Source organism: Streptomyces sp. STR69 (assembly GCF_024519455.1).
In the GTDB taxonomy this organism is placed as follows: Bacteria; Actinomycetota; Actinomycetes; order Streptomycetales; family Streptomycetaceae; genus Streptomyces.
Genome location: NZ_JALJRY010000048.1, coordinates 1 through 52994 on the forward strand (window position 1 = coordinate 1; position 52994 = coordinate 52994).

Genomic DNA, 52994 nt, shown 5'->3' on the forward strand with positions numbered 1-52994 from the left:
CCCGGCCGCTCGCTCGCTTCTCAAACGGGCTGGAGCGGACCTAGTCAAGGGTGACCCGAAGGGTCATCGCCGCAGGCGACGCGCAGCGCAGCGGAGCGCCCTTTACTCGGTCCGCGGAAGCCCGACACTGACAAGAAGCGAGTGGCCAACCCGCACTTGTCTACCGCAGCCGCCTCCGCCCCGGCAGAAACGTAAACACCCCCACACCCAACAGAATCGCCGTACCGGACACCAGACCGAGCGCCTTGAGACCGCCATGGCTGTTGGACCCCGTCTCCGCCAGGCCGCCGGAGGTCGAGGTGGATGACGACGACGTGCTGCCTGACGCGCCGCTCGCCTGTTCCGTGGTGTCCAGGGTCAGGGAGACCTCGGACTTGGTCGGCGTGCAGGTCGTCGTCGTGCCGAGGGCCTTGACCGTCAGAACCCCGGGAGCGAGTGTCGACGTACCGCTCGCGCCCGGCTTGTACGTGCCCGTCAGATCAGGGATCTGGATCGGGTCGCCGGACTTGATGGCAGCGGAGTTCGTCGGTCCCTCCACGTGCACGGTCCCCGTGTCCGCGCCGCCGAGGACCACCTCCATCGAGGGGCTGACGGAGTTCGCCGGGATGTCGGCGGGGCTGTCCATCACCGAGCCGTTGAACTGCACGGTGAGATCGTAACTCCCGCCGTCCTTCTTCGCGTTGATCTGCACGGGCGAGGTCGCACTCTTGTCACCGAGCGGCGTCTTGCACGCGTACGGGACGGAGACCTCTTTGCCGGTGAAGTCGCTCTGGCCGGTGCCGTCGCTCGCGCTCGCGGACACCGAGTCGCTGGGGCTGCTCGACGCGGACTCGGAGGCGGACTCCGACGCCGACTCCGACGCCGACGCCGACGCGGATGTCGAGTCCGACGGGGTCGGTGACGTGCTCGACGAGCTGCCGCCCCCCGCCGTCACATCGATCGTCGCCGACGTCGGGACCGTCACCGTCGGCGCACACTTGGTGTCCGTCCCGAACGCGTTGACCGTGTACGCGTCCGGTGTCAGCGTCACCTCGCCGGCGGTCGTGAGTTTCAGGGTGCCCTTCATGTCGGACAGCGTCATCGCGCCGCCCTTGGGGATCGCCGGGTTCACGCGCGGGCCCAGCATCGCGATGGCGGCGGTCTGCGCGCCTCCCGCCTTCAAAGTCCCCGACGGCTGAACGGAGTTGGCGGGCAGGTCGATGATGTTGGGGTTCTTGGACGCGGCCTGCGTGAACTTCCACACGACGTCGACCGTGTCGCCGACATGCGCCGTGGCGGGCGCGGTGATCTCGACCTTCGTGGTGCCGTCGACCGGGTCGATGCCCGCGGGCGGCACGCAGTGGGTGGCGTAGGACACCTCGGCGGCCTGCGCGGACCCGGCGCTCATGCCGAGCAGGACGCCCGCGCCGCCGAGGATCAACGCCGTGGCCGCCGCACCCGCCCTCCGTCCGCCGGCCGGTATGACTCTCCTTCGCTTTCTCACTGAAGTCCCTTCCTGGTGGGAGTCGTTGGACTCGTCGGACTGTCGTCGTGCGGTGCGGAGAGCCGGCCGGCCGTGCCCGGGTCGGAGTCCGGGGTGAACCACGGCAGGGTCGAGGTCACAGAGGCTGTGTACGGTGCGGCCGTGCCGGACTTCGGCAGGCGCAGGGCGAGTTGTTCGGGCAGCCGCAGTCGCAGCCGTAGTCGCAGGTCCCGGTGCCGGGCCGGGCCCGTGCTGCGGCGCGCCTTGCGCGGCCGTAGCCGGTCCACCACGGCCATGCCGACGCGGAACACCGCCGCCGGTACGACCACGCAGAGGAGGATCCAGAACAGGGTCACGCCCCAGGGGCGGCCCACGCCCCACGGCTCCTCGGCGAGTACCCGGCCGCCGTATTTCAGCGAGACGCTGTAGTCGCCGTGTGCCCCGGCCGACAGTTCGACCGGGAGTTTGACCTCCGCCTTGCCGCCGGGCGCGATCGTGCCGCTGAACTGCTGGTCGTCCCACTGCGGTGCGAACACCCCGTGGGAGGTGCCGACTTGGAACACCGGGTTCTTGACGGGGGACGAGCCGGCGTTGCCGACGGTGAAGACCAGCGTGCGGGACGCCGGTGCCCCGAACCAGGTCAGCAGCCCGCTCGAACCGTCGAGGCGGGTGTCGGAGAGGACCGACAGCCGTCCGGTCGACGGCTCCGCGGGCAGTGGTTCGACCGCGTGGCCCGCCACCTGGAAGACGGCGTCCGCGGACGCGCTCGCCCCGGTCACCGTCGCCACATGCACCACGCACGGGCACGGCACCGGCGGTTCGGACACCGGGAGTTTCTTGCTGAAGACACCCTTGGCGTCGGTCGTGACGGCACGGCCGTCCGCGTTGGCACAGGAGTTGGTGCCGCCGATCACCCCGCGCGCGGGCGTGGCCTGCCCGCAGATCAGCACCATCAGCAGGGCGTGCGTCCGCCAGCCGCTGCCGGAGACGGTGATCGAACCGCCGGTCCCCGCCTGCGACTTGGAGAGCGTCACCTTCGGTCCGTCGGCCGCCGCGACCGGCGTCGCCCCCGCCAACGGCAGCAGAAGCAGCGCGAGCACCGCCACCAGCGCCGAGATCCGCACCTTGCCGCTCACATCACCGCTCCCGTCAACTCGCCTTCCTCACCCGGGGGTTCGGCCACCCGACCGTCGTCATCCGTACGACGCCGCCGACGTCGTAGCCGTAGTCGTACGAGAAGCAGCACGCTCCCGGTCGGGGCGGCTCCACGGCGGACGTGCGGGGGCTGTCAACGGCGGGCGCGGGCCGTCTGGTTGCGCCGGGTCAGCCACAGGGTGCCCGCCGCGCCCGCGAGCAGCACCGTGCCGCCGAGCGTGCCGAGGGCGATGACCGAGTCGTCGGGGCCGGTCTTGGGGAGCGTGCCGCCGGAGTCCGTACCGGTGTCGCTCCCGGTCGAGCCGCTGGATCCCGATGATCCGCCCGCCGCCGTGACGTCCAGCGTGAGGGACGGGCCGGGGCTGTTGGTGGGGGTGCACGTGGTCGTCGTACCGAGGGCCTTGATGGTGAGAATGGCCGCCGTGAACGTGACCTTGCCGCTGGCCTTCGGGGTGTACGTGCCGGTCAAGTCGTTGATTTTGATGGGGGTGTTGGCGGGGATCGCGGCGGCGTTGGCGGGGCCCGACACAGAGACCGTGCCGCTGTCGGCGCCGCCCACCTTGATGGTGGCACTGGGGCTCATCGCGCCCTTGCCGAGTTCGACGGGGCTGGAGGAGACGCCCTTCTGCCAGGACATGGTGAGCTTGTAGCCGCTGCCGCTCTTGACGCCCTTGATGTCGATGGGCGAGACGGCTGTCTTAACGCCGATCGGCGTCTGGCACTTGTAGTTGACGTCGACCACGTCGGCCCGGGCTGCGGGGGCGGCCATGAATACCGCCGAGCCGGCCAGGGCCGCGACGGACGCGAGCGCTGCGGTTCGTTTCTGGTACGACACGGTCCCCTCATTCCTGACGGCACATCAGATCGGCCGTCAAGGTACGCCCGGGGTCGTGAGGAAGGAAGACAAGGCGCACGTCGGAGTTGTGACGATCCGGCGTGCGTCGGTTTTCGGGGGAACGATGTTCTCGCGGGCGCGGCGACCGCGTTACGCCGGTGCTCCCAGCTCCGCCCACACGGTCTTTCCGGTGACCCCCGGAGTCCGTACGACTCCCCAGTCCAGGCACAGCCGCTGCACGATGAACATGCCGTGGCCGCCGGGGCGGCCAGCGCGGTGCGGGGTTCTGGGGGCGGGCTGGCCGCTGCCGCGATCGGAGACCTCGACGCGGATCACCTTGTTCTCGCAGGTGATCCACATCTCGTCCGGTCCTTCGGCGTGCAGACAGGCGTTGGTGACCAGTTCGGAGACGACGAGGAGTACGTCCTCGGCGGCGGCGCGCCGGTCGGCGCCCTCGGCGGGCAGCCAGCCCCAGGCGTACAGGGCCTGCCGGGCGAAGTCGCGGGCGAGGGGGACGACCCCGCTCTCACCCGCGAAAGCGAGTCTGCGGATCTGCCGGCCCTCGACCGGTTCGGCGTCGTCCCCGGCGGACGGCACGGAAGCGCCCCCCGCGGGCGCCCCCGTAGCGCCACCAGGCTCCGGGCGGTCGCCCGGCGGGTAGGGCCGGGTGGTGCTCATCAGCGCTTCACCTCACCGATTCACCGGTTCACGAGTCAAGAGTCGGTACGTGTTCAAGGGTCGGTACGTGTTCAACAGTCAGTACGTGGGTCAGGGGCTTTTTCGTCGCTCCGGTCGCCGACAGGTTCCGATGTTGTTCTCCTGCCCGGGCGAACCGGCAAAACACCCCTATTCGTCGGCGAGAGCGGCCTCAAGGGTGTCGTGGACCGTGAAGACCGCATCCGCCCCCGTGATCTCGAAGACGCGCGCCACCGCGGGCTTCATCCCCACGAGGTGCACTCCGCCGTCTGCGGCCTCCGCCTTCAGTCGCGCGCCGAGCAGTACGTTCAGGCCCGTGGAGTCGCAGAACTCCAGCCGTGAGCAGTCCACGACGAGCCGTGCGTACCCGTGGGCGAGCAGGTCCTCCAGTGGTTCGCGCAACAGATCGGCGGTGTGGTGATCCAACTCACCGGCCGGTGTCACGACGGCGCTGAGGCCCTGCTTCCGCACCTCGACCAGAAGCCGGCCAGACTGTGCGCTGCCGACCGTGCCGCGGTCCATGCCGTCTCTCTCTCCCGAGGTCGTGGCTGTTGACGTTCGCCCTGGAACACTACGCCTTCCTCACACTCTCCGACACCCGAACAACCGCCCATAAGTGGACATATGGATACACAGCGCACTTGCGGCGGGCTCCGGAAACCGGGTAGGGCTAGTAGAGACAACTGTTTGGACATTGGACACCCGATACGACCGACCGACACGACCGGCTTTGGAGGCGCCGCACTCCGCAGTGCACGCACCGGCTTCGGCAGCCATATGCCGAGAACGATGGAGGACACCATGTCACCCCGGCTCGACGCATCGCCTACCCCGACAGCGACGTCGACACCCCCACCGGCACAACTGGATCCCAATCCCATCATCGAGGGGCTCCCGGAGATCCCCCCGTACGACGAGGTCGGAGCCGTCGACGCACGCGCTCTGTCCAAGACTCTCTTCGAGCGGCTGGAGTCCCTCGAAGAAGGCACGCACGCCTACTCGTACGTCCGCAACACGCTCGTCGAACTCAACCTCGCGCTGGTCAAGTTCGCCGCCTCCCGCTTCCGCTCGCGCAGCGAGCCGATGGAGGACATCATCCAGGTCGGCACGATCGGCCTGATCAAGGCGATCGACCGCTTCGAACTCAGCCGCGGCGTGGAGTTCCCCACCTTCGCGATGCCCACCATCGTCGGTGAGATCAAGCGCTTCTTCCGCGACACCTCGTGGTCCGTGCGCGTCCCGCGCCGACTGCAGGAACTCCGGCTCGACCTGGCGAAGGCCGGCGACGAACTGGCCCAGCAACTCGACCGCGCCCCCACCGTGGCCGAACTGGCCGAGCGCCTGAAGCTCTCCCGCGACGAGGTCGTCGAGGGCATGGCGGCATCAAATGCCTACACCGCCAGCTCACTTGACGCCCAGCCCGAGGAGGACGACTCCGAGGGCGCGCTCGCGGACCGCATCGGCTACGAGGACCACGGGCTCGAAGGCATCGAGTACATCGAGTCGTTGAAGCCGCTGATCGCCCAACTCCCGCAACGGGACCGGCAGATCCTCTCCCTGCGCTTCGTCGCCAACATGACGCAGTCGGAGATCGGCGACGAACTGGGCATCTCGCAGATGCATGTGTCGCGACTGCTGTCGCGAACGCTGGTACGCCTGCGGAAGGCACTGACGGTCGAGGAGTAACCCTCCCCCGCCCTCCTTCGCCTGTGCTGAGCGCGGCGCGCGTGTGCGTGCGCCGCGCTCAGGCGTTCCCCGACCTCGGCACTACCGGGTTACCCACAGAAACCTCTTTCCCCGCCGGTCACCTTCCACCACTATGGTCACCCGACAAACTGGCTGGTACGTCAGGACCGGCGCGAGGAGACGGGTGAATGGTTCACTCCGAGGAGTACGGCGGTGCACACGCCGACGCTTCCGACGCGCGGCTCACGGAACTGCTGCGCGCCGGCACGTCCACGGTCTATCCGGCGCTCCAGGAACTCCGCACCCGGCACCAGCCGTCCGTGCTGTCCTACGCCCGCCTGTGCACCACGAGCGAGTCGGCGGCACGGCAGCTGGCGGCGCAGGCGTTCACCCTCGCGGCCCGCGAGACGGCGCGCGGGGTGGACCCGGCGGTCCCCTGGCGGCACCAACTCCTGCTGCTGACAGGGCGGGTGGCCATCTCGTGGTCCCTCGACGACCGCTCGACCGGCCTGGATTCCGGCCTCCTGCTGCTCCTGAACACGGCGGCCCCGAAGCCCACCATGCTCCCGGCCTTCCAGTCCCTCCCCGCCCGCACCCAGGGCCTGGTCTGGTACGGCGTCGTCGAGCGGGAACCGGAAGCCGTGACCGCCGCCTTCCTCGGCCTCACCCACCAGGACGTCGTCCACGGCACCGAACGGGCCCTGCAGGCCATGGCCCAGGCCTGTCTGAAGTCCCGCCTGGCCGCCTCCGACGACCCGCGCTGCGGTGACTTCCGGCGTCTGATCGAGGAGTCGGTACGCCCCGACAACCCCCGCGACAGCGCCGACCTGCACGCCCACATGGCGCACTGCGCCCACTGCACGGGCGCGTACGAGGAACTGACGGCGCTGCGGGACGCTCCGCGGGCGACGCTGGCGGAGGGGTTGCTGCCGTGGGCGGGGGCGTCGTACGCGCTGCGGAACCGCGCCGAGGTGAGGGGCAACGCCCTGGGGACTCCCGCGACTTGGGCGCCCTCCACCTGGTCGACCTCGCGCCGCCTGGTGCTGGCCTCGGCGGCTCTGGGTGTGGCGTTGGTGCCGCTGCTGTTCTTCCTGCTGCGGCCGGGCGACTCGCCGCATCCGGGCGCGGCGGCGGCCACGGTGGCGATCCCGTCGACCCCGTCCGAGGTGACGGTGACGGCGACGGTCCCGGTGACACCCTCGACGTCACCCTCCAAGTCACCGTCCCCCACGCGGAGTTCGAAGCCGACGCACTCGGCAGGCCCCAGCCCCACCCCTTCTCCGATCACTCACGCGCCCGACGGCACCTACGCCCGGATCGTGAACGTCTCCACGGGCCGGTGCCTGGACATCCGGGACGGCGAGCTGACGGAGGGCACGGATGTGATCACAGCCCCCTGCGCCTCGTCCGACACCCAGCTGTGGCGCGTGGATTCGACCCGCGGGGTGGTGCAGTCGTCCGCCGACTCCGACCTATGCCTGGACAGCCGGGGGTCCGTGGACAAGGGGGTCGGCATCTGGGAGTGCGATTCGGTGGACGGGAGTCACGGCGAGAACCTGCGGTTCACGGTGGACGACGACGGGGTGATCCGCCCGGCGATCGCGATCTTGACCGGGATGACACCGGACGGCGGTGACGGGGTTTCGCTGGTGCCGTTGACCGGGGGCGCGGAGCAGCGGTGGCGGGCGGGGTGAAGCACGCATGTGCGTGTGAGCCGTACCGCAGCCGTCGGTATCGGTGAGACTGGGCAGTCCGAACCATGGCTCCGACAAAGGGAGTTGGGCATGACGGCACAGAACATCGACGAGGTCGTGGACGGGCTTGCCGAGATCGTGCGGGAGGCGACCCGCACCGGTGACCGGATCGGATACTTCGCGGCGCTCTACCGACAGGTGACCGTCGAGATCCGCAAGGCCATCCACGAGGGACGGTTCGAGGACGGCGCCCGCATGGACCGTTTCGACACGCTCTTCGGCAACCGTTACTTCGACGCCCACGACGCCTGGCTCCGCGACCGCAGCGGACCGCGCTGCTGGCGCGAGACGTTCGGCCTTCTCGACGACTCCGACACCGTCATCGTCCAGCACCTGATCCTCGGCGTGAACGCGCACATCAACCTGGACCTGGCCGTCGCCGCCGCGCGGACCGACCCCGGCACGGACATCCATGCCCTGCAGCACGACTACCTGCTGATCAACGACATCCTGGCGCGAGTGGTGCTGGCGGTCCAGGACTCGGTAGACGCCCTGTCACCGCTCCTGTCCCTGCTGGACCGGGTCGGCGGTCGCACCGACGAACAGATCCTCGACTTCAGCATCGTCCAGTCCCGCCAGGAGGCATGGCACAACACCGTCCTGCTCGCCGGCCAGACCGAAGCGGAACAGGAGTCCACCATCGACCGCCTCGACATCCGAGCCGCCGTGCTCGCCCGCCTGATCGCCCGCCCGGGCGCCCTGGTCCGCCCGGCCCTGGAACTGATCCGCCACACGGAGAGCGACGACGTGGCGGCGGTCATCACGCACCTGGACGGTGCGATGGAGCGTGCTTGACCCGGGCGCCCGGCAGATGCGGGGAGTTGATGTGCGCCTAGTCTGTGGGACATGCATCAGGGCCGATGGCGCGACCGGCGTCCAACGCATCGACCGGAACCGGCCCGGCACCCGGCTCCGGTCCCGGTCGTCGCGGGGGCCGATGTCGTGATCGTCGGCTGTTTCTCCGGCAGGCAGAAGGACTGCGGCGCGCTGATGGATTCGGCGGCGCGGGAGTTGGAGACTCGCGGTGCGCGGGTCGTGGGTCGGATCGTGCAGCGGCGTGGTGTCTCGGACGGCGGGGCGAGGAAGATGGCGCTGCCGTTCTCCGCACGGACTCTGCTGACCTACGGGAAGGTCCGGGAAGCCGCGCTGCTCTGTGAGCAGACCGCCGCCGGAGCGGCGGTCTTCGTGACTCCTCTTACGCCGCGTCAGCGTCGCGCGTTGACCGGCATGCTCGGCTGCCCCGCCGTAAGTCTCGCCGGAATCCTGGCAGTTGGCTGAAGGCCGCTCACTCCACCGTCACCGACTTCGCCAGGTTCCGCGGCTGGTCCACCTCGTTGCCGCGGGCGGTGGCCAGTTCGCAGGCGAAGACCTGCAACGGGACGGTGGCGACGAGGGGTTGCAGCAGGGTCGGGGTGGCGGGGATCCGGATCAGATGGTCGGCGTACGGAACGACCGTCTCGTCGCCCTCCTCCGCGATCACGATGGTCATCGCACCCCGCGCCCGGATCTCCTGGATGTTGGACACGATCTTGTCGTGGAGGACGGAACGGCCGCGCGGGGAGGGAACGACCACCACGACCGGCATGCCCTCCTCGATGAGCGCGATCGGCCCGTGCTTCAACTCCCCCGCCGCGAAGCCCTCGGCGTGCATGTACGCCAACTCCTTGAGTTTCAGGGCGCCTTCGAGAGCGACGGGATAGCCGACGTGCCGTCCCAGGAACAGCACCGTGTTCTTCGACGCCACCGAGCGCGCCAACTCCCGTACCGGCTCCATGGTTTCCAGCACCCGTTCGACCTCGCCGGAGATCTGCGCGAGGTCGCGGATGACGGCCTGGATCTCGTCGCCCCACTTGGTGCCCCGCACCTGGCCGAGATACAGGGCGACCAGGTAGCACGCCACCAGCTGCGTCAGGAACGCCTTCGTGGACGCCACGGCGACCTCCGGGCCGGCGTGCGTGTACAGCACCGCGTCCGACTCACGGGGAATCGTCGAGCCGTTGGTGTTGCAGATGGCCAGCACCTTCGAACCCTGCTCACGGGCGTGCCGCAGCGCCATCAGCGTGTCCATCGTCTCGCCGGACTGCGAGATGGCGATGACCAGGGACCGCGCGCCCAGGATCGGGTCCCGGTAGCGGAACTCGCTCGCCAGCTCCACCTCGCACGGGATGCGTGTCCAGTGCTCGATGGCGTACTTGGCGATCAGCCCGGCGTGGAAGGCCGTACCGCAGGCGACGATGACGACCTTGTCGATCTCCCTCAACTCATGGACGGGGATGCGGACTTCATCCAGCGTGAGCAGGCCCGCCGCATCGATCCGCCCCAACAACGTGTCGGCGACCGCCTTCGGCTGCTCGGCGATCTCCTTGAGCATGAAGTAGTCGTAGCCGCCCTTCTCGGCAGCGGAGGCGTCCCAGTCGACGTGGTAGGAGCGGACCTCGGCCGGGGCGCCGTCGAAACCGGTGACCGTCACCCCGTCGCGGCGCAGTTCGACCACCTGGTCCTGGCCCAGTTCGATCGCGGACCGCGTGTGGGCGATGAACGCGGCGACGTCGGAGGCGAGGAAGGCCTCGCCCTCGCCGACACCGACCACGAGGGGCGAGTTGCGGCGCGCGCCGACGACCACGTCCGGCTCGTCCGCGTGGACGGCGACCAGGGTGAACGCGCCCTCCAGGCGCCGGCACACCTGCCGCATCGCCTCCGCGAGGTCCGCGCACGCCGAGAACTCCTCGGCCAGCAGATGCGCGACCACCTCGGTGTCCGTGTCGGAGGCGAGATCGTGCCCGCGTTCCGTCAACTCGGCCCGCAGACAGGCGAAGTTCTCGATGATGCCGTTGTGGACGACGGCGACCCGGCCCGCGTTGTCGAGATGAGGATGCGCATTCGCGTCCGTAGGGCCGCCGTGCGTGGCCCAGCGTGTGTGCCCGATGCCGGTCGACCCCGCCGGCAGCGGCCGGTCAACCAGTTCCTTCTCCAGATTGACGAGTTTCCCGGCCTTCTTCGCCGCCGCCAGCCCGCCGTCCGCGAGCACGGCGACGCCCGCCGAGTCGTAACCCCGGTACTCCAGTCGCTTCAGTCCGGCCATCACCACATCAAGCGCCGACTGCGACCCCACGTATCCCACGATTCCGCACATGCGCGGCAGCCTAGGCGCCGGGGACCGCCCGAACACGGCACTTCGTGCCCGATTTCGGAAATTTCGGCCGCCGGCAGAAGTGTCTGCTACGGCTTCCGGACACCCGGGGTGACGCACCCCACCCACCACCCCGTTCAAACTCCGTTAACAATAGACTGGTGATCTCTCCGGTCTCCCCGATGCCCCGGAGCGCCCACCGGCACAAGCCGGAGGCGACTCCCTACGTCGACCTCACCCGAGCCGAGTGGAGCGCGCTGCGCGACAAGACACCGCTGCCGCTCACCGCCGACGAGGTCGAGAAGCTGCGCGGCCTCGGTGATGTCATCGACCTCGACGAGGTGCGGGACATCTACCTCCCGCTGTCCAGACTCCTCAACCTCTACGTCGGCGCCACGGACGGCCTCAGAAGCGCCCTGAACACCTTCCTGGGCGAACAGGGCTCCCAGTCCGGCACCCCGTTCGTCATAGGCGTCGCGGGGTCGGTGGCCGTAGGAAAGTCGACCGTCGCCCGGCTGCTGCAGGCGTTGCTCTCCCGTTGGCCCGAGCATCCGCGCGTCGAGCTGGTCACCACCGACGGGTTCCTGCTGCCCACCCGGGAGCTGGAGGCCCGTGGGCTGATGTCGCGGAAGGGGTTCCCGGAGTCGTACGACCGGCGGGCGCTGACCCGTTTCGTCGCCGACATCAAGGCGGGCAAGGACGAGGTCACCGCGCCTGTCTATTCGCATCTCATCTACGACATCATCCCTGATCAGCGGCTCACGGTCCGCCGGCCCGACATCCTGATCGTGGAGGGGCTGAACGTGCTGCAGCCCGCCCTCCCCGGCAAGGACGGCCGCACCCGCGTCGGTCTCGCCGACTACTTCGACTTCAGTGTGTACGTCGACGCGAGCGCCGAGGACATCGAGCGCTGGTATCTGAACCGGTTCCGCAAGCTGCGGGCCACCGCGTTCCAGAACCCGGACTCGTACTTCCGCAAGTACACCCAGGTCTCCGAGGACGAGGCCGTGGACTACGCCCGCACCCTCTGGCGGACCATCAACAAGCCGAACCTGGTGGAGAACATCGCCCCCACCCGGGGGCGCGCCACTCTCGTCGTCCGCAAGGGAACCGACCACAAGGTGCAGCGGCTCAGCCTGCGCAAACTGTGACGGCTACCCTGCCCGCATGCTGCACCTGCGCCTGATCACCCCCACCGACCGGACCGACGACGTGGTCCGGCTGATCGAGACGACCGTCGGCACCACGCATCTCGTCGTCCTGCCCGGCGCCGCCCGCAACCCGACCGGCGACGTCGTCATGTGCGACGTCGCCCGCGAGGCCGGTGACGAACTCATCGGCGGGCTGAGGGAGTTGGGGGTCGACCGGACCGGCTCGATCGCCGTCGAGAACATCGACCTGTCGTTGTCGGAGCGGGCCGACACGGCTCAGGACGAGGCGCCGGGCGAGGGCGCGGACGCGGTGCTGTGGGAGCACCTGGCGGACGCGACGCACGAGGAGTCGACGCTCAGCGTCACCTATGTCGCGTTCCTGGCCGTCGCCACGATGCTCGCGGCCTGCGGTGTGATGCTGGACAACGCGATCCTGATCGTGGGCGCGATGGCCGTGGGACCGGAGTTCGGGCCGCTCGCGGGGATCTCGACGGCGCTGGTGCGGAAGGCCCCGCAGCTCGTGTGGCGGTCGCTGTGGGCGCTGCTCGCCGGGTTCGCGGCGGCCATGGTGCTGACGGTGGGCTTCAGTTGGCTGCTGGACGCCTTCGGACTCTTCGAGAAGTCCATGGTGGAGGCGGCCCGGCCCAACACCGCCTTCATCTGGAAACCCGACTGGATGTCCTTCGTCGTGGCGTTCCTGGCCGGTATCGCGGGCACGCTGTCGCTGACGTCCGCGAAGTCCGGTGCGCTGATCGGGGTGGCGATCTCGGTGACGACCGTCCCGGCCGCCGCGAACGCCGCCGTCGCCTTCAGCTACCGGGACTACTCCCAGACGTGGGGCTCCACTTGGCAGTTGCTCGCCAACCTCGGCGGAATCGTGGTGGCGGGCACGCTCACGTTGCTGGCCCAGAAGGCGTTCTGGGCCTGGCAGCGCGAGCGCACCACCGCTCGACTCACCTGACCGGCCGCCGGCTCAACTCGCTCAGCCCAGCGCCGACTTCACCGCATCCGCCAACCGCCCGGCCACAGACCGCGCCTGGTCGATGTCGGCGGCCTCGACCATCACCCGCACCAACGGCTCGGTACCCGAAGGCCGCAACAACACCCGCCCCGTGGAGCCGAGTTCACGCTCCGCCTCGGCAACCGCAGCCGCCAGGTCCGCAGACGTGCCCACCCGGGTCCGGTCCACGTCCGGCACATTGATGAGCACCTGCGGCAACCGCACCATCACGGACGCGAGGTCCTTGAGCGTACGGCCGGTGTCGGCGACCCGCGCCGCCAGCATCAGGCCGGTCAGCGTGCCGTCGCCCGTGGTCGCGTGGTCCAGGATGATCACGTGCCCGGACTGCTCGCCGCCCAGCGCGTAGCCGTGCTCCTTCATCTCCTCCAGGACGTAGCGGTCGCCGACCGCGGTCTGGACGAGCGTCAGGCCCTCGCGCTCCATGGCCAGTTTGAAGCCGAGGTTCGACATGACGGTCGCGACGACGGTGTCGGAGCGCAGTGCGGAACGCTCCCGCATCGCCAGCGCGATCACGGCCATGATCTGGTCCCCGTCGACCTCTTCACCGGTGTGGTCCACGGCCAGGCAGCGGTCGGCGTCCCCGTCGTGCGCGATGCCGAAGTCGGCGCCGTGCTCGACGACGGCGGCCTGCAGCAGACCCAGGTGGGTGGAGCCGCAACCGTCGTTGATGTTGAGGCCGTTGGGGTCGGTGCCGATGGTGATGACCTCGGCGCCGGCCCGGGAGAAGGCCTCCGGGGAGACACGGGCCGCGGCGCCGTGCGCCTCGTCGAGGACGATCTTCAGCCCGTCGAGCCGGTTCGGGAGCACGCCGATGAGATGGGCGACGTACTGGTCGAAGCCTTCGCTGTAGTGCCGGACCCGGCCGACGCCCGAGCCGGTCGGACGGTCCCAGGGGGCGCCGGTGCGGTGCTCCTCGTAGACCTTCTCGATCCGGTCCTCCAGCTCGTCGTCGAGCTTGTGCCCGCCGCGCGCGAGGAACTTCAGTCCGTTGTCGGGCATGGCGTTGTGGCTCGCGGAGAGCATCACACCGAGGTCGGCGCCCAGCACACCGGTGAGATACGCCACCGCGGGGGTGGGCAGCACACCGACGAGCAGTACGTCCACTCCCGAGCTGGCCAGGCCCGCGACCACCGCGGCCTCCAGGAACTCCCCGGACGCGCGCGGGTCCCGCCCGACCACGGCCGTTGCCCGGTGGCCGGCGAACGTGCCCGCCTCGGCGAGTACATGCGCCGCCGCGACGGAGAGGCCGAGGGCCAGCTCGGCCGTCAGATCCGCGTTGGCGACACCGCGCACGCCGTCCGTGCCGAAGAGTCGTCCCACTTGTCCTCCTGAGGAAGGCGAAAGTTCTGCAGGGCGAACGTCCTGCATCCAGGCATACGATGCCTGTTCATCCGATCACACAAGCCTTTGAGCGTCTTGTGCCGTTATACGCCCCGCGCTGTGATAAACGAACGCCCCGGCGGCACGACTGGCGTGCCGCCGGGGCGTTCGGAGTACAGACAGCAGTCGCGATTTAGCGCTTGCTGTACTGCGGGGCCTTGCGGGCCTTCTTGAGACCGGCCTTCTTGCGCTCGACCGCACGGTCGTCGCGACGGAGGTAACCGGCCTTCTTGAGGGCGGCGCGGTTGTTGTCCACGTCGGCCTCGTTCAGCGCGCGGGCCACGCCGAGGCGCAGGGCACCGGCCTGACCGGAGACGCCGCCACCCGAGATACGGGCGATGACGTCGTAGCGGCCGTCGAGTTCGAGCACCTTGAAGGGCTCGTTGACTTCCTGCTGGTGGACCTTGTTCGGGAAGTAGTCCTCAAGCGTGCGCCCGTTGACCTTCCACTTGCCGGTGCCGGGCACGATGCGAACGCGCGCGATGGCGTTCTTGCGGCGGCCCAGGCCGGCGGCGGGCTGCGGGTCGCCGAAGCGGCCGGCGAGCGACTCGGAGGTGTACTCGCCCTCGACGGGCACCTCGGACTCGGTGGTGTAGCTCTCGATGTCGACGAGCTCGGTCTCGGTGTCTTCGACCGGCTGCTCAACGGTGGTCTCGGCCACGGTTCTCCTCAGATTCTTTTCTGTCTTAGGGGGTGTGGCCGGAACTACTGCGCGACCTGGGTGATCTCGAACGGCACCGGCTGCTGGGCAGCGTGCGGGTGCTGGTCGCCCGAGTAGACCTTCAGCTTGCTGATCATCTGACGGCCCAGGGTGTTCTTGGGGATCATGCCCTTGATGGCCTTCTCGACGGCCTTCTCGGGGTTCTTCGCCAGCAGCTCGTCGTAACGGACGGAGCGCAGACCACCCGGGTAGCCGGAGTGGCGGTACGCCAGCTTCTGGGTCTTCTTGTTGCCGGACAGGTGAACCTTGTCGGCGTTGATGATGATGACGAAGTCACCCATGTCCATGTGCGGGGCATAGGTCGGCTTGTGCTTGCCACGGAGGAGGTTCGCAGCAGTGGTAGCCAGACGGCCCAGGACGATGTCCTGCGCGTCGATGACGTGCCACTGGCGAGTCACATCGCCGGGCTTGGGGCTGTACGTACGCACTTCGCAGCCTTCTTCTTCAGTGGATGGGTGCTGACACATGGCATCACTGAAGCGATCGTGCAGCTGGGGACGACAATGGCCGGGGACGATGCCCGTATGCCGCCCACTGGTAACTGCTCCAGGGAACCTACGCAAGGGCTTCTCGTCTGAGAACGACCAAGCCGATACGCATAACAAACCGCAAGACTACTCGCGCTGCCCCGGACGGGTCAAAACGGGGTGCGGCCGGGCGGCCACCTGCGGCTTCACGGGGGCCGGGAGCGCTCCGGGCGGAAGCGCACGGCAAGGGTGCGGACACGTACCGTTACACCCTCAACGTCAGTTGCTCCAGGGCTCATTGAGACGCACGTGCACGGGCGTTGCCCCGTCTAGGATGCGACCCATGAGCTTTGGGCAGGGGGGACCCCAGTCCCAGTGGGATCCCTGGAAACCGCAATCGCAGCAGCCGTGGGGCGGCAACGTCGACGACGAGACCCCGGACTGGGCCGCGCTCGCCGACCGGGCGGAGACACGCAACCGGCGCAAGAGACTGCTGCTCATAGGCGGCGGCGCGGTCGCGACGATAGCCGTCGGGACGGCCGTCGCCATGGCCGTCATGTCGGCGAACGGCGACGACACCGCGTCCGGGCAGCCGACGAACCTGCCCGCGAGCGGGTCCCTGCCGAGCACCGGCGCCACCTCGCCGTCCTTCGCGCCGACCAGTGCGCCGCCGCCGCTGGACCCGAAGGAGTTCATCTCCAGCAAGGCCAAGGACACCGCGCCGCTCAGCGCGGAACTCCTGTTCCCCGGCACGCAGTTGACCATGGGCTCGACGGTGTACAAGAAGGGCCCGACGGCCGACACCACGAACTGTGCCTCGGCCGCCCAGTCGACTCTCCCGAAGGTCCTCACGGCCAACGACTGCACCCGCCTGATGCGCGTCACCTACACCAAGGACGATGTCGCGGTGACGGTCGGCGTGGCCGTCTTCGACACCGAGGCCCAGGCCGAGAAGGCCAAGACACAGGCGGACACGAAGAGCATCATCAAGTCCCTGTCCGGCAAGGGCGTCAAGCCGTTCTGCGACGGCGCGGTGTGCCGCACGACCACCAACGCCTACGGCCGCTACGCCTACTTCACGATCGCCGGCTTCACCAACGGCACGGACGTGACGACGAAGGACACCAAGGTCTTCAGCATCGGCGACGACCTGGCCGAGTTCGCGTTCCGCCAGATCGGCAGACGGGGCGAGGCCCAGGCCTCGGCGGCAGCGGCGGCCGGATAGCCGCCCCCGCCATCGGGCCTGCGCCGCTGTCCTGCCGGTGATCAGCTCCAGTCACGCGCCTCGGCCAGCACCGGCGCCTCCCGGTGGGGAGGGAAGGCGGGTACCTCGTCACGCGGGTCCGCCACGGTGTGTTCCCGCCTTCCGCCGGCCGTTCTGAAGACCCACGTCCGGTAGGACCAGAACCGGAAGAGGGTCGCGACGCCGATGCCGAGGAACTTGCTGACGTTGGTGGCGAGGGGACTGCCCCAGCCGAGTCCATAGGTGGTCGCGTAGAGGACCGAGTTCTCGATGACGAGGCCGACCGCACTGAAGAAGAGGAAGAGGCCCAGCTCTCTTCGTCTGCCGGTCCGGTCGTCCTGGGCCCGGTCCCGGTAGGCGAAGTACCGCAGGCCCAGGTAGTTGCCCAGGATCGCGCAGGCCGTCGCCACGACCCCCGCCCGCACGGTCTGCCAGTGGGCGACGCTCCTGATGAGGTTGAAGACCCCGAGGTTGACCACGAACCCCGACAGCCCGACCACGCCGAACTTCGCGATCTCGCGGTACAGATGTCCCCACCGCGAGGGAGTCGCATGCCGTCCGCTCACGGTCCGGATCAGCCCCGTCTGTGGCGCAGCCGCAGCCGCAGCGGCACCACGGCCGACTCCAGCTGTGTGGCGAAGTTCATCTTGGACACGCCTTCGGTGCGCTCCTCGAACCGGATCGGGATCTCGACCGCGCTGTGTCCGGCCCGGACGGCCTTGAACTTCAGCTCGACCTGGAAGCTGTAGCCGGCACTGTCCAGGGTCGCGAGGTCCACGTCACGCAGAGTCTGTGCCGACCACAGGTTGAAGCCGGCCGTGATGTCCCGGATCTTGGTGCCGAGCACGGTCCGGGCGTAGCGGTTGGCGAACCGGGACAGCAGGACGCGGTGCCTGCCCCAGTCCTCGTCCAGCGAGCCGCCCTCGACGTACCGGCTGCCGACGACCAGGCCGACCCCCGAGGCCACGGCCGTGCCGAGCATCCGCGGGACCGCCTCGACGGGATGGCTGCCGTCGGCGTCCATCTGGACGACGTAGGCGGCGCCCTCCTCGAGTGCGGCGCTCATGCCCGCGACGTAGGCGCGCCCCAGGCCGTCCTTCTCGGTGCGGTGCAGCACGCTCATCCGGCGTCGCCCGGCGGGCTGGTCGGCGTTGTACTTCTCGGCGAGCTCCTCGGCGATCCTCCCGGTGCCGTCGGGGCTCGAATCGTCGACGATCTTCAGGTGCAGCCCGTCGATCGGCAGGCCGAGGACCAGCTCGGCCATCCGGGGCAGGTTCGCCGCCTCGTTGTACGTCGGCATCACGATGGTGACCGGTACGCCGGGGTGTCTTTCGTGGTCCGTCATGTCCTTCTCTTCCCTCCCCTAGAGTCCCTGAAGGGACCTCTCCCCAACCGGCGCGGGTCTGCCCAGCGCGCGGAAATGCCAGCCCGCCGCGGTCCAGCGGTCCGCGTCGAGCACCCCCCTGCCGTCCACGATCCACGGCCGGGACACCAGCTGTGCGGCCCGCTCCGGGTCGATCTCCCGGAACTGCGGCCACTCGGTGAGATGCAGCACGAGGTCGGCTCCCCTGAGCGCCTCCTCGGCCGACATCGCGTATCCGAGGAGCGGGAACGCCTTGCGGGCGTTGTCCAGCGCCTCGGGGTCGTAGACCGTGACATCGGCGCCGTCGAGCCGCAGCCGGGCGGCCACGTTGAGCGCGGGCGAGTCACGGATGTCGTCGGAGTCGGGCTTGAAGGCCGCTCCGAGTACGGCGATCCGGGCGCCGAGCACGGATCCTCCGCACAGTTCGCGCGCCAGCTCGACGGCCTTGTCGCGGCGCCGCATGTTGATCGCGTCGACCTCGCGCAGGAACGCCAGGGAGACGCCCAGTTCGTCGGCGCGGTGCGCGAAGGCGCGGATGTCCTTGGGCAGGCAGCCGCCGCCGAAGCCGACGCCGGCGCGCAGGAACTTCCGGCCGATGCGGTCGTCGTGGCCGATCGCCTCGGCGAGGACACCGACGTCGCCGCCGGCCGCCTCGCACATCTCGGCCATCGCGTTGATGAAGGAGATCTTGGTGGCGAGGAAGGCGTTGGCGGCCGTCTTGACGAGTTCGGCGGTCGGGAAGTCGGCGGTGACCAGCGGAGTGCCGGCGTCGAGGACGGGGGCGTACACCTGACGAAGGATCGTTTCCGCGCGCGAAGACCGCACCCCGAAGACCAGCCGGTCCGGCCGCAGCGTGTCCTCGACGGCGAAGCCCTCGCGCAGGAACTCCGGGTTCCATGCGACCTCGACACCCTGGTGCACCGTCGCCAGCCGCCCCGCCGTCCCCACCGGCACGGTCGACTTGCCGACCAGCAGCGCCCCCTCGGCCGCGTGCCCGGCGATCGCCGCGAAGGCCGCGTCGACGTGGGTCAGGTCGGCGCCCTCGGAACCCTTGCGCTGCGGGGTGCCGACGCACACGAAGTGCACCTCGCCGAAGGCCCCGGCCGCCGCGTAGTCGGTGGTGAACCGGAGCCGTCCGCTCGCGGTGTGCTTCGCGATCAGCTCCGGCAGCGCGGGCTCGTGGAACGGCACCCGCCCCGCCTGCAGCGCGGCGACCTTGTCGGGGTCCACGTCGACCCCGAGCACCTCGTGTCCCAGCTCCGCCATGCAGGCGGCATGGGTGGCACCGAGATAGCCGGTGCCGATGACTGTGAGCCGCATCCAGCGGCCTCCTTCACAACTCCGTGTCGGCCGCTACTTGCGTTCGAGAACCTGCACCACGACATGGTTCAACTTCACCGTGCGGCCGGCCTTGAAGGACTTCTCGATCGCCGCCGCGGTCTTCTCGTTCATGCCGGTGAGCAGCGGACGCCCGTCGCTGACGGTGGAGACCAGCCACAGCCGGTCGGTGCCCTTGAGACAGCTCGCCGGCTTGCGGCACTCGGTGGCGCCGTAGGACCCGTTCTGTTGCGGGGTGTACTCCATGAGCACGTCCTTGGGGGCCTTGCGATCCCGCAGTTCGTACGCCATGGCCCGGCGCTCCGACATCCCGCCGTTGAAGATCATCCCGTCGCCGGACCTCTCGCCCGCCGCGATGGCATTCGCCGCGCCCCGGAAGTCCGGTTCCATCGGCAGGTCCTTCTTGGCGTCGCCGATCGCCGGCCACGCCACGAAGGCGTACCCGGCCGCCACGGCCGCGACCAGCAGCCCGCTCAGCACCTGCGCGCCGGTCCCCCGGCGGGCGTCGGGGTCGAGCCTGCCGACGAGCCGGGTCAGGCCCGCGGCCACCAGCAGCGTCCAGGCCGGGATGGTGAACAGCAGGTACCGCGGCAGGAAGAGGTGCAGCTGGTTGGCGGTCACGAAAGTGAGCACCGGCGGCAGGACGGCCCAGGCGGCGAGCAGCACCGAGTACCGCCCGGCCACCAGCAGGCCGACCACGCCGAGGGCCATCACCGCTCCGCCGGTGATCCACGACCCGAACAGGGTGTCCGGGAGCTGGGTCAGGTCCTTGGTCGTGGTGACGTTCCAGGCGATCTGGCCGCTCTGCCCGGTACCCTGCGCGACCATCGGGAAGGTGATGGACAGTCCCAGCATGGCCGCGCCGGCGAAGGCGTAGTGGGCGACGCGGTCGCCCCGCTTCTTGGCCAGGAAGACAAGCCACACATGCCCGGCGAGCACCGCCATGGCCACCAGGTGGCTGAACCCCGTGGCCGCGATGGCGAGCCCGTACAGCGTCCAGTTGCGCAGGCTCGGCCTGTCCAGCGCCCGGATCAGCCACAGGGTGGCCAACAGCGCGAACATCGTCGCGAAGGCGTACGGCCGGGCCTCCTGGCCGTACCGGGTGATCATCGGGACCACCGCGAACAGCAGTCCGGCCAGCACCCCGGTGCGCACCGCGAACATCCGGCGCCCCAGGAGCCCGACCAGACCGGCCGAGACCGCCATGGCGAGCGCCTCCGGCAGCCGCAGCATCGCCGCCGAGTCCCCGGCGACGTCGATCCACAGATGCATGATCGCGTAGTACGGCGCGATCACGACGTCGATGCTGCCGATCAGTCGTCCGAGGTCGTGCCACGAGATCGTGGACGCCCACCAGGTGGCGTGCTCGTCGCGCCACAGCTGGCGCCCGCCCAGCCCGGGCATCACACAGACGGCCGCGACCAGCGCGGGCAGCACGAAGGCGAGCCACGCCGAGCCCCGGCCGACGCCGTCGGCGGACCTGCGGTGCTCGGAGGAGGCGCCCTCCTCGGGTTCCTCGGCGGCCGTCTCGTCGACCGATGGTGTGTACGCCGTCATCGCTTCACCCAGATCCGGTACGGCTCCTGCCCGCCGTCCTTGTCGGAGGGCCGCAGCACGGCCAGCAGCCGGTAGTTCGCGTTGCCGCGCAGCGCCTCGGGAACCGAGGCGGCCCGCAGCACGATCGCGTCGTAGGAGCCCTTCTTCACCGCGGTCGCCAGAGCCGCGCCCCGCTCGGCAGGGTGCCACTGGGCGGGCTTCGTCTGGGCCCGGAGGTAGTAGGCGGAGATCTCCGGGTCGTCCGTCAGGTACTGGCCCTTGGTGTCCACGACCTCGCGCAGGGCGCCGATCATGGCCGCCGAGTCCGGCGGCCGGTACAGCCCCCCGGTCTGTGCCATGCCGATGACCAGGGCGGCGACGTAGATCATGATGCCGATCTGCGGGTACCGGAAGTGGGCGCCCATCATCCGCGAGACACCGAGACCGGCCATCGGCACCGCGAAGAGCAGTCCGAAGCCGACGTGGATGTACAGCGAGCTGCCGTTGCCCAGCCAGGCCTGGTAGAGCGGGGCGAGCAGGGCGGTGGCACACATCGTCACACCGAGCAGGGAGCGCCGGATCGCGCCCGGTGCGCTGCCTTCGGCCCACGGCATCTCACCCATCCGGGCCCGCCGGATGAAGCCGACGGCACCGATCACCGCGACCAGCAGGACGACCCCGCCCCACTCGGCGCTCTCCTTGAGCAGTTCGGCGGCGCTGTCGACGCCTTTGACGTTCCAACCGCTCGGCGTGCCGGCGAGCTGGACGCCGGCGAAGCACAGGGCACCGGTGGCCCCCGCGAAGATCGCACCCCGCAGGAAAGCTCCCGCGCCCCGGAAACGGTAGGCGGTCAGTACGGCGAGCACAGTCAGCGTGGGCAGGTAAAGGGCGGCCGCGTAGGCGGCGAACGGCGCGAGGGCCGCGAAGGGCGCCGCGAGCAGCACGGCCACGGGGCTGGCCTGCCGGGTCCGGGCCAGCAGCCACAGGGCGGCGGCGAGAAGGAACAGCGACAGGGAGTGCAGGGAGGCGTAGCGGCCGGTGAAGGCGGTCGACTCCAGCACGGAGTACATGGCGGCGGCCGCGAGACCGGCCCGCGCGTTGAACAGCAGCCGGGTGGCGCCGAACAGCAGCGCCGTGGCTCCCAGCGCCCACGCCAGACTCAGCGCCCGGGCCCCGGCGAGACCGAGTTGGGCGACCAGCCCCGAGAGCTCGCCGTCGGATGTGAGGAACTTCGCCTCCTGGGGGAAGGCGCTGCCGTCGAGCCGGAAGGACAGCCCGGCCTGCACAAGCAGGATCAGGAGCAGGACGCCCCGGCTGATCCACGCCGAGCGGCTGTTGTCGACCGACCAGGCCGACACCGGGACCTCGGGCAGCACATAGCCCGGCTCGGGCTCCGGCTCCGGCTCCGGCTCGGGTTCGACGACGGTGTACTCCGGGACGTAGTACTCGGCGTCGGAGCCGCCCGTGTTGGGACGCGCGTAGTGCTGCTGCCCGGGTGTCGGCTGCTGCGAGATGTAGGGCTGCCCGCCGTACGGCTGCTGGTAGCCGTAGGCCTGCTGGTCTCCGTAGGCCTGCTGGTCTCCGTACGCCTGCTGGTCGTCGTACACCTGCTGCTGTCCGTAGGCCTGCTGGTCGTCGTAGACCTGTTGCTGGTCGTCGTAGACCTGTTGTTGCTGCTCGGAGTAGGGCGGGTGGTGCTGCTGCCAGTCCTGTTGCTGCCCGGGCTCCGACCAGCCGCCGTCCTGCTGCTGCGTCGTCATGAACGCGGCACCTCGAATCCGAAGTCGTCGTCGGCGATGAGGCGCTTGAACTCGGCCAGGGCGAGCGGGCTGCTCTGAATGCGCCAGTCGGCCCGCTTGGGGATGTTGAACCACAGGAAGCCGATGACGTCCTTGTCCGCCTTCACGCCTCCGAGCAGCGCGCGCACATCGGCGCGCCGCCGCTCCCCGGGCTCGGACGAGGTCTCGCTGATCAGCACCGGCTTGTCGGTGAACGCGTCGATCTGTTTGCGGGTCGGGCCGTACAGGGTGTCGAAGGTGTGCGCACCGGTCTGCGTCCAGTAGCCGACGATGCCGACCCAGTCGACGTAGGCGTCACCGGGCCAGTACGGCTTCAGCTTCACGGAGGGGACCGGGTTGATGACGTTCGGGCTCCACACCCAGATGACGTTGGTGGCGCCGACCTCCTGGAAGACGTCGTGGATGTGCCGCCACGCCTTCACGAAGGTCGCGGGGGTGGTGTGCTTGGTGCCCCACGGGTACCACCCGCCGTTCATCTCGTGGCCGAAGCTGATCGCCACGGGCACGTTCGTCTTGCGCACGCTGTTCGCGTACTTCTTGATGTACGTGTCCTGCGAGCCGTCGGCGATCTTGTCGAGGCCGGGCTTGAACGGCTCCCACGACACGTACATCAGACCGCCGTCGCCGAAGACGTTCTGCGCGCCCTTGGCGTTGAAGCCGTCGCCCCACGACGAGTAGGAGCCGACCAGGTCGGGCTTCTTGCCGACGGTCTTCGCGAAGGCGTCCACCGGCTTCAGCGAGCTGGGCGCACCGTCCAGGGCCACCCCGAAGTACTCCTTGTCGGGGTGCAGCAGCGGTTTCACGTCGTACGGCGGCTGCGCCTCGGACGCCTTCGAGGACCCGGCGGCCGGCTTCTTCGCGGCGTCGGCGGCGGGGTCGTCACCGCCGAGCATGCCGCAGCCGGCGACCGCCGCCAGGGACATCAGCGCCGCGCACAGCGGGAGTACGGTCCTGCGGATCATGCGGGCTCACCTGCTGAGGTGTGTTCCCTGGGCTGGATGAGCGCTCGCGCGACGACCAGCGCGTAGAACAGTCCGGAGGACAGGACGAGAGCGAAGTCCGGCGGATAGCCGGTGAACAGCCGGTACACGGCCGCGCCGACCCAGACCACGGCCGTGCCGCCGCTCCAGATCCACAAGCCGAGCCAGAACCGGCGGGTCTTGTTCTTCTTCGCGCCCTTGGAGCCGGTCGGCTGCCAGCCCATGCGCTGCTTGCGCAGGATGTCCCAAATGGCGAAGACATGCGCCCAGCCGTACATCATCCGCGCCGACCAGGCCTCCAGCCGGTACGGCGCCTTGTGCCACATCGGGAAGACGAGGGTGGTGTAGACGATGCTGGGCAGCACCCAGACGAGGTGCTTGACCTGGAGCATCTCCGGGCTGGTGAGCAGCAGCATGATGGGCACGAGCGGCGCGAGGAAGGTGAACAGCGCCGTGTGGATGTAGTAGAAGAAGCCGGACATGTAGCAGAGGCGGCTGAAGAAACTGATCGGCGCGTCCCAGAACTTCTTGCTGGCGAGCAGCGACATCGAGCCGGAGCACCAGCGGTACTGCTGGTTGAAGAAGGCCCCGGCGGTGTCCGGGCACACGCCCGTGGACAGCGCGACCGGCACGTACCTCAGGTCCCAGCCGAGCCCGCGCAGGTCGAACCCGGTGTGCACGTCCTCGGAGTGCTCGATGAGGGTCGTGCCGCCGTTGGTGTCCAGCGCGGCCCGCCGGTAGATGGCACAGGAACCGACGCAGATGGCGCCGTCGCTGTTCTGCCGGGACACCTGCACGGACCGGTAGAACAGCTCCTGCACGGCACCGGCACCGCGCTCGATCCAGTTCTGCGAGTCCAGCACCCGGAAGTACTGCGGGGACTGCACGATCCCGATGCGCTCGTCGGCCTCCATGTACGGCAGCAGCTCCTCCAGGAGGTCGGAGCGCGGCGTGAAGTCGGCGTCGAGGATCAGGATGTACTTGCCGTCGGACTGGCCGAACCCGAAGTGCAGGTTGCCGGCCTTCTTGAACCAGCCGCGGTTCTCGCGGGTGCCGTAGCGGAAGCCGAAGTCCCGGGCCATGGCGGCGAGCTCGGGGCTCGCGCCGTCGTCGAGGACGAAGGGCACACAGGTGCCGGGGTAGCGGTCGGCCAGCTGCCGCACATGGGTCCAGGTGTTGTGCAGCACCTCGATGGGTTCGCCGCACACCGGCAGGAAGACGTCGACGCTGGGGTAGACCGGGGGCCGCCAGTCACGGACGAGCTACTGGTGGTACTCGAAGTCGAAGTCGCGCGTGAAGCCGTTGACCTTCAGCGACACGAGGTAGTAGACGACGGTGAAGAACAGCGGTGGCGCGAAGATCCACATCAGTGGGCTGGCCTTGGTCAGCGCCACCTGGCTGACGGTCAGGCACCCGAAGCTGACGATCGACGCGAGCGTCAGCACCCACAGGCGCCTCTTGACGTACGAATACTTCTCCGCATGCGACGGCGGCGCGGGCAGAAGTCCCAGGGACGCCTGTTCGGCGCCACGCTTTCCTCCACGCCTTGTCGATCGATGCCCCCCGGCACCGGTCACTCCGGACATGCGGGCAGAGTCAATAGATGACATTCCTACCCTCCGGGCCACAGGCCCGATGTGTTCCCCACCCCAAAACGCCCCTTTCGAACAAAGGGGCTGGATGGGAAAGATTATCCGAGGGATGTGAATGACGTAAGAGCAACGTGAGGACATACGACCGACAAGTCCCTATATGCCCCTTATCTTTGCTGAAGAGTGGGGTAACCATCAGGTTTCAGATCCGGACCACCCGGGCATACCTCTCCAGTTGTGCGCTTCTTGCCACACCCCCGTGGGCCTGGATACCGATCGGCGCTCGCCGAGAGCTCACCGTTCCCGCCTGCATCCCGAAACGATGTGCGCCCCATAGTGCCCAAAAACGTCAACTGATGATAAGAACAACCACTCAGTCTTCACGTTTGCGCCGCACCTGTGATCATTTAGGGCGCGGGCACCAGGGGGAGGGTCCCGATTTGCCCGGGTTTTCCATGCCCGCACGCGGTGGCCGCCATCGCAACCGGCGGCGCAGATGGGTGTTCGCCACAGTGGCCGTGGCCACTGTGGCGCTGATCGGCACGACGATCAGCCTGATGGCGTCATCGGCCCAGGCCGACCAGACCACCCAGGGCGTGGACAACTTGCGCACCAACTGGGACCCGACCGAGTCCGGGCTCTCCCCGGCAGCTGTCCAGTCGTCCGCCTTCGGCCGGCTCTTCGCCACCAAGCTGGACGGGCAGATATACGCCCAGCCGCTGGTGCTCGGTGACCAGGTGATCGCCGTCACCGAGAGCAACACCCTGTACGGCCTCGACCGCACCACCGGCGCGATCGAGTGGAGCAAGAACTACGGACCGTCCTGGCCCGCGTCGGCGATCGGCTGCGGTGACCTGGTGCCCAACGTGGGCGCGACGGCGACCCCCGTCTACGATTCCGCCACCAACTCGCTCTACTTCACCACCAAGGTCGACGACGGCACCTCGACCCACCGCCACCCCAAGTGGCTGATGCACGCCGTGGACCCGACCTCCGGAGCCGAGCGCTCCGGGTGGCCGGTCACCATCGCCGGAAGCCCCGTCAACGACCCGAGCGCCACCTTCGACGCCTACTACGAGCAGCAGCGCCCCGGCCTGCTGCTGATGGACGGCGTCGTCTACGCGGGCTTCGGCGCCCACTGCGACGCATGGCCGTACCGCGGTTACGTGGTCGGCGTGAGCACCACGGCGCACAGCATCACCTCGATGTGGGCCACGGTGACCGGCACCGGCACCGGCGGCGCCGGCATCTGGCAGGCGGGCGGCGGACTGGTCTCCGACGGGTCCGGCCGCATCTTCTTCAGCACCGGCAACGGCATCAGCCCGGCGCCCGGCCCCGGCAAGACCGTGCAGGGAACCCTGGCCGAGTCCGTCGTACGCCTCCAGGTCGGCGCGGACAACAAGCTCGCCACGGCCGACTTCTTCAGTCCGAGCAACGCCTCCACCCTGGACCTCAACGACCAGGACATCTCCTCCGGCGCCCCGATGGCGCTCCCGGACGGCTTCGGCACCAGCGAGCACCCGCACCTGCTCGTCCAGCAGGGCAAGGACGGGCGGGTGTTCCTGCTCGACCGCGACAACCTCGGCGGCATGGGCCAGGGACCCCAGGGCGGCGACGCCGCGGTCAGCGTGTCCGGCCCCTACCAGGGCATGTGGGGGCACCCCGCGTTCTGGGGCGGTGACGGCGGCTACGTCTACGTCGTCGGCAACCAGGGTCCGCTGCGCGCCCTCAAGTACGGCGTCCGCAACGGCGGTACGCCCACGCTCACCCTCACCGGCCAGAGCCAGGACACCTTCGGCTACACCAGTGGCTCCCCCCTCGTCACGTCCAACGGCACGGACGAGTCCAGCGCCCTGGTGTGGATGACCTCCGCGAGCAACGCCTCCGGAGCCGACGGCACCCTGCGCGCCTACAGCCCCGTCCCCGACGGCAACGGCCGTCTCCAGCTGCTGTGGTCGGCACCGATCGGCACCGCTACGAAGTTCAGCACGCCGACCGCCGAGAGCGGCAAGGTGTACGTCGGCACCCGGGACGGTGTCCTCTACGGCTTCGGCAGCCCGGCCAGGACCGCCCTGACCGCGCCCTCGCTGGACTTCGGCCAGGTCGGGGTCGGCGGCAGCGGCTCCGGCCGGATGACGCTGACGGCCACCCAGGACGTCAGCATCACCGGGCTCACGGCCTCCGGACCGTTCACGGTCGACCCGTCCGCCGTACCCACCCCCGCACAGCCCACGGCGCTGGCGGCGAACGCCACTCTCAACGTCCCGATCAGCTTCGTGCCGACCACCACCGGCGGTGTCAACGGCACCCTGACCGCGAACCTCTCGGACGGCCAGAAACTCGTCTTCGCCCTCCACGGCATCGGCACCAGGCCCGGCTTCGGAGCGGCGCCCGGCGCCCTCGACTTCGGCGAGATACCCACCGGCAGCACCTCGACGCTGAACCTCCAGGTCACCAACACCGGCACCGAAGCAGAGACCATCACCTCAGTCGACGCGCCCGGCGGCGCCTTCTCCGCCTCGGGGCTGCCGAGTGCGGGGACGGCCGTGCCGGCCGGCGGCTCGTTCGTGCTCTCGGTCGCCTACACGCCGACCACCGACCAGGTCGACAGCGACGCGCTCGTGATCAGCAGCAGCGGCAGCGGGGGCGCCACCCACACCCTGAGCGTGCCGGTCACCGCGACGGCCGTCACCGGGCAGGGACACCTGGAGTTCTCCACGAGCTCGCTGGACTTCGGCAAGGTCCCGATCGGCAGCTCCAAGTCGCTGACGTTCACCATCACCAACACCGGCAACATCCCGGTGACGGTGACCAAGGCCAAGGCACCGACCGGTGACTTCAACAGCCCGGTGCAGCTGTCGGAGGGCCTGGTCATCGGTCCCGAGCAGACCGCGGTGCAGAGCGTGACGTTCACTCCGCGTTCCGCCGCGGACCTGAACGCCTCCTACGAGGTCACCGGCACCGGGACCGACGGCAACGGCAACGCCCAGGGCGCCCTGTACGTGCAGATGAAGGGCACCGGTACCGGCACGGCCACGACCACCTCGACCGCCGACGGACTGTGGCAGACCAACGGCTCGGCGGTGCAGGCCGACGGCGGTGGCGTCCAGCTGACCCCGGCCACCAGCAACCAGGCGGGCTCGGCGGTGTACACCAAGCCGTTGCGCACCGACGGTCTGCGGGCCACCTTCACCGCGAAGTTCGGGCCCGGCACCGGCGGGAAGGGCATGACGCTCGCGCTCCTCGACCCGGCCCAGAACTCCGCCTCGGCGCTGGGCGGGTCCGGTGACGGCCTCGGCATCGCGGGGCGGCCAGGCACGGTGATCACCCTCGGCACCGGCTGGAACCAGACGCTGAAGGCGCAGAACTTCGTGGGAGTCGGCCGCAGTTCGGCCGGCTCGTCGACGATCGACTACCCGTCGGTGGTCCCGCTCACCACCTCACTGCGCCAGGGCACGCACCAGATCGACGTCCAGGTGGCCACCGGCCATGTGTACGTCTGGGTCGACGGGACCCAGGTGGTGGACGCGACACCGACGCTCACCTCCAACGCGCTGCTCGCCTTCTCCGGCGCAAACGCCGACAGCTCCGACGTGCAGACAGTGAGCAGTCCCGTCATCAGCGAGGGACCGCCCGCGCCCACCTCTCTCCACCTCACCGCCCCGAGTACGGGTGTCCCCGGCCGGTCTCTGACCGTCACCGGCACCCTCACCTCGACCGCGGCGCTCCCCGCGGGCCAGGTCGCGCACATCACGCGGAACGGGACGGCACTCCCCGACGTGACGACGCAGGCGGACGGCTCCTTCACCTTCACCGACACCCCGCCGGCGGAGGGCACCTACACCTACGCCGCGAGCTACACGGGAGACTCGAACCACGCGACGGCGACCACGACGAGCCTGGTCCAGGTGTCCAAGCTGACCACCTCGGTCAGCCTCACGGCCCCGGCCACATCAACCCGCGCCAAGCAGCTGACCGTCTCCGGCGCGCTCTCCGGCGCACCCTTCGCCACAGGCGGAGTCGTCAAGCTCACCAGGACCGACCTCGCCAACACGTCCGGCACCGCACTCGCCGACGCCAAGGTTGCCGCGGACGGTTCGTTCACCTTCTCGGACACCCCGCAGATCGGCGGCGCCAACACCTACAAGGTGACCTACGGCGGCGACGTCTCGCACAAGGCGGGCAGCACCAGTGCCACCGTCCAGGTCTCCCGGACCGCGACGTCCCTGACCATCGCGACCGACCACGCGACGTACGCGTACGGCCAGACCGCGAAGATCACCGCTCACCTCGGTACGACGTACAACAAGCGCACGGTGGCGATCTACGCCCAGCCGTTCGGCGGTACGTCGGTGCTGGTGAAGTCGGGGACGGTGGACAGCCACGGCAACCTGGTCGGGTCCTACAAACTCACCCGCAACACCACGTTCAGCGCGGTCTTCGCCGGCGACTACCGATACGCCCCCAAGACCGTCGCCCGAACCGCGCAGACCCAGGTACGGGTCTCGGAGAAGCTGTCCGGCTACTACACGAACACGCAGTACGGCAGCACTCTCTACCGGGTCTACCACCACACCGCCAAAGAGCAACTGGACGTCACCGTCACCCCCAACAAGTCCGGCCAGTGCATCCTGTTCCGCGTGCAGCGCTACTACGGCGGCGCCTGGCACACGCAGACCACCACGCCCTGCACGGCCCTGAGTTCCGCCAGCACCGGCCGCCACAAGATGTCCCTGACCAGCTCCGTGGGCAGCAGGTTCCGCATCGCCGCGGAGTACATCCACAGCAGTAGAGACACCACCAACCTCAGCACCTGGGGCGCCTGGCAGTACTTCACCGTCAGGCAGTGAGCACGACTGCGACCGGCTGAACAGCCCCGCCCTCGGCCAGCGGCCCAGGGCGGGTCCTCGGCAGCCGGTTCAGCACCCGCCCCCGTGTGGCAGAGACCGGCGATTCCGCGCCTCCTTGTTCCGCGCGGCCAGCAACTCGTCCGCCGGGTACGCGACTTCCTCCAACGTCAGCCCGTGCGGCCGTACGACATGCACGGCACTGTCCCGCACCCCCGCGTCCAGCACCTTCCGCGGCCAGTCCGGACCCCGGTGCCCGTCCCCCACGAACAGCAACGCGCCGACCATGGACCGCACTTGGTTGTGGCAGAAGGCATCGGCGCGCACTTCGATCTCGACGACACCATCACCCCGCCGCCGCACCCCGAAGTCGAGGATCTCCCGGATCGTCGTCGCCCCCTCGCGCTTCTTCGCATAGGCGGCGAAGTCATGCTCCCCCACAAGGGACTTGGCGGCGGCATCCATCACGTCGACGTCCAACTCCCAGTCGTGCCACAGCACATGGTTGCGCAGCAAGGGATCGACTCCCCCCGGCCGATCCCCCACCCGGTACACATAGCGCCGCCACAGCGCCGCGAACCGCGCGTTGAAGCCCTCGGCGGCCTCCGCGACCTCCCACACCCGCACATCCTTCGGCAGCCGCCCCGCGAGCCGCTTCAGCAGCTTCTCCCGGTGCTCGGCCCACAGCTCCCCCGGCAGATCGACATGCGCCACCTGCCCCCGGGCATGCACCCCGGCATCGGTCCGCCCGGCAACGGTCAGGTCGTACGTCGCGTCCCCCGCCCGCGTCACGGTCCGCAACGCGTCCTCGACCTCCCCCTGCACGGTCCGCCGCCCCCCGGCCTGCTTGGCCCACCCGGAGAACGCGGACCCGTCGTAGGAAAGGTCGAGCCGTACGCGTACGAACCCGGCCGCCACTTCGTCACTCACACCGAGATCCTTTCAGGAACACAAAAGCGGGCCCGCCCCTCGAAAGGAACGGACCCGCCAACACGCCCGCTTTCAGGGGCGCGGGGAACTGCGCGACCAGCCACGACGGCGGGTCGGCCAAAAACGGTGTTACGCGTCCTTGGCCTCTTCGTCGGCCTCGACCTCAGCCGGCTTGGCGTCCTCGACGACCTCAACCGGAGCCGCAGCCTCGGCGTCCTTCGCGGCACGCTTCGTCGCCGCCTCGGCCTCACCCGTCGCAGCCTGCGCGACAGTCAGCGCCTCAACGAGCTCGATGACAGCCATGGGCGCGTTGTCGCCACGACGGTTACCGATCTTGGTGATACGGGTGTAGCCACCGGGACGGTTCTCGTAGCGCGGGCCGATCTCGGTGAAGAGCGTGTGGACGACGCTCTTGTCCGTGATCACCTGGAGCACCTGACGGCGGTTGTGAAGGTCGCCCTTCTTCGCCTTGGTGACCAGACGCTCGGCGTACGGCCGCAGCTTGCGGGCCTTCGCCTCGGTGGTGGTGATACGGCCGTGCTCGAAGAGGCTCTTCGCGAGGTTCGCGATGAGCAGCTTCTCGTGCGCGGCACTGCCGCCCAGACGGGCACCCTTGGTGGGCTTCGGCATTTCTTTCTCCTTGGTATCTGCCCCGGCCGTATGAGGTACCGGAGTCAGGACCCGGTGAGCGGATGCTCACCGGCAACAACCGATCAGTACTGCTCGGTCTCCACAAAACCCGCGTCCACGTCGTCGTCGGCGCCGAAGGCGTCGGCAGCGGCCGTCGGGTCGAATCCGGGCGGGCTGTCCTTCAGGGCCAGGCCCATGCCGGCCAGCTTCGCCTTGACCTCATCGATGGACTTCGCACCGAAGTTGCGGATGTCCAGGAGGTCGGCCTCGGAACGAGCCACGAGCTCACCCACGGAGTGGATGCCCTCGCGCTTGAGGCAGTTGTAGGAGCGGACGGTGAGTTCCAGCTCCTCGATCGGCAGCGCCAGGTCGGCGGCAAGGGCGGCGTCCGTGGGGGACGGGCCCATGTCGATGCCCTCGGCGTCGATGTTCAGCTCGCGGGCGAGACCGAACAACTCCACCAGGGTCTTGCCGGCCGACGCCATCGCGTCACGCGGACGCATCGCCTGCTTCGTCTCGACATCGACGATCAGCTTGTCGAAGTCGGTGCGCTGCTCGACACGCGTCGCCTCGACCTTGTACGTGACCTTCAGCACCGGCGAGTAGATCGAGTCGACCGGAATCCGCCCGATCTCCTGACCCACCTGCTTGTTCTGCACCGCGGAGACGTAGCCGCGGCCACGCTCGACCGTGAGCTCCATCTCCAGCTTGCCCTTGCCGTTGAGCGTGGCGAGGACCAGGTCCGGGTTGTGCACCTCGACACCGGCCGGGGGCGCGATGTCGGCGGCGGTGACCAGACCCGGACCCTGCTTGCGCAGGTACATCACGACCGGCTCGTCGTGCTCGGACGACACGACGAGCTGCTTGATGTTGAGGATCAGGTCGGTGACGTCCTCCTTGACGCCCGGCACGGTGGTGAACTCGTGCAGGACACCGTCGATCCGGATGCTGGTGACAGCGGCACCGGGGATCGAGGAGAGGAGCGTACGGCGGAGGGAGTTGCCGAGGGTGTAGCCGAAGCCGGGCTCCAGCGGCTCGATCACGAACCGGGAACGGAACTCGTCAACGACCTCTTCGGTCAGAGACGGACGCTGAGCGATCAGCATGAGGTGATTCCTTCAGTCATGGACACCCACTATTTGATGTCCTGCTGTTACTGCAAGGGTACGGGCGATACAGCACCGAGGTGCCGTACCGCCCGAAGCCCAGAACTACCGGCCGTGCGTCAGACGCGGCGGCGCTTCGGCGGACGGCAGCCGTTGTGCGGGGTGGGGGTGACGTCCTGGATGGAGCCGACCTCAAGACCGGTGGCCTGGAGGGAGCGGATCGCGGTCTCGCGACCGGAGCCCGGGCCCTTCACGAAGACGTCGACCTTGCGCATGCCGTGCTCCTGCGCGCGACGGGCGGCCGACTCGGCGGCCATCTGCGCGGCGAAGGGGGTGGACTTGCGCGAGCCCTTGAAGCCGACGTGGCCGGCGGAGGCCCAGGAGATCACGTTGCCCGAGGGGTCCGTGATCGAGACGATCGTGTTGTTGAACGTGCTCTTGATGTGCGCGTGGCCGTGAGCGACGTTCTTCTTTTCCTTGCGGCGCACCTTCTTGGCAGCGCCCTGACGACCCTTGGGGGGCATCTATTACTCCTACGGGGAGGTGGTCGGTCCTACAGCGAAGACCGCTGGTGAAGCGTTGTCCGCTGCGGACTACTTCTTGCCCGGCTTCTTCTTGCCGGCGATGGCGCGACGCGGACCCTTGCGGGTACGAGCGTTCGTGCTGGTGCGCTGACCGCGAACGGGCAGACCACGACGGTGACGGAGACCCTGGTAGCAGCCGATCTCCACCTTGCGGCGGATGTCGGCCTGGATCTCGCGACGGAGGTCACCCTCGGTCTTGATGTTGGCGTCGACGTACTCACGAATCGCGACGAGCTGCTCTTCCGAGAGGTCGCGAACGCGGGTGTTGGGGTCGATGCCGGTCTCGGCCAGCGTCAGCTGGGAAAGGGTCCGACCAATGCCGAACACGTAGGTGAGGGCGACCTCCACGCGCTTTTCGCGCGGGATGTCGACACCGGAAACGCGTGCCATTCAATGGCTCCAGTTGATCTTCGGAGGTCTTCCGCAGAACCGGATCCCAGCCGCCGGCCTCTTCGTTCGAAGATTTGGTACGGCGTGGGTCCCCAGCCTCCGAGCCGGGGGTGTCGGACGCCTACTACGCCCGGGTCCTGCGTATGAACATGTATTGCTCGCGTCGCGCGAATCTCTGCGAATCGATGCAGAGGGAAGGTCGTGCGTCAGCCCTGGCGCTGCTTGTGGCGCGGGTTCTCGCAGATGACCATGACCCGACCATGACGGCGGATCACCCTGCACTTGTCGCAGATCTTCTTGACGCTCGGCTTGACCTTCATTGGTGAGGTTCTCCGGGTCAGTTGCCTGCGGCGCCGCTTGCGCGGAACCTGGGCAAGATCTACTTGTAGCGGTAGACGATCCGGCCACGCGTGAGGTCGTACGGAGACAGCTCCACCACGACCCGGTCGTCAGGGAGGATACGGATGTAGTGCATACGCATCTTGCCGCTGATGTGTGCCAGGACCTGGTGGCCGTTCTGGAGCTCGACCTTGAACATGGCGTTCGGAAGAGACTCGACGACAGTGCCCTCGATCTCGATGGCACCTTGCTTCTTGGCCACGCTTCGCCCTTCGAATCGACTACCTTGATCGACTCAGGTGCGTTCCCCTTGCGGGGTGCATGCGGACATGCGGGTGCACGAGAGCCGACGAGTCAGTCTACGTCAGGGCCCTCGGAAAGACGAATCGATGGAGGATGCCCCGGGCTGGAGATCATTAAGCACACGGGCCTTCACAACGCCCTGAGGGAAGCGCCCCGAAAGGGGCGCGGGGCTGTGACATCTGCGGCTCCGCCGCGTGGGCGCGACCAGCCCCCACCGGGCCCGCGGCCAACGAACTACGCAACGGGATCCGGCGCAGCCGTGATGCCGTACTCCGCAAGCTTCGCCTTACCCCCGTCGGGAGCCGTAAGCACAAGCGGCCCCTCCTCGGTCAAGGCAACCGAGTGCTCCCAGTGCGACGACCACGTCCCGTCCGTCGTGATGACCGTCCAGTCATCCGAGAGAACCTCGGTCTTCGGCGTACCGAGCGACACCATCGGCTCGATGGCCAGGCAGAACCCGGGGATCAGCTTGGGGCCCTTGCCGCGCCGCTTCTCCACGTAGTTCAGCAGATGCGGATCCATGTGCATCTCGGTGCCGATGCCGTGACCGCCGTAGTCCTCGACGATCCCGTACTTGCCGCCGCCCGGCTTCGGCTGCCGCCGGATGTACGTCTCGATGGCGCGGGAGATGTCGACGAGCCGGTTCCCCAGCCGCATCGCGGCGATGCCCGCCCACATCGACTCCTCGGTCACCCGGGAGAGCTCGATGAGCTCAGGGGCGTGGCCGGAGCCGACGAACGCGGTGTACGCCGCGTCCCCGTGCCAGCCGTCGATGATCGCGCCGCAGTCGATCGAGATGATGTCGCCGTCCTTCAGCACCACCTCCTCGGAGGGGATGCCGTGGACCACGACCTCGTTCACCGAGGTGCAGATCGTGGCCGGGAAGCCGCCGTAGCCAAGGAAGTTGGGCTTCGCGTTGTGGTCGGCGAGGACCTTGCGGGCGACCTCGTCCAGATCCTTCGTGCTCGCGCCGGGTACGGCCGCTTCACGCGTGGCCGCGTGGATCGCGGCGACGACCAGCCCCGCCTCGCGCATCTTGGCGATCTGCTCGGGGGTCTTGATCTGCACCATGGGGGCCTGCGCTCTCCGTCTTCCGCGTCACATGGGATGTGGCTGTACACAACAGTACGGCCGCGACGCCCCTGGGGGCACCGCGGCCGGTTCTGCCGGGCGACTACTTGTCGTCGTTGCCCTCGTCGTCGCGCTTCAGCGCGTCCAGCGCCCGCTGCGTGATCTCCTCCACGGGACCGAGCGACGAGATCGTGACCACCAGGCCCTGGAGCTTGTAGTAGTCGATGATCGGCTCGGTCTGCGTGTGGTAGACCTCCAGCCGGGTGCGGACCGTGTCCTCGGAGTCGTCGTCGCGCTGGTACAGCTCGCCGCCGCAGGTGTCACAGACACCGTCCTGCTTGGGCGGGCTGTACGTCACGTGGAAGACGTGGCTGGAGTCCTTCCGGCAGATGCGGCGGCCGGCGATGCGCTTGACCACCTCTTCCTCGGAGACCTCCAGGTCCAGCACCGCGTCCAGCTTGATGCCCTCGGTCTTCAGCAGCTCGTCCAGCGCCTCGGCCTGCGACACATTGCGCGGGAAACCGTCCAGGAGGAAGCCGTTGACAGCGTCCGGCTGCTCCATGCGGTCCTTGGCCATCGCGATGGTGACCTCGTCCGGGACCAGGTTGCCCGCGTCCATGTAGGACTTCGCCAGTTTGCCGAGTTCCGTGGCCTGACTGATGTTGGCACGGAAGAGATCGCCGGTGGAGATGTGCGGGATGTGCAGCGTCTTGGCCAGTCGCACAGCCTGCGTTCCCTTACCGGCGCCCGGCGGCCCGACGAGGACGATTCGCATCAGCGGAGGAACCCTTCGTAATTGCGCTGCTGGAGCTGGCTCTCGATCTGCTTCACGGTCTCAAGACCGACACCCACGATGATGAGGATGCTGGTCCCGCCGAACGGGAAGTTGCCGCTTGCGTTGAAACCGACCAACGCCATCGTCGGTACGAGAGCGATCAGACCCAGATACAGCGAACCCGGCCAGGTGATCCGGTTGAGTACGTAACTCAGGTACTCAGCGGTGGGCCGGCCAGCCCGGATGCCCGGGATGAAGCCACCATACTTCTTCATGTTGTCCGCGACTTCCTCGGGGTTGAACGAGATCGCCACGTAGAAGAACGCGAAGAAAACGATCAGGAGGAAGTAGCTGACCAGGTAGATCGGGTGGTCACCCTTGGTCAGGTTCGTCGTCACCCAGGTCTTCCAGGCGGAGTTGCCACTGGAGAACTGCGCGACCAGAGCCGGGATGTAGAGCAGCGAGGACGCGAAGATGACGGGAATCACACCCGCCTGATTGACCTTCAGCGGGATGTAGGTCGACGTACCGCCGTAGGAACGGCGGCCGATCATGCGCTTCGCGTACTGCACGGGAATGCGGCGCTGGGCCTGTTCGACGAAGACCACCAGGCCGACCATCACCAGGCCGACGAGGATGACGGTGCCGAACTCGATCCAGCCGCCGGCCAGCGTGCCCTGCTTCTTGATGGCCCACAGCGCGGACGGGAAGGTGGCCGCGATCGAGATGAACATCAGGATCGACATGCCGTTGCCGATGCCGCGGTCGGTGATGAGCTCGCCGAGCCACATCACGACGCCGGTACCGGCGGTCATGGTGACGACCATGGTGATGGTCGTGAAGATGGCACGGTCCGGGACGATGCTCGTCGCGACCGTGCAGCCGGAGAAGAGGGCGCCACTGCGGGCGGTGGCCACCAGGCCGGTGCCCTGCAGGATGGCGAGCGCCACGGTCAGATAGCGCGTGTACTGCGTGATCTTCGCCGTACCGGCCTGGCCCTCCTTCTTGAGGGCCTCCAGACGCGGGATCACCACGGTCAGCAGCTGCAGAATGATGCTTGCCGTGATGTACGGCATGATGCCGAGCGCGAAGACCGTGATCTGCAGCAGCGCACCGCCGGAGAACATGTTGACCAGACCGAAGAGACCCTGGTTGCCGGAGGCCTCGGTCACACACTGCTGTACGGCCGTGTAGTTGACGCCGGGGATCGGAACGTGGGTACCGACCCGGTAGACCACGATGATGCCGAGCGTGAAGAGCAGCTTCTTGCGCAGGTCGGGCGTCCTGAACGCCCGGGCGAACGCGGTGAGCACGGTGCCTCCTGCGACCCCCGCGCGCGTGCGTCAAGGGTGACGGTCTTGAGGTTCGACGAATAAGAACAGTGCAGGCCACCTTACCGGCGACTCTGCCCCCGTGGAACGACCAACCGGGGATACCCCGTTATGGGGTATCCCCGGTCGGGATCGCTTATGTCATCGCGCTCAGACGAGCTCGGTGACGGTACCGCCGGCGGCGGTGATCTTCTCCTTGGCGGAACCGGAGACGGCGTCCACCGTCACCTGCAGCGCCACGGAGATCTCGCCCTGGCCGAGGACCTTGACGAGGCTGTTCTTGCGCACCGCACCGTTGGCGACGAGACCCTCTACGGTGACCTCGCCACCCTCCGGGTACAGGGACGCCAGCTTGTCGAGGTTCACGACCTGGTACTCGGTCTTGAACGGGTTGCGGAAGCCCTTGAGCTTCGGAAGACGCATGTGGAGGGGCATCTGGCCACCCTCGAAGCGCTCCGGAACCTGGTAACGGGCCTTCGTACCCTTGGTTCCACGACCGGCCGTCTTACCCTTCGACGCCTCACCACGACCCACACGGGTCTTGGCGGTCTTGGCGCCCGGGGCGGGACGGAGGTTGTGGATCTTGAGCGGGTTGTTCTCCGCCATGATCAGTCGACCTCCTCAACCGTCACGAGGTGGCGGACGGTGTGCACCATTCCGCGGAACTCGGGGCGGTCCTCCTTGACGACCACGGTGTTGATCCCCTTGAGACCAAGGGACCGCAGTGTGTCACGGTGGTTCTGCTTGCTGCCGATGTACGACTTCGTCTGCGTGACCTTGAGGCGAGCCATTACGCACCCGCCCCGGCACGTGCACGAAGGAGAGCCGCGGGGGCGACGTCCTCGAGGGGCAGACCACGGCGGGCCGCGATCTCCTCGGGACGCTGCAGGCCCTTGAGGGCCGCCACGGTCGCGTGCACGATGTTGATCGCGTTGGACGAGCCGAGCGACTTCGACAGGATGTCGTGAACGCCGGCGCACTCCAGGACAGCACGCACCGGGCCACCGGCGATAACGCCGGTACCGGGGGAAGCAGGCTTGAGCAGGACGACGCCCGCGGCCTTCTCGCCCGTGATCGGGTGCGGGATGGTGCCCTGGATACGGGGGACCTTGAAGAAGTGCTTCTTGGCCTCTTCAACACCCTTGGCGATCGCGGCCGGCACCTCCTTGGCCTTGCCGTAACCGACACCGACGGTGCCGTCACCGTCGCCCACCACGACGAGCGCGGTGAAGCTGAAGCGACGACCACCCTTGACAACCTTGGCGACGCGGTTGATCGCGACTACGCGCTCAACGTACGCGGTCTTCTCGGCGGCAGCAGCGCCGCCGTCACGGCCCTTCCGGTCCCGCCGCTCGCCACCACCGGCACCGCTTCCACGGCGCTGGGGTCCAGCCATTGGATTACCTCTCTCTTTCCGCTAGCTACGGAAGCGACTAGAACTTCAGTCCGGCTTCGCGGGCGGCGTCCGCCAGGGCGGCGATGCGCCCCGCGTACTGATTGCCGCCACGGTCGAATACGACAGCCTCGACACCGGCGGCCTTGGCGCGCTCGGCGACCAGGGCGCCGACCGACTTGGCCTGCGCGGACTTGTCGCTCTCGCCGCCGCGGATCGAGGTGTCCAGGGTCGACGCCGACGCCAGGGTGTGACCCTTGATGTCGTCGATGACCTGGGCCACGATGTGGCGGTTGGAGCGGGTCACGACCAGGCGCGGACGCTCAGCCGTACCGGAAATGTGCTTCCGGATGCGGATGTGACGACGCTTGATGGCAGCACGCTTGTAAGCGTCGCCCTTAGCGATCTTCGTACCGTATGCCATGGCTTACTTACCCGCCTTTCCGACCTTGCGCCGGATGACTTCGCCCTCGTACTTGACGCCCTTGGCCTTGTACGGGTCGGGCTTGCGCAGCTTGCGGATGTTGGCCGCAACCTCGCCGACCTTCTGCTTGTCGATGCCCTCGACCGAGAAGTGGGTCGGGTTCTCGACCTTGAACGAGATGCCCTCGGGCGCCTCGACCGTGATCGAGTGGCTGTAGCCGAGCGCGAACTCAAGGGTGGATCCCTTGGCCGCGACGCGGTAACCGACACCACTGATTTCGAGCTTCTTCACGTAACCCTCGGTCACGCCGGTGATCATGTTCGCCACCAGCGTGCGGGACAGGCCGTGCAGGGCCTTGTTCTGACGCTCGTCGTTGGGGCGGGTGACGTTGAGAACGCCGTCCTCACCCTTGGCGATGTCGATCGGCGAAGCGACGGTGTGGGTCAGGGTGCCCTTGGGGCCCTTGACCGAGACCGTACGGCCGTCGATGGTGACGTCCACGCCGGCGGGAACCGTGATGGGGAGCTTGCCAATACGCGACATAGCTTCTTCCGATTCCTTTCCGCTACCAGACGTAGGCGAGAACTTCTCCGCCTACGCCCTTCTTGCCGGCCTGCTTGTCGGTGAGGAGACCGTGCGACGTGGAGATGATCGCCACGCCGAGGCCACCGAGCACCTTGGGCAGGGAGGTGGACTTCGCGTAAACCCGGAGACCGGGCTTGGAGATCCGCTTGATGCCCGCGATGGAGCGCTCACGGTTCGGGCCGAACTTCAGCTCGAGGACGAGGTTCTTGCCGACCTCGGCGTCCTCGACCTTCCAGCCCGTGATGAAGCCCTCCTGCTGGAGGATCTCCGCGATGTGAGACTTGATCTTGGACGCCGGCATCGTCACGGAGTCGTGGTATGCCGAGTTCGCGTTCCGCAGACGCGTAAGCATGTCTGCGATCGGATCAGTCATGGTCATGAATTGGCCTTCGGCCTCTCTCGCCGGGGTTTCCAGGTGCCCATCCCTCTCCTCGATCCGAGACGAGGCGGGTGCGGTGCGGTGGACCTACGGCGTAGTAAGTCGTATGGGCGGCAATCAGGCGCCCAACCCTCCTAGCCTAAGCCATGGAGGGGTGGGCACCTGACCGTGCCCTCTGCTTACCGAGAGCTTCGGGAGTCCGGAAGTACCGGACTACCAGGAGCTCTTGGTCACGCCCGGCAGCTCGCCACGGTGAGCCATCTCACGAAGGCACACGCGGCAGAGGCCGAACTTGCGGTACACGGAGTGCGGGCGGCCGCAGCGCTGGCAGCGGGTGTAGCCACGCACACCGAACTTGGGCTTACGAGCAGCCTTGGCAATCAGAGCCTTCTTCGCCATCTCGCTTACGCCTCCTTGAAGGGGAAGCCGAGGTGACGGAGAAGGGCACGGCCTTCGGCGTCGTTGGTCGCCGTGGTCACCACGGTGATGTCCATACCCCGGACGCGGTCGATCTTGTCCTGGTCGATCTCGTGGAACATGACCTGCTCGGTGAGACCGAAGGTGTAGTTGCCACGACCGTCGAACTGCTTGGGAGACAGACCGCGGAAGTCGCGGATGCGCGGCAGCGCGAGCGACAGGGTGCGGTCCAGGAACTCCCACATGCGGTCGCCACGGAGCGTGACGTGGGCACCGATCGGCTGACCCTCACGCAGCTTGAACTGCGCGATGGACTTGCGGGCCTTGGTGATGGCCGGCTTCTGACCGGTGATCGTGGTCAGGTCACGGACGGCACCGTCCATGAGCTTGGAGTCACGGGCGGCGTCGCCGACACCCATGTTCACCACGATCTTGACGAGGCCGGGGATCTGCATGACGTTCTCGTAGGAGAACTCCTCACGCAGCTTGCCCGCGATCTCCTCGCGGTACTTCGTCTTGAGACGCGGAGTGGTGGTGGTAGTCATCAGATGTCCTCACCCGTCCGCTTGGCAACGCGAACCTTGTTGCCCTCGTCGTCGAAGCGGTAGCCGACACGCGTGACGACCTTGTTGCCGTCCTTCTCAACGACCAGCTGGACGTTGGAGACGTGGATCGGCGCCTCGGTCGTGACGATGCCACCGGCCTGCGAACCCTTGGCGGTGGGGCCGGCCTTGGTGTGCTTCTTGACCCGGTTCACACCCTCGACCAGGACGCGCTCGTCGCGCGGGTAAGCGGCAATGACCTTGCCCTGCTTGCCCTTGTCCTTGCCGGTGATGACCTGAACCGTGTCACCCTTCTTGATCTTCATGCTTACAGCACCTCCGGAGCCAGCGAGATGATCTTCATGAACTTCTTCTCGCGCAGCTCGCGCCCGACCGGGCCGAAGATGCGGGTGCCACGAGGGTCGCCGTCGTTCTTCAGAATGACGGCGGCGTTCTCGTCGAAGCGGATGTACGAGCCGTCCGGACGACGGCGCTCCTTCACGGTGCGAACGATGACGGCCTTGACGACGTCACCCTTCTTCACGTTGCCACCGGGGATCGCGTCCTTGACGGTGGCGACGATGACGTCACCGATGCCCGCGTAGCGGCGACCGGAGCCACCGAGCACACGGATGCAAAGGATTTCCTTCGCACCAGTGTTGTCGGCGACGCGCAGTCGCGACTCCTGCTGGATCACGTCTATCTCCTGATCGTCTGCCGGTTCCCCAACAGGGCTGAGTAATCAGCCCTGTTGGAGCCTGGCGGAACTGACCTGCGGGTTTGCCCGCAGGAAGTTACTTGGCCTTTTCGAGGATCTCGACGATGCGCCAGCGCTTCGTCGAGGACAGCGGACGCGTCTCCATGAGGAGGACGCGGTCGCCGACGCCTGCGGCGTTCTGCTCGTCGTGGGCCTTGAGCTTGTTCGTACGGCGGATGACCTTGCCGTACAGCGCGTGCTTCACGCGGTCCTCGACGGCGACGACGACGGTCTTGTCCATCTTGTCGCTGACGACGAGACCCTCACGGGTCTTGCGGAAGCCGCGGGAAGCGGTCTGCTCTTCAGTCACGTTGCTCTCGCTCATCAGGCGCTCTCCACCGTCTCGATGCCCAGCTCGCGCTCACGCATCAGGGTGTAGATCCGCGCGATGTCCTTCCGGACGGCCTTGAGCCGACCGTGGTTCTCGAGCTGACCGGTCGCCGCCTGGAAGCGGAGGTTGAACAGCTCTTCCTTGGCTTCGCGGAGCTTGTTGAGAAGCTCCTCGTCACCCAGTTCGCGCAGCTCGGACGCCTTGGTACCGGCCGACATCACGCTTCACCTGCCTCGCGCTTGACGATCCGGCACTTCATCGGCAGCTTGTGGGCTGCGCGAGTGAGGGCCTCACGGGCGATCTTCTCGTTGGGGTAGGACAGCTCGAACATGACCCGGCCCGGGTGCACGTTCGCGATCCACCACTCGGGAGAACCCTTACCGGAACCCATGCGGGTCTCGGCGGGCTTCTTCGTGAGCGGGCGGTCCGGGTAGATGTTGATCCAGACCTTGCCGCCACGCTTGATGTGGCGGGTCATCGCGATACGCGCGGCCTCGATCTGACGGTTCGTCACGTACGCCGGCGTGAGGGCCTGAATGCCGTACTCGCCGAACGAAACCTGCGTACCGCCCTTGGCCTGACCACGACGCTTGGGGTGGTGCTGCTTGCGGTGCTTGACCCTACGGGGGATCAGCATTTCGGTCAGGCCTCCGTTCCGGTGCTCTCAGCCGGAGCGGCAGCGGCGGCGGGAGCGTCGGCCTTGGGGGCCTCGGCAGCCGGCGCGGACTGCTGCTGCGGCTTGCGGCCGCGGCCGCCACGCTCGCCACCGCGGCCACCGCCACGGGCCGGGCGGTCGCCGCCCGGGCCGCCACCGCGAGCCGGGCGGTTACCCGCACGGGCAGCGGCGTTCTCGGCGCGGACCTCGGCGATGTTCTTGACGTCGCCCTTGTAGATCCAGACCTTCACACCGATACGGCCGAAGGTCGTCTTGGCCTCGAAGAAGCCGTAGTCGACGTTCGCGCGGAGCGTGTGCAGGGGCACACGGCCCTCGCGGTAGAACTCCGAGCGGGACATCTCGGCGCCGCCGAGGCGGCCACCGCACTGGATCTTGATGCCCTTGGCGCCGGCCTTCATCGCCGACTGCATGCTCTTGCGCATGGCACGGCGGAAGGAGACGCGGGAGGACAGCTGCTCGGCGACGGCCTGAGCCACCAGCTGAGCGTCCGTCTCCGGGTTCTTGACCTCGAGGATGTTGAGCTGGACCTGCTTGCCGGTCAGCTTCTCCAGGTCGCCGCGGATGCGGTCGGCCTCGGCGCCACGGCGGCCGATGACGATGCCCGGGCGAGCGGTGTGGATGTCCACACGCACGCGGTCACGGGTGCGCTCGATCTCAACCTTCGAGATGCCGGCGCGCTCCATGCCGGACGTCATCATCCGACGGATGGCGACGTCTTCCTTGACGTAGTCCTTGTACAGCTTGTCGGCGTACCACCGGGACTTGAAGTCCGTGGTGATGCCGAGCCGGAACCCGTGCGGGTTAACCTTCTGGCCCATTACCGGGTTCCTTCCTTGCTGCTGACGACCACGGTGATGTGGCTGGTCCGCTTGCGGATCCGGTAGGCGCGGCCCTGGGCACGCGGCCGGAACCGCTTCAGGGTCGGACCCTCGTCGACGTACGCCTCGGAAATGACGAGGCTGCCGGCGTCGGTGTGGTCGTAGTTGTGTGCGGCGTTGGCAATGGCGCTGTCAAGCACCTTGCCGACCGGCACGCTCGCGGCCTGCGGGGCGAAACGCAGGACCGCCTGAGCCTCCGTGGCGTCCATGCCACGGATGAGGTCCACCACGCGGCGGGCCTTCATGGGCGTGACGCGGATGTACCGCGCCTGGGCCCTGGCTTCCATGGTTGTCCCTTCAGTGTTTGTCATGGTCAGTCACCCCGCGCTAGCGGCGCTTCGACTTCCGGTCGTCCTTGACGTGACCCCGGAAGGTGCGCGTCGGCGAGAACTCGCCGAGCTTGTGGCCGACCATCGACTCGGTGACAAACACCGGGATGTGGGTCTTGCCGTTGTGCACCGCGATCGTGTGGCCGAGCATGGCCGGGACGATCATCGAGCGGCGGGACCAGGTCTTGATGACGTTCTTGGAACCGGCTTCGTTCTGGACATCCACCTTCTTGATGAGGTGTCCGTCGACGAAGGGTCCCTTCTTGAGACTGCGCGGCATCTAAACCCGCTCCTAGCGCTTCTTGTTCGTCTTGCGGCGGCGGACGATGTACTTGTTCGAAGCCTTCTTCGGCGAACGAGTACGACCCTCCTTCTGACCCCACGGGCTGACCGGGTGGCGACCACCGGAGGTCTTGCCCTCACCACCACCGTGCGGGTGGTCGACCGGGTTCATCGCGACACCACGGACGGACGGGCGAACGCCGAGCCAGCGCTTGCGGCCGGCCTTGCCCCAGTTGATGTTGCTCTGCTCGGCGTTGCCGACCTCGCCGACCGTGGCGCGGCAGCGCTGGTCGACCAGGCGGATCTCACCGGAGGGCATACGAAGGTGGGCCATCGTGCCCTCCTTCGCGAGCAGCTGCACGGAGGCACCGGCGGAGCGGGCGAACTTGGCGCCGCCACCGGGACGGAGCTCGATCGCGTGGATCGTGGTACCGACCGGGATGTTGCGGAGCGCCAGGTTGTTGCCCGGCTTGATGTCGGCCCCGGGACCGTTCTCCACACGGTCGCCCTGCTGCAGGTTGCGCGGGGCGAGGATGTAGCGCTTCTCGCCGTCCGCGTAGTGCAGCAGCGCGATGCGCGCGGTGCGGTTGGGGTCGTACTCGATGTGCGCAACCTTCGCCGGCACGCCGTCCTTGTCATGGCGACGGAAGTCGATGACGCGGTAGGCGCGCTTGTGTCCGCCACCCTGGTGGCGAACGGTCACACGACCGGAATTGTTACGGCCGCCCTTGCTGTGCAGCGGGCGGACCAGCGACTTCTCCGGCGTGGACCGCGTGACCTCGACGAAGTCGGCGACGCTGGAGCCACGGCGGCCCGGCGTAGTCGGCTTGTACTTGCGGATTCCCATTTCTCAGTCCTCGTCCGATATCGGACGATCCGACCCGCTTACGCGGCCGGACCGCCGAAGATGTCGATACGGTCGCCCTCAGCGAGGGTCACGATCGCGCGCTTGCTGCCCGCGCGCTGACCGAAACCGGTCTTGGTGCGCTTGCGCTTGCCCTGACGGTTGATCGTGTTGACCCCGGTGACCTTGACCTCGAAGACCGCCTGGACGGCCTGCTTGATCTGGGTCTTGTTGGCGCCCGGGGCGACGATGAAGGTGTACTTGCCCTCGTCGAGGAGCGCGTAGCTCTTCTCCGAGACGACCGGCTTCAGCAGCACGTCACGGGGGTCCGTGAACGACTTGCTGATCGGCGTCTCGACGGTGTTCTTGCCCTCGGTCTCGTGGCGCTTCGCCTTGGCGATGCGTGCGACCTTCTTGGCCTTGGCGGCCTTGGAGGCAATGCTCGGGTGACGCGTAGCCATCAGGCTTCGCTCCCTTCGGTGTCAGCGGCCTGGGGGCCAGACACGAAGGACTCGAAAGCGGCCTGGGTGAAGACCACGTCGTCCGAGACGAGAACGTCGTACGTGTTCAGCTGGCCCGGCTCCAGGATGTGGACCTGGGGCAGGTTGCGCGCGGAAAGCAGCGCGGCCTCGTCGGAGCGCTCGATGACCAGGAGCACGTTCTTGCGCTCGCTGACCTTGCCGAGGAAGCTCCTGGCGGCCTTGGTGGAGGGGGTCTCGCCCTCGATCACGCCGGTGATGACGTGGATGCGAGCGTTGCGGGCCCGGTCGGTGAGGGCGTGGCGCAGGGCCGCGGCCTTCATCTTCTTCGGGGTCCGCTGCGAGTAGTCACGCGGCGTGGGGCCGTGGACGACGCCACCGCCGGCGAACTGCGGGGCGCGGGTCGAACCCTGACGGGCGCGGCCGGTGCCCTTCTGGCGGTACGGCTTCTTACCGCCACCGCGGACCTCGCCACGACGCTTGACCTTGTGCGTGCCCTGACGGGCGGCGGCCAGCTGTGCGACGACGACCTGGTGAAGCAGCGGGATGCTGATCTTCTCTACGTCGAAGATCTCGGCCGGGAGCTCAACGGTCCCGGCGGTGTCGCCGGAGGGCGACAGAATGTCAATGGTGCTCATAGTCCTCAGGCCCCCTTGGCCGCGGTACGGACCAGGACGAGGCCGCCGTTCGGACCCGGGATGGCTCCCTTGATGAGGAGCAGTCCCTTCTCCGCGTCAACAGCGTGAACGGTCAGGTTCTGGGTGGTGACCCGCTCGTTGCCCATGCGGCCCGCCATGCGGACGCCCTTGAACACACGGCCCGGGGTGGCACAGCCACCGATGGAGCCGGGAGAGCGGTGCTTGCGCTGGACACCGTGGCCGGCGCCGAGGCCACGGAAGTTGTGGCGCTTCATGACACCGGCGAAGCCCTTGCCCTTGCTCTTGCCGGTCACGTCGACCTTGACGCCGGCCTCGAACACCTCAGCGGTGATCTCCTGGCCGAGCGTGTACTCGGAGGCGTCCGCGGTGCGGATCTCGACGAGGTGGCGACGCGGCGTGACATCGGCCTTGGCGAAGTGACCCTTGAGGGGCTTGTTCACCTTGCGCGGGTCAATCTCGCCGAAGGCGATCTGGACCGACTCGTAGCCGTCGGAGTCATTCGTACGGACCTGGGTCACGACGTTGGGTCCGGCCTTGACAACAGTCACGGGAACAACACGGTTGTTCTCGTCCCAAACCTGCGTCATGCCGAGCTTCTCGCCCAGGATGCCCTTGATCTGCTTAGCCATCTTCAGCTCACCGACCCCTAGAGCTTGATCTCGATGTCGACACCGGCCGGGAGGTCGAGTCGCATCAGAGAGTCAACGGTCTTGGGGGTGGGGTCGAGGATGTCGATCAGGCGCTTGTGCGTGCGCATCTCGAAGTGCTCGCGCGAGTCCTTGTACTTGTGCGGCGACTTGATGACGCAGTACACGTTCTTCTCAGTGGGCAGCGGCACCGGGCCCGCGACCGACGCACCAGTGCGCGTCACCGTCTCGACGATCTTCTTCGCCGAGGAGTCGATGACCTCGTGGTCGTAGGCCTTGAGCCGGATGCGGATCTTCTGTCCCGCCATGGCTACTCAGTAGTCCTGTCTCTAGTAACGCTCTGCACCCCGGTTGAGCCCTTCTGCTCTCATCTCTTCGATTCCTCCGACCCACGCGGTCGGGTGTGTCGCGCTCTCACCGACACAGAAGTCCCATATACGGAACTTCCCAGCTGGGAAAGCACGGCCCTTCCGGAACCGCAAGCCGAGGGCGAAGAAGCCCACCGGGTGCCTGGCCGGCGCCGCACTGACACTTCCCGAAAGATTCCCGTACGTCCGCCCCAGCGCTGCCGTAAGGCAGTTGGGGACGACGAGTACCGTGGGACTCGCTTCCGGTCCTCCCGACGGGAGGCGCGCAGCATCAACACTCGACCGAGCAACTCGGACAGTCTGCCATATGGGGCAGGGGGCTGGCCAATCGGGGCGTAGAGATTACCCCTGGAGTGACGCAGGTCAAACACATGCCCCCAGCGCGCGTCTCACCCAGCCTCCATCGGCGTTCACCCCTGTGAATAAGAATCAAGCACACGTCCATTGACGCGTCTGCAGCAAGCGCTTACGGTCCCTGACGAGAACGCGGGAAAGCGCTTTCCCTTGCACGGAACCCCTGCAACCCCTGGTCATGGGACGACCCTGGAGGCAGAACGATGCAAGCGAGACCAGTCATGGCGTGTGTCGGCCTGGTGGCCGGCACGCTCGTAGCACTCTCCGGCACCCCGGCGCAGGCCGCGAGCGCCACCCAGTACGTGTCACCGACCGGCACCGCGAGCGCGGCCGGCACCCTCTCCGCCCCCACCACCCTCGCCACGGCGATCAGCCGCATCGCGTCCGGCGGCACGATCTATGTGCGCGGCGGGACGTACAACTACTCGTCGACCGTCACCGTCCCCGTGGGCAGCGACGGCACGTCGAGCGCTCGGACCACCCTGACCGCCTACTCCGGCGAGACCCCGGTCCTCAACTTCTCGGCGCAGAGCGAGAGTTCGTCGAACCGCGGGCTGCAGCTGTACGCCAACTACTGGCATGTCTACGGCCTCACGGTGTCGCACGCAGGAGACAACGGGATCTACATCGGAGGCAGCAACAACGTCATCGAGCGCACGGTGACGTCGTACAACCGCGACACGGGCCTGCAGCTGGGCCGCATCTCCTCCAGCACGCCGAGTTCGTCCTGGCCCTCGAACAACCTGATCGTGAGCTCGGAGTCGCACGACAACGAGGACTCCGGCGGCGAGAACGCCGACGGCTTCGCCTCGAAGCTCACCACCGGCACCGGGAACGTCTTCCGCTACGACGTCTCCCACAACAACATCGACGACGGCTGGGACCTCTACACCAAGACCGACACCGGCGCCATCGGCCCGGTGACCATCGAGTACTCCCTCTCCTACGGCAACGGCACCCTCACTGACGGCACCCAGAACGCGAACGGCGACCGCAACGGCTACAAGCTCGGCGGCGACGACATCGCCGTCAACCACGTCGTCCGGCACGACATCGCCTACGGCAACGGCCATCACGGGTTCACCTACAACAGCAACCCCGGCACGATGACGATCTCGAACAACGTCGGCATCGACAACGCGGAGCGCAACTTCTCGTTCGACACGGGGACTTCGGTGTTCCGTACGAACACGTCGTGCCGGTTCTCCGTCAGCGGCTCGAACGACAAGACGGTGGGGGACGCGGACAGTTCGAACCAGTTCTGGACGGGGACGAACGGGGCGCGGTGCTCGTCCTACTCCGGAAGCCTGGGCTGGTCCTTCGCCTCGGGCGGCAGCCTCGCGGTGACGTTCGGAGGCAAGGTGGTGAACCCGTAAGGGACGGCTCCCTCTGACCGACTGCCTGCCTGGACCGGCCGACTTGGTGCTACTCGGCGGCGTACGCCACGAAGTCGGTCCAGGCGGTGGGGGCGAGGGTGAGGCGGGGGCCCTGGGTGTTCTTGGAGTCGCGGACGTGGATGGTGTGGGGGGTGGTGGCTATCTCGACGCAGTCGTTGCCGTTGCTGCTGTCGCTGTAGCTGCTCTTGAACCACAGCAACTCAGAAGCCTTGCGGATCATGTTTCTCCCAGCACTTGCTCGATAAAGGCCAGCGACTCCTCTGGCGTGAGAGCCTGGGCCCGGATGATGCCATACCGCAGTTCAAGGACCCGTAGCTGCCTAGGGTTGTCGACCGGTCGGCCCCCGAAATCGTCGTCCATACGCCCTGCCCCCGAACCGTCGGCGAACTTCAGCACCTGGATCCGCCCGCCCGTTCCAGGGTGGCTCGCGCGGGCCGTTGGCATCACTTGGAGTTCCACGTAAGGCAACTGAGCCACCTCCAGCATGTGCTCAAGCTGTCGGCGCAGCACCATTGTGCCTCCGACCGGGCGGCGCAGCGTCACCTCTTCTTGCACGAAGCTCAGTTCAGGCGCGGGCTCGCGCTCGAAGATGGACTTGCGCGCCATACGTCCTGCCAGCATGCGTTCCAGTTCGCCTTGCGAGTACGCCGGCCGCCACGTCCCCAGCAGCGCCCGCGCGTACTCCGGTGTCTGCAACAACCCATGAATGTTGTGGTTGCTGTACAGCTGAAGCTCGACCGCCATGTCCTCCTTCTTCTTCAGATCCCGCACCTTCTTCGGGTACTGGGCCTTCTCCACATCCTCACTGAACGCCCGCAGATGCCCGCCCGCGTTCAGGACGTCGTCGGCACGGTCCAGGAACTCCACCCGGGGAATCCGCGCCCCGCGCTCGATCTTGCGGATCATGTCCTCGCCGTATCCCATGACTTGGGCGAAGTCGGCCACCGTCATCCGGGCTCGCTCCCGGCAGAACTTGATGAACCGGCCCACGGCCTCCACCAACGGCGCGCTCTCATCGCCGGGTTCGAGGTCCCAGCCGGCCTCATCCACGCCTTCGTTCTCGTTGCTCACGCTGTCGTCACTCATCGCCACCCACCTCCAACGCGCACCAGTACCCGTAGGTCGTCCGAGACAGCCGAGACAACGCGAGACAACGACGGGACAGCGCGGATACGTACAGGCGTCATCGCACGTCAAGGCAAGCACGGTCGGCCACGCTGAGTGACATGAATCAAGAAACCGTCGAGCCCGAGGCCCAACTCCCCAACGCTGCCCGCAACTTCAGCGCACTCCTGCCATCCACACCCCGCGGAGCCCGCCAGGCCCGCCTGCTGGCGGTACGGCAACTCCGCGACTGGGAACTCCCATTGGACCCGGCGGAGCATGTCGTGGCCGAGCTGGCGGCCAACGCGGCCACGCACGGCCGCGTACCGGGCCGGGACTTCAGACTGACGCTCTACGTCGTCGGCGGCACCCTGCGCATCGAGGTCACCGACACCTGCGGCGACCGTCCGCCCCGCCCCCAACACCCTGCCGCAGACGCCGAGTCCGGCAGGGGACTCCTCATCGTCGAGGCGCTCGCCGACCGCTGGGGCGTCACCCGGGAACCGCTCCCGCGCAAGACGATCTGGGCGGAACTGGACCTCGTACCGGCACCGGAGCACGGATCCTCGTGCTCCGGTGCGAGGGGCGCTCTTTCCCAAGAACCACGACGGTGAAAGAACCCCCACCAAACCCCACCCCACCCTCCCGGCCGCCGAGTCAGCCACTCACCCATGTGGGTGAACATCGCCAACTGGCCTGGATTCCGGACGGGTTGCGTGATCTACGCTCAGCTTGATCTTTAAGTCTTCAACCGAACGTGCTCTCCGAAGGTGTCGGCCCGTTTCACGGTTTTGCCGACGTCGTGCCTGGTCGCGGGCTGTCTGTTCTTGGAGCCGAGGGGGCGGCCGGGGCCGGGGTGGGAGGGTTTCGGGGCACGGGCCGGGCATGCCAAGTGCGGGCGGAGGTTCCGAAACCCTCGCCGAACTCGGGCCGGGGTGAGACGGCCGGGCTCGGCAGGCCTCTCCCAGGGACGCCGGAGGTCCGCAGCGGCAGCGCGGAGGAGCCGGAGTTGGGTGTGGGCGGCGATGACGAGCCAGGTCCAGCGGTCTGCGGCATCGGGGCTGCGGAGCTGGGGGCGGGTCCAGCCGAGCGTCGTCTTGATCATGCGGAAGGTGTGCTCGAGATCGAAGCGGCGCAAGAACGCCTGCCACCGGATGTCGACATCCGTGCAGGTCAGCCCCGTCCTGGAGGACCACAGCCAGACCGGAACAGGGGTGGTGTCACCAGGCAGGTGGTCGACTTCGAGCCGGATCAACGTGCCGTTGAGTACCGGGAGTTCGCCGTTGTGGTCGATCCACGCGGACAGGTGTCGCAACCGTGGATGGATATGATCCCAGGCCATGGTCCGGGCCAGTCCGTAGCGTTCGGTGGCCTGCACCGTGGCAGCGTCCGGCTCGCCCCAGGTCTCCGGCTTGGCCAGGCGGAACTCCGGACCGTGTTTGGGGATTCTCCCGCCCTGCGGCAACGCGGTCGCCCGTGTCGCGGGACGACGCATCACGCGGTCCGAGCGCAGTCGTGCCAGTACTTCCACAGGCAGGTCGTCAAGGAGGTAAGCCAGGCGCGGGGCGTCGTAGCCGGCATCGCAGACGATCAGGATGTCCGCATCGCCCTCACGCCACCGCTCCTGCGAGATCAAGTGCTCCACGACCCTGCGCAGTTGGACGGCGGTGACCTCGGCCACGGCGTCGGCGGGGCCGAGCCGGACGGCGTCCAGGAGCTGGCACCACGAGGTCCGGCCGCTCTCCAGCGCGGCGACGAAGGAGTACGGCCACCCCGGAACGAGCTGGTCCGAAGCGCGGCCGCTGCGGCCGTAGACGTGGCAGAACAGACGCTCCGGGCTGCAGGGTGCGTCCGGGCGCAGCCAGTTGGTCACGTCGACCGCCAGCACGAGACGTCCGTGCGCGGCTGTGGGCTGCGGCAGCGCGGCCAGCAGTCGGCCGAGCCGGGCAGTGTCGATCCGGCCGCGGTTCAGCGCGTCGTACATGGCGCCGTGCCCACGCCGGTGCTCGGCGGTCAGGGTCAGATCGACCGGTGTGGTGACCGGCCCCTCTACGCACAGCAGCGCGTCGGTGAGCTCGAAGAGCGCGTCGCCCCGCGCAGTCAGACATGCATGGAAGATGTCCCTGAAGTGTGACGCCCAGGCGAATGCGTCCCGCCGGGCATCAAGTTGCAGCACACTCATGTCCACGGCCTTCGTGCTGGTCCCGTGTGTTTCCTGATCCGGAACACAGGATCAGGCGAAGGCCGCCCTGACATGCGGGAATTACCCGGCCGAGCGAACGCGTACGAAAAGCGTTCGACAGTAACAACTTAAAGATCAAGCTCAGCGCAACACAACCGCAGACAGACAGCACACATACGACGGCCCTCGCCGGGACGGCAATCCCATGGCGAGGGCCTGACCACCTAGGAAGAAAGCCCCTTCCCGATGGATACACGCGACATTACCGCGCCCCCGCGCGCCCAGTCCCGGCACACTGCCGACAAACACCCGAACCAGCGGCACCGGGCAGCACCCGGAGTCGGTCTCACAC

At 67.9% G+C, this 52994-nt stretch carries 59 protein-coding genes and 1 pseudogene; 10 read left to right on the forward strand and 50 right to left on the reverse strand.

Going from position 1 to position 52994, the window contains the following annotated elements; genetic code table 11:
* Nucleotides 1-160 precede the first annotated feature (160 nt).
* The 5 genes from OC490_RS46755 to OC490_RS46775 all read right to left on the reverse strand — a co-directional run bounded on the left by OC490_RS46755 (nt 161) and on the right by OC490_RS46775 (nt 4670).
* Nucleotides 161-1483, reverse strand: coding sequence for a hypothetical protein (locus OC490_RS46755; protein WP_262064173.1), 1323 nt, complete (start codon nt 1481-1483; stop codon nt 161-163).
* Nucleotides 1480-2598 (reverse strand): hypothetical protein, encoded by a 1119-nt coding sequence (locus OC490_RS46760; protein ID WP_262064174.1) that lies wholly within the window; start codon nt 2596-2598, stop codon nt 1480-1482. Before OC490_RS46760 ends, OC490_RS46755 begins: the two co-directional genes overlap by 4 nt.
* Nucleotides 2599-2750: 152 nt before the next feature.
* Nucleotides 2751-3452: an LPXTG cell wall anchor domain-containing protein gene (locus OC490_RS46765; protein ID WP_262064175.1), complete on the reverse strand. Its 702-nt coding sequence runs from the start codon at nt 3450-3452 to the stop codon at nt 2751-2753.
* A gap of 150 nt (nt 3453-3602) precedes the next feature.
* Entirely contained in the window at nt 3603-4130 is a 528-nt protein-coding gene (locus OC490_RS46770; protein ID WP_262064176.1) for an ATP-binding protein, read from the reverse strand.
* 168 nt (nt 4131-4298) lie between these two features.
* Entirely contained in the window at nt 4299-4670 is a 372-nt protein-coding gene (locus tag OC490_RS46775) for an STAS domain-containing protein (RefSeq protein WP_262064177.1), read from the reverse strand.
* 279 nt (nt 4671-4949) lie between these two features.
* Between OC490_RS46775 and OC490_RS46780 the strand changes: the two genes are divergently transcribed.
* The 4 genes from OC490_RS46780 (at nt 4950) to OC490_RS46795 (ending at nt 8866) form a co-directional block, all read left to right on the forward strand.
* Nucleotides 4950-5834, forward strand: coding sequence for an RNA polymerase sigma factor SigF (locus OC490_RS46780; protein WP_262064206.1), 885 nt, complete (start codon nt 4950-4952; stop codon nt 5832-5834).
* A 188-nt stretch (nt 5835-6022) separates the two neighbouring features.
* On the forward strand, nt 6023-7528 hold the full coding sequence (locus OC490_RS46785; RefSeq protein WP_262064178.1) for an RICIN domain-containing protein: 1506 nt from the start codon (nt 6023-6025) through the stop codon (nt 7526-7528).
* Nucleotides 7529-7618: 90 nt separating this feature from the next.
* Nucleotides 7619-8383 (forward strand): DUF5995 family protein, encoded by a 765-nt coding sequence (locus OC490_RS46790; protein WP_262064179.1) that lies wholly within the window; start codon nt 7619-7621, stop codon nt 8381-8383.
* A gap of 51 nt (nt 8384-8434) precedes the next feature.
* Nucleotides 8435-8866: a hypothetical protein gene (locus tag OC490_RS46795; protein ID WP_262064180.1), complete on the forward strand. Its 432-nt coding sequence runs from the start codon at nt 8435-8437 to the stop codon at nt 8864-8866.
* Nucleotides 8867-8873: 7 nt separating this feature from the next.
* On the opposite strand, the gene glmS is transcribed toward OC490_RS46795, so the two are convergent.
* Nucleotides 8874-10721, reverse strand: coding sequence for a glutamine--fructose-6-phosphate transaminase (isomerizing) (gene glmS, locus OC490_RS46800; RefSeq protein WP_262064181.1), 1848 nt, complete (start codon nt 10719-10721; stop codon nt 8874-8876).
* A gap of 179 nt (nt 10722-10900) precedes the next feature.
* Here glmS and coaA point away from each other — a divergent pair, with 179 nt between their 5' ends.
* Together coaA and OC490_RS46810 are read left to right on the forward strand one after the other, a co-directional pair.
* Nucleotides 10901-11869: a type I pantothenate kinase gene (gene coaA / locus OC490_RS46805; protein ID WP_262064207.1), complete on the forward strand. Its 969-nt coding sequence runs from the start codon at nt 10901-10903 to the stop codon at nt 11867-11869.
* A gap of 16 nt (nt 11870-11885) precedes the next feature.
* Nucleotides 11886-12830 (forward strand): DUF389 domain-containing protein, encoded by a 945-nt coding sequence (locus tag OC490_RS46810; RefSeq protein WP_262064182.1) that lies wholly within the window; start codon nt 11886-11888, stop codon nt 12828-12830.
* Nucleotides 12831-12851: 21 nt separating this feature from the next.
* Here OC490_RS46810 and glmM read toward each other — a convergent pair whose 3' ends face one another.
* The 3 genes from glmM to rplM all read right to left on the reverse strand — a co-directional run bounded on the left by glmM (nt 12852) and on the right by rplM (nt 15419).
* Nucleotides 12852-14210, reverse strand: coding sequence for a phosphoglucosamine mutase (gene glmM, locus OC490_RS46815; protein WP_262064183.1), 1359 nt, complete (start codon nt 14208-14210; stop codon nt 12852-12854).
* A 193-nt stretch (nt 14211-14403) separates the two neighbouring features.
* The gene (gene rpsI / locus OC490_RS46820) at nt 14404-14931 is read right to left on the reverse strand and encodes a 30S ribosomal protein S9 (RefSeq protein WP_262064184.1); all 528 of its coding nucleotides are present in this window, start codon (nt 14929-14931) and stop codon (nt 14404-14406) included.
* Nucleotides 14932-14975: 44 nt separating this feature from the next.
* A complete protein-coding gene (gene rplM / locus OC490_RS46825; RefSeq protein ID WP_013001400.1) occupies nt 14976-15419 on the reverse strand; it encodes a 50S ribosomal protein L13 in 444 nt (147 codons plus the stop codon).
* Nucleotides 15420-15801: 382 nt separating this feature from the next.
* Here rplM and OC490_RS46830 point away from each other — a divergent pair, with 382 nt between their 5' ends.
* Nucleotides 15802-16683, forward strand: coding sequence for a hypothetical protein (locus OC490_RS46830; protein WP_262064185.1), 882 nt, complete (start codon nt 15802-15804; stop codon nt 16681-16683).
* Between the two features lie 41 nt (nt 16684-16724).
* On the opposite strand, the gene OC490_RS46835 is transcribed toward OC490_RS46830, so the two are convergent.
* The 7 genes and pseudogenes from OC490_RS46835 to OC490_RS46865 form a co-directional block, all read right to left on the reverse strand.
* Nucleotides 16725-17267: a GtrA family protein gene (locus OC490_RS46835; protein ID WP_262064186.1), complete on the reverse strand. Its 543-nt coding sequence runs from the start codon at nt 17265-17267 to the stop codon at nt 16725-16727.
* A gap of 8 nt (nt 17268-17275) precedes the next feature.
* Nucleotides 17276-18046, reverse strand: a complete 771-nt coding sequence (locus tag OC490_RS46840) for a polyprenol monophosphomannose synthase (RefSeq protein WP_262064187.1) — start codon at nt 18044-18046, stop codon at nt 17276-17278.
* Between the two features lie 18 nt (nt 18047-18064).
* The gene (locus OC490_RS46845) at nt 18065-19384 is read right to left on the reverse strand and encodes a UDP-glucose dehydrogenase family protein (protein WP_262064188.1); all 1320 of its coding nucleotides are present in this window, start codon (nt 19382-19384) and stop codon (nt 18065-18067) included.
* Nucleotides 19385-19417: 33 nt separating this feature from the next.
* Nucleotides 19418-20959, reverse strand: coding sequence for a glycosyltransferase family 39 protein (locus tag OC490_RS46850; protein WP_262064189.1), 1542 nt, complete (start codon nt 20957-20959; stop codon nt 19418-19420).
* Nucleotides 20956-22698, reverse strand: a complete 1743-nt coding sequence (locus OC490_RS46855) for a hypothetical protein (RefSeq protein WP_262064190.1) — start codon at nt 22696-22698, stop codon at nt 20956-20958. Before OC490_RS46855 ends, OC490_RS46850 begins: the two co-directional genes overlap by 4 nt.
* On the reverse strand, nt 22695-23699 hold the full coding sequence (locus tag OC490_RS46860) for a glycoside hydrolase family 26 protein (RefSeq protein WP_262064191.1): 1005 nt from the start codon (nt 23697-23699) through the stop codon (nt 22695-22697). Before OC490_RS46860 ends, OC490_RS46855 begins: the two co-directional genes overlap by 4 nt.
* A pseudogene (locus OC490_RS46865) lies at nt 23696-25327 on the reverse strand (glycosyltransferase family 2 protein). Before OC490_RS46865 ends, OC490_RS46860 begins: the two are co-directional and overlap by 4 nt.
* Nucleotides 25328-25827: 500 nt before the next feature.
* On the opposite strand from OC490_RS46865, the gene OC490_RS46870 reads away from it, so the two are divergent.
* Nucleotides 25828-30159, forward strand: a complete 4332-nt coding sequence (locus OC490_RS46870) for a choice-of-anchor D domain-containing protein (protein WP_262064192.1) — start codon at nt 25828-25830, stop codon at nt 30157-30159.
* Nucleotides 30160-30228: 69 nt separating this feature from the next.
* Here OC490_RS46870 and truA read toward each other — a convergent pair whose 3' ends face one another.
* From truA to rpsJ, 31 genes are all read right to left on the reverse strand, one after another.
* On the reverse strand, nt 30229-31086 hold the full coding sequence (truA, locus tag OC490_RS46875) for a tRNA pseudouridine(38-40) synthase TruA (protein WP_262064193.1): 858 nt from the start codon (nt 31084-31086) through the stop codon (nt 30229-30231).
* Between the two features lie 129 nt (nt 31087-31215).
* Complete coding sequence (gene rplQ / locus OC490_RS46880) at nt 31216-31716, reverse strand: 50S ribosomal protein L17 (protein WP_262064194.1); 501 nt, start codon at nt 31714-31716, stop codon at nt 31216-31218.
* Between the two features lie 83 nt (nt 31717-31799).
* On the reverse strand, nt 31800-32822 hold the full coding sequence (locus OC490_RS46885; protein WP_019055532.1) for a DNA-directed RNA polymerase subunit alpha: 1023 nt from the start codon (nt 32820-32822) through the stop codon (nt 31800-31802).
* 119 nt (nt 32823-32941) lie between these two features.
* Nucleotides 32942-33346 carry a 30S ribosomal protein S11 gene (gene rpsK, locus OC490_RS46890; RefSeq protein ID WP_003956432.1) on the reverse strand — a complete coding sequence of 135 codons (405 nt, stop codon included), beginning with the start codon at nt 33344-33346 and terminating at the stop codon, nt 32942-32944.
* A 69-nt stretch (nt 33347-33415) separates the two neighbouring features.
* Nucleotides 33416-33796, reverse strand: coding sequence for a 30S ribosomal protein S13 (gene rpsM / locus OC490_RS46895; RefSeq protein WP_019055531.1), 381 nt, complete (start codon nt 33794-33796; stop codon nt 33416-33418).
* Between the two features lie 206 nt (nt 33797-34002).
* Nucleotides 34003-34116, reverse strand: coding sequence for a 50S ribosomal protein L36 (rpmJ, locus tag OC490_RS46900; protein WP_003998809.1), 114 nt, complete (start codon nt 34114-34116; stop codon nt 34003-34005).
* Between the two features lie 59 nt (nt 34117-34175).
* Complete coding sequence (gene infA, locus OC490_RS46905) at nt 34176-34397, reverse strand: translation initiation factor IF-1 (protein ID WP_003948620.1); 222 nt, start codon at nt 34395-34397, stop codon at nt 34176-34178.
* A 275-nt stretch (nt 34398-34672) separates the two neighbouring features.
* Nucleotides 34673-35509 (reverse strand): type I methionyl aminopeptidase, encoded by an 837-nt coding sequence (map, locus tag OC490_RS46910; protein WP_262064195.1) that lies wholly within the window; start codon nt 35507-35509, stop codon nt 34673-34675.
* A gap of 103 nt (nt 35510-35612) precedes the next feature.
* Entirely contained in the window at nt 35613-36284 is a 672-nt protein-coding gene (locus tag OC490_RS46915; RefSeq protein WP_262064196.1) for an adenylate kinase, read from the reverse strand.
* Complete coding sequence (gene secY, locus OC490_RS46920) at nt 36284-37597, reverse strand: preprotein translocase subunit SecY (protein WP_262064197.1); 1314 nt, start codon at nt 37595-37597, stop codon at nt 36284-36286. The genes OC490_RS46915 and secY overlap by 1 nt, the downstream gene beginning before the upstream one ends.
* Before the next feature lie 168 nt (nt 37598-37765).
* A complete protein-coding gene (rplO, locus tag OC490_RS46925) occupies nt 37766-38221 on the reverse strand; it encodes a 50S ribosomal protein L15 (RefSeq protein WP_043676833.1) in 456 nt (151 codons plus the stop codon).
* A 2-nt stretch (nt 38222-38223) separates the two neighbouring features.
* Entirely contained in the window at nt 38224-38406 is a 183-nt protein-coding gene (gene rpmD / locus OC490_RS46930; RefSeq protein ID WP_006376032.1) for a 50S ribosomal protein L30, read from the reverse strand.
* Entirely contained in the window at nt 38406-39011 is a 606-nt protein-coding gene (rpsE, locus tag OC490_RS46935; protein ID WP_006376045.1) for a 30S ribosomal protein S5, read from the reverse strand. Before rpsE ends, rpmD begins: the two co-directional genes overlap by 1 nt.
* A 37-nt stretch (nt 39012-39048) precedes the next feature.
* Nucleotides 39049-39432, reverse strand: a complete 384-nt coding sequence (gene rplR, locus OC490_RS46940) for a 50S ribosomal protein L18 (protein ID WP_019055526.1) — start codon at nt 39430-39432, stop codon at nt 39049-39051.
* 3 nt (nt 39433-39435) lie between these two features.
* Nucleotides 39436-39975 (reverse strand): 50S ribosomal protein L6, encoded by a 540-nt coding sequence (gene rplF / locus OC490_RS46945; protein ID WP_262064198.1) that lies wholly within the window; start codon nt 39973-39975, stop codon nt 39436-39438.
* A 22-nt stretch (nt 39976-39997) separates the two neighbouring features.
* Nucleotides 39998-40396 (reverse strand): 30S ribosomal protein S8, encoded by a 399-nt coding sequence (rpsH, locus tag OC490_RS46950; protein WP_013001411.1) that lies wholly within the window; start codon nt 40394-40396, stop codon nt 39998-40000.
* Nucleotides 40397-40609: 213 nt separating this feature from the next.
* On the reverse strand, nt 40610-40795 hold the full coding sequence (locus OC490_RS46955; protein WP_003948630.1) for a type Z 30S ribosomal protein S14: 186 nt from the start codon (nt 40793-40795) through the stop codon (nt 40610-40612).
* Between the two features lie 5 nt (nt 40796-40800).
* Entirely contained in the window at nt 40801-41358 is a 558-nt protein-coding gene (rplE, locus tag OC490_RS46960) for a 50S ribosomal protein L5 (protein ID WP_019072280.1), read from the reverse strand.
* A complete protein-coding gene (gene rplX, locus OC490_RS46965; protein ID WP_019072281.1) occupies nt 41358-41681 on the reverse strand; it encodes a 50S ribosomal protein L24 in 324 nt (107 codons plus the stop codon). The genes rplE and rplX overlap by 1 nt, the downstream gene beginning before the upstream one ends.
* A 2-nt stretch (nt 41682-41683) precedes the next feature.
* Nucleotides 41684-42052 (reverse strand): 50S ribosomal protein L14, encoded by a 369-nt coding sequence (gene rplN, locus OC490_RS46970; RefSeq protein WP_003998823.1) that lies wholly within the window; start codon nt 42050-42052, stop codon nt 41684-41686.
* Between the two features lie 97 nt (nt 42053-42149).
* Complete coding sequence (gene rpsQ, locus OC490_RS46975; RefSeq protein ID WP_019055521.1) at nt 42150-42437, reverse strand: 30S ribosomal protein S17; 288 nt, start codon at nt 42435-42437, stop codon at nt 42150-42152.
* Nucleotides 42437-42661, reverse strand: coding sequence for a 50S ribosomal protein L29 (gene rpmC, locus OC490_RS46980; RefSeq protein ID WP_005481220.1), 225 nt, complete (start codon nt 42659-42661; stop codon nt 42437-42439). Before rpmC ends, rpsQ begins: the two co-directional genes overlap by 1 nt.
* Nucleotides 42661-43080, reverse strand: coding sequence for a 50S ribosomal protein L16 (rplP, locus tag OC490_RS46985; protein ID WP_010986348.1), 420 nt, complete (start codon nt 43078-43080; stop codon nt 42661-42663). Before rplP ends, rpmC begins: the two co-directional genes overlap by 1 nt.
* Before the next feature lie 5 nt (nt 43081-43085).
* Nucleotides 43086-43937 carry a 30S ribosomal protein S3 gene (gene rpsC / locus OC490_RS46990; protein ID WP_093627312.1) on the reverse strand — a complete coding sequence of 284 codons (852 nt, stop codon included), beginning with the start codon at nt 43935-43937 and terminating at the stop codon, nt 43086-43088.
* Nucleotides 43937-44284 (reverse strand): 50S ribosomal protein L22, encoded by a 348-nt coding sequence (rplV, locus tag OC490_RS46995; RefSeq protein WP_006604878.1) that lies wholly within the window; start codon nt 44282-44284, stop codon nt 43937-43939. Before rplV ends, rpsC begins: the two co-directional genes overlap by 1 nt.
* A gap of 40 nt (nt 44285-44324) precedes the next feature.
* A complete protein-coding gene (gene rpsS, locus OC490_RS47000; RefSeq protein WP_019055518.1) occupies nt 44325-44606 on the reverse strand; it encodes a 30S ribosomal protein S19 in 282 nt (93 codons plus the stop codon).
* A 12-nt stretch (nt 44607-44618) separates the two neighbouring features.
* Nucleotides 44619-45455, reverse strand: a complete 837-nt coding sequence (gene rplB / locus OC490_RS47005) for a 50S ribosomal protein L2 (RefSeq protein WP_262064199.1) — start codon at nt 45453-45455, stop codon at nt 44619-44621.
* A 38-nt stretch (nt 45456-45493) separates the two neighbouring features.
* Nucleotides 45494-45913, reverse strand: coding sequence for a 50S ribosomal protein L23 (gene rplW / locus OC490_RS47010; RefSeq protein WP_019055516.1), 420 nt, complete (start codon nt 45911-45913; stop codon nt 45494-45496).
* A complete protein-coding gene (gene rplD, locus OC490_RS47015; RefSeq protein ID WP_019072286.1) occupies nt 45913-46569 on the reverse strand; it encodes a 50S ribosomal protein L4 in 657 nt (218 codons plus the stop codon). The genes rplW and rplD overlap by 1 nt, the downstream gene beginning before the upstream one ends.
* A 5-nt stretch (nt 46570-46574) precedes the next feature.
* Nucleotides 46575-47219, reverse strand: coding sequence for a 50S ribosomal protein L3 (gene rplC / locus OC490_RS47020; RefSeq protein WP_262064200.1), 645 nt, complete (start codon nt 47217-47219; stop codon nt 46575-46577).
* A 17-nt stretch (nt 47220-47236) separates the two neighbouring features.
* A complete protein-coding gene (gene rpsJ / locus OC490_RS47025; protein WP_003948644.1) occupies nt 47237-47545 on the reverse strand; it encodes a 30S ribosomal protein S10 in 309 nt (102 codons plus the stop codon).
* Between the two features lie 617 nt (nt 47546-48162).
* Here rpsJ and OC490_RS47030 point away from each other — a divergent pair.
* The gene (locus OC490_RS47030; protein WP_262064201.1) at nt 48163-49335 is read left to right on the forward strand and encodes a right-handed parallel beta-helix repeat-containing protein; all 1173 of its coding nucleotides are present in this window, start codon (nt 48163-48165) and stop codon (nt 49333-49335) included.
* 49 nt (nt 49336-49384) lie between these two features.
* Here the strand turns inward: OC490_RS47030 and OC490_RS47035 are convergent, their stop codons facing one another.
* Both OC490_RS47035 and OC490_RS47040 read right to left on the reverse strand, forming a co-directional pair.
* A complete protein-coding gene (locus tag OC490_RS47035; RefSeq protein WP_262064202.1) occupies nt 49385-49576 on the reverse strand; it encodes a DUF397 domain-containing protein in 192 nt (63 codons plus the stop codon).
* Entirely contained in the window at nt 49573-50442 is an 870-nt protein-coding gene (locus tag OC490_RS47040) for a helix-turn-helix domain-containing protein (protein WP_262064203.1), read from the reverse strand. The genes OC490_RS47035 and OC490_RS47040 overlap by 4 nt, the downstream gene beginning before the upstream one ends.
* Nucleotides 50443-50582: 140 nt before the next feature.
* Between OC490_RS47040 and OC490_RS47045 the strand changes: the two genes are divergently transcribed.
* Nucleotides 50583-51074: an ATP-binding protein gene (locus OC490_RS47045; RefSeq protein ID WP_262064204.1), complete on the forward strand. Its 492-nt coding sequence runs from the start codon at nt 50583-50585 to the stop codon at nt 51072-51074.
* A gap of 125 nt (nt 51075-51199) precedes the next feature.
* Here the strand turns inward: OC490_RS47045 and OC490_RS47050 are convergent, their stop codons facing one another.
* Nucleotides 51200-52642 carry an NF041680 family putative transposase gene (locus OC490_RS47050; protein ID WP_262064205.1) on the reverse strand — a complete coding sequence of 481 codons (1443 nt, stop codon included), beginning with the start codon at nt 52640-52642 and terminating at the stop codon, nt 51200-51202.
* Nucleotides 52643-52994 lie beyond the last annotated feature (352 nt).

Bases quoted from the DNA above. Each gene is read 5' to 3' on its own strand.
- OC490_RS46915 (WP_262064196.1), bottom strand. From the start codon at position 36,284: ATGCGAATCGTCCTCGTCGGGCCGCCGGGCGCCGGTAAGGGAACGCAG.
- OC490_RS46850 (WP_262064189.1), bottom strand. From the start codon at position 20,959: ATGACGGCGTACACACCATCGGTCGACGAGACGGCCGCCGAGGAACCC.
- rpsM (WP_019055531.1), bottom strand. From the start codon at position 33,796: ATGGCACGCGTTTCCGGTGTCGACATCCCGCGCGAAAAGCGCGTGGAG.
- OC490_RS46860 (WP_262064191.1), bottom strand. From the start codon at position 23,699: ATGATCCGCAGGACCGTACTCCCGCTGTGCGCGGCGCTGATGTCCCTG.
- rpsH (WP_013001411.1), bottom strand. From the start codon at position 40,396: ATGACCATGACTGATCCGATCGCAGACATGCTTACGCGTCTGCGGAAC.
- OC490_RS46775 (WP_262064177.1), bottom strand. From the start codon at position 4,670: ATGGACCGCGGCACGGTCGGCAGCGCACAGTCTGGCCGGCTTCTGGTC.
- OC490_RS46780 (WP_262064206.1), top strand. From the start codon at position 4,950: ATGTCACCCCGGCTCGACGCATCGCCTACCCCGACAGCGACGTCGACA.
- OC490_RS47045 (WP_262064204.1), top strand. From the start codon at position 50,583: ATGAATCAAGAAACCGTCGAGCCCGAGGCCCAACTCCCCAACGCTGCC.
- rpmD (WP_006376032.1), bottom strand. From the start codon at position 38,406: ATGGCTCGCCTCAAGGTCACGCAGACGAAGTCGTACATCGGCAGCAAG.
- rplC (WP_262064200.1), bottom strand. From the start codon at position 47,219: ATGGCTAAGCAGATCAAGGGCATCCTGGGCGAGAAGCTCGGCATGACG.
- OC490_RS46855 (WP_262064190.1), bottom strand. From the start codon at position 22,698: ATGACGACGCAGCAGCAGGACGGCGGCTGGTCGGAGCCCGGGCAGCAA.
- rplO (WP_043676833.1), bottom strand. From the start codon at position 38,221: ATGGCGGAGAACAACCCGCTCAAGATCCACAACCTCCGTCCCGCCCCG.
- rplV (WP_006604878.1), bottom strand. From the start codon at position 44,284: ATGGAAGCCAGGGCCCAGGCGCGGTACATCCGCGTCACGCCCATGAAG.
- OC490_RS47040 (WP_262064203.1), bottom strand. From the start codon at position 50,442: ATGAGTGACGACAGCGTGAGCAACGAGAACGAAGGCGTGGATGAGGCC.
- rplP (WP_010986348.1), bottom strand. From the start codon at position 43,080: ATGCTGATCCCCCGTAGGGTCAAGCACCGCAAGCAGCACCACCCCAAG.
- rplX (WP_019072281.1), bottom strand. From the start codon at position 41,681: ATGAAGATCAAGAAGGGTGACACGGTTCAGGTCATCACCGGCAAGGAC.
- OC490_RS46840 (WP_262064187.1), bottom strand. From the start codon at position 18,046: ATGACGGACCACGAAAGACACCCCGGCGTACCGGTCACCATCGTGATG.
- map (WP_262064195.1), bottom strand. From the start codon at position 35,509: ATGGTGCAGATCAAGACCCCCGAGCAGATCGCCAAGATGCGCGAGGCG.
- rpmJ (WP_003998809.1), bottom strand. From the start codon at position 34,116: ATGAAGGTCAAGCCGAGCGTCAAGAAGATCTGCGACAAGTGCAGGGTG.
- OC490_RS46885 (WP_019055532.1), bottom strand. From the start codon at position 32,822: ATGCTGATCGCTCAGCGTCCGTCTCTGACCGAAGAGGTCGTTGACGAG.
- coaA (WP_262064207.1), top strand. From the start codon at position 10,901: ATGCCCCGGAGCGCCCACCGGCACAAGCCGGAGGCGACTCCCTACGTC.
- rpsQ (WP_019055521.1), bottom strand. From the start codon at position 42,437: ATGAGCGAGAGCAACGTGACTGAAGAGCAGACCGCTTCCCGCGGCTTC.
- rplD (WP_019072286.1), bottom strand. From the start codon at position 46,569: ATGAGCACCATTGACATTCTGTCGCCCTCCGGCGACACCGCCGGGACC.
- rpsE (WP_006376045.1), bottom strand. From the start codon at position 39,011: ATGGCTGGACCCCAGCGCCGTGGAAGCGGTGCCGGTGGTGGCGAGCGG.
- glmS (WP_262064181.1), bottom strand. From the start codon at position 10,721: ATGTGCGGAATCGTGGGATACGTGGGGTCGCAGTCGGCGCTTGATGTG.
- OC490_RS47035 (WP_262064202.1), bottom strand. From the start codon at position 49,576: ATGATCCGCAAGGCTTCTGAGTTGCTGTGGTTCAAGAGCAGCTACAGC.
- rplR (WP_019055526.1), bottom strand. From the start codon at position 39,432: ATGGCATACGGTACGAAGATCGCTAAGGGCGACGCTTACAAGCGTGCT.
- OC490_RS46830 (WP_262064185.1), top strand. From the start codon at position 15,802: ATGAGCTTTGGGCAGGGGGGACCCCAGTCCCAGTGGGATCCCTGGAAA.
- OC490_RS46785 (WP_262064178.1), top strand. From the start codon at position 6,023: ATGGTTCACTCCGAGGAGTACGGCGGTGCACACGCCGACGCTTCCGAC.
- OC490_RS46845 (WP_262064188.1), bottom strand. From the start codon at position 19,384: ATGCGGCTCACAGTCATCGGCACCGGCTATCTCGGTGCCACCCATGCC.
- OC490_RS47030 (WP_262064201.1), top strand. From the start codon at position 48,163: ATGCAAGCGAGACCAGTCATGGCGTGTGTCGGCCTGGTGGCCGGCACG.
- rplE (WP_019072280.1), bottom strand. From the start codon at position 41,358: ATGACTACCACCACCACTCCGCGTCTCAAGACGAAGTACCGCGAGGAG.
- OC490_RS46770 (WP_262064176.1), bottom strand. From the start codon at position 4,130: ATGAGCACCACCCGGCCCTACCCGCCGGGCGACCGCCCGGAGCCTGGT.
- rplQ (WP_262064194.1), bottom strand. From the start codon at position 31,716: ATGCCGAAGCCCACCAAGGGTGCCCGTCTGGGCGGCAGTGCCGCGCAC.
- rpsJ (WP_003948644.1), bottom strand. From the start codon at position 47,545: ATGGCGGGACAGAAGATCCGCATCCGGCTCAAGGCCTACGACCACGAG.
- OC490_RS46955 (WP_003948630.1), bottom strand. From the start codon at position 40,795: ATGGCGAAGAAGGCTCTGATTGCCAAGGCTGCTCGTAAGCCCAAGTTC.
- OC490_RS46795 (WP_262064180.1), top strand. From the start codon at position 8,435: ATGCATCAGGGCCGATGGCGCGACCGGCGTCCAACGCATCGACCGGAA.
- rplB (WP_262064199.1), bottom strand. From the start codon at position 45,455: ATGGGAATCCGCAAGTACAAGCCGACTACGCCGGGCCGCCGTGGCTCC.
- OC490_RS47050 (WP_262064205.1), bottom strand. From the start codon at position 52,642: ATGAGTGTGCTGCAACTTGATGCCCGGCGGGACGCATTCGCCTGGGCG.
- OC490_RS46810 (WP_262064182.1), top strand. From the start codon at position 11,886: ATGCTGCACCTGCGCCTGATCACCCCCACCGACCGGACCGACGACGTG.
- rpmC (WP_005481220.1), bottom strand. From the start codon at position 42,661: ATGTCGGCCGGTACCAAGGCGTCCGAGCTGCGCGAACTGGGTGACGAG.
- rplW (WP_019055516.1), bottom strand. From the start codon at position 45,913: ATGGCTACGCGTCACCCGAGCATTGCCTCCAAGGCCGCCAAGGCCAAG.
- rpsS (WP_019055518.1), bottom strand. From the start codon at position 44,606: ATGCCGCGCAGTCTCAAGAAGGGACCCTTCGTCGACGGACACCTCATC.
- rpsK (WP_003956432.1), bottom strand. From the start codon at position 33,346: ATGCCCCCCAAGGGTCGTCAGGGCGCTGCCAAGAAGGTGCGCCGCAAG.
- rplF (WP_262064198.1), bottom strand. From the start codon at position 39,975: ATGTCGCGTATTGGCAAGCTCCCCATCACGGTTCCCGCCGGCGTGGAC.
- rpsC (WP_093627312.1), bottom strand. From the start codon at position 43,937: ATGGGCCAGAAGGTTAACCCGCACGGGTTCCGGCTCGGCATCACCACG.
- OC490_RS46790 (WP_262064179.1), top strand. From the start codon at position 7,619: ATGACGGCACAGAACATCGACGAGGTCGTGGACGGGCTTGCCGAGATC.